47 protein-coding genes and 4 tRNA genes (2 of these 51 cut by a window edge) are annotated in these 57,671 nt (G+C 43.8%); 24 read left to right on the top strand and 27 right to left on the bottom strand.

Annotated features, from left to right (window positions below):
- Nucleotides 1-2,072 carry the 3' portion of a zinc-dependent metalloprotease gene (locus tag AC1DV1_RS10720; protein WP_477358596.1) on the top strand. 571 nt of this gene lie to the left of the window's left edge, so 2,072 of the gene's 2,643 nt are visible here — the last part of the coding sequence; its start codon lies off the left edge, out of view; it ends in the stop codon at nucleotides 2,070-2,072.
- A gap of 141 nt (nucleotides 2,073-2,213) precedes the next feature.
- On the opposite strand, the gene AC1DV1_RS10725 is transcribed toward AC1DV1_RS10720, so the two are convergent.
- The gene (locus tag AC1DV1_RS10725; RefSeq protein ID WP_477358598.1) at nucleotides 2,214-2,486 is read right to left on the bottom strand and encodes a hypothetical protein; all 273 of its coding nucleotides are present in this window, start codon (nucleotides 2,484-2,486) and stop codon (nucleotides 2,214-2,216) included.
- 204 nt (nucleotides 2,487-2,690) lie between these two features.
- Between AC1DV1_RS10725 and AC1DV1_RS10730 the strand changes: the two genes are divergently transcribed.
- Nucleotides 2,691-3,578 carry a hypothetical protein gene (locus AC1DV1_RS10730; RefSeq protein ID WP_477358600.1) on the top strand — a complete coding sequence of 296 codons (888 nt, stop codon included), beginning with the start codon at nucleotides 2,691-2,693 and terminating at the stop codon, nucleotides 3,576-3,578.
- Nucleotides 3,579-3,894: 316 nt separating this feature from the next.
- Here AC1DV1_RS10730 and AC1DV1_RS10735 read toward each other — a convergent pair whose 3' ends face one another.
- Together AC1DV1_RS10735 and AC1DV1_RS10740 are read right to left on the bottom strand one after the other, a co-directional pair.
- Nucleotides 3,895-5,154 (bottom strand): peroxiredoxin family protein, encoded by a 1,260-nt coding sequence (locus AC1DV1_RS10735; RefSeq protein WP_477358602.1) that lies wholly within the window; start codon nucleotides 5,152-5,154, stop codon nucleotides 3,895-3,897.
- Between the two features lie 58 nt (nucleotides 5,155-5,212).
- On the bottom strand, nucleotides 5,213-6,352 hold the full coding sequence (locus tag AC1DV1_RS10740) for an acyl-CoA dehydrogenase (RefSeq protein WP_477358604.1): 1,140 nt from the start codon (nucleotides 6,350-6,352) through the stop codon (nucleotides 5,213-5,215).
- A gap of 402 nt (nucleotides 6,353-6,754) precedes the next feature.
- On the opposite strand from AC1DV1_RS10740, the gene AC1DV1_RS10745 reads away from it, so the two are divergent.
- The 5 genes from AC1DV1_RS10745 (at nucleotide 6,755) to AC1DV1_RS10765 (ending at nucleotide 13,761) form a co-directional block, all read left to right on the top strand.
- Nucleotides 6,755-6,997 carry a helix-turn-helix domain-containing protein gene (locus tag AC1DV1_RS10745; protein WP_477358606.1) on the top strand — a complete coding sequence of 81 codons (243 nt, stop codon included), beginning with the start codon at nucleotides 6,755-6,757 and terminating at the stop codon, nucleotides 6,995-6,997.
- Nucleotides 6,998-7,084: 87 nt separating this feature from the next.
- Entirely contained in the window at nucleotides 7,085-9,136 is a 2,052-nt protein-coding gene (locus AC1DV1_RS10750) for a M13 family metallopeptidase (protein WP_477358608.1), read from the top strand.
- A gap of 132 nt (nucleotides 9,137-9,268) precedes the next feature.
- The gene (locus AC1DV1_RS10755) at nucleotides 9,269-11,308 is read left to right on the top strand and encodes a M13 family metallopeptidase (RefSeq protein ID WP_477358610.1); all 2,040 of its coding nucleotides are present in this window, start codon (nucleotides 9,269-9,271) and stop codon (nucleotides 11,306-11,308) included.
- Between the two features lie 446 nt (nucleotides 11,309-11,754).
- Nucleotides 11,755-11,946, top strand: coding sequence for a hypothetical protein (locus AC1DV1_RS10760; protein WP_147055220.1), 192 nt, complete (start codon nucleotides 11,755-11,757; stop codon nucleotides 11,944-11,946).
- Between the two features lie 108 nt (nucleotides 11,947-12,054).
- Nucleotides 12,055-13,761, top strand: coding sequence for a sodium:solute symporter family protein (locus AC1DV1_RS10765; protein ID WP_477358612.1), 1,707 nt, complete (start codon nucleotides 12,055-12,057; stop codon nucleotides 13,759-13,761).
- A gap of 427 nt (nucleotides 13,762-14,188) precedes the next feature.
- Here AC1DV1_RS10765 and AC1DV1_RS10770 read toward each other — a convergent pair whose 3' ends face one another.
- Nucleotides 14,189-15,037: a DUF2911 domain-containing protein gene (locus AC1DV1_RS10770; RefSeq protein WP_477358615.1), complete on the bottom strand. Its 849-nt coding sequence runs from the start codon at nucleotides 15,035-15,037 to the stop codon at nucleotides 14,189-14,191.
- A gap of 301 nt (nucleotides 15,038-15,338) precedes the next feature.
- On the opposite strand from AC1DV1_RS10770, the gene AC1DV1_RS10775 reads away from it, so the two are divergent.
- Nucleotides 15,339-16,526 (top strand): class I SAM-dependent rRNA methyltransferase, encoded by a 1,188-nt coding sequence (locus AC1DV1_RS10775; protein WP_477358617.1) that lies wholly within the window; start codon nucleotides 15,339-15,341, stop codon nucleotides 16,524-16,526.
- A gap of 59 nt (nucleotides 16,527-16,585) precedes the next feature.
- Here the strand turns inward: AC1DV1_RS10775 and AC1DV1_RS10780 are convergent, their stop codons facing one another.
- Entirely contained in the window at nucleotides 16,586-17,293 is a 708-nt protein-coding gene (locus AC1DV1_RS10780) for a fatty acid desaturase (RefSeq protein ID WP_477358619.1), read from the bottom strand.
- Between the two features lie 30 nt (nucleotides 17,294-17,323).
- Complete coding sequence (locus AC1DV1_RS10785; RefSeq protein WP_477358621.1) at nucleotides 17,324-18,175, bottom strand: 4-hydroxy-3-methylbut-2-enyl diphosphate reductase; 852 nt, start codon at nucleotides 18,173-18,175, stop codon at nucleotides 17,324-17,326.
- Between the two features lie 694 nt (nucleotides 18,176-18,869).
- Between AC1DV1_RS10785 and AC1DV1_RS10790 the strand changes: the two genes are divergently transcribed.
- The 5 genes from AC1DV1_RS10790 (at nucleotide 18,870) to hemH (ending at nucleotide 23,433) form a co-directional block, all read left to right on the top strand.
- On the top strand, nucleotides 18,870-19,430 hold the full coding sequence (locus tag AC1DV1_RS10790) for an RNA polymerase sigma factor (protein ID WP_477358623.1): 561 nt from the start codon (nucleotides 18,870-18,872) through the stop codon (nucleotides 19,428-19,430).
- A gap of 20 nt (nucleotides 19,431-19,450) precedes the next feature.
- The gene (locus AC1DV1_RS10795) at nucleotides 19,451-19,990 is read left to right on the top strand and encodes a hypothetical protein (protein WP_477358625.1); all 540 of its coding nucleotides are present in this window, start codon (nucleotides 19,451-19,453) and stop codon (nucleotides 19,988-19,990) included.
- The gene (locus AC1DV1_RS10800; protein ID WP_477358627.1) at nucleotides 19,971-21,410 is read left to right on the top strand and encodes a DUF4097 family beta strand repeat-containing protein; all 1,440 of its coding nucleotides are present in this window, start codon (nucleotides 19,971-19,973) and stop codon (nucleotides 21,408-21,410) included. The genes AC1DV1_RS10795 and AC1DV1_RS10800 overlap by 20 nt, the downstream gene beginning before the upstream one ends.
- 84 nt (nucleotides 21,411-21,494) lie before the next feature.
- On the top strand, nucleotides 21,495-22,271 hold the full coding sequence (locus tag AC1DV1_RS10805; RefSeq protein WP_477358629.1) for a TerC family protein: 777 nt from the start codon (nucleotides 21,495-21,497) through the stop codon (nucleotides 22,269-22,271).
- Between the two features lie 130 nt (nucleotides 22,272-22,401).
- On the top strand, nucleotides 22,402-23,433 hold the full coding sequence (hemH, locus tag AC1DV1_RS10810; protein WP_477358631.1) for a ferrochelatase: 1,032 nt from the start codon (nucleotides 22,402-22,404) through the stop codon (nucleotides 23,431-23,433).
- Between the two features lie 12 nt (nucleotides 23,434-23,445).
- On the opposite strand, the gene AC1DV1_RS10815 is transcribed toward hemH, so the two are convergent.
- Nucleotides 23,446-23,934 (bottom strand): CAP domain-containing protein, encoded by a 489-nt coding sequence (locus AC1DV1_RS10815; RefSeq protein WP_477358633.1) that lies wholly within the window; start codon nucleotides 23,932-23,934, stop codon nucleotides 23,446-23,448.
- A 311-nt stretch (nucleotides 23,935-24,245) separates the two neighbouring features.
- On the opposite strand from AC1DV1_RS10815, the gene AC1DV1_RS10820 reads away from it, so the two are divergent.
- Nucleotides 24,246-25,025 (top strand): GH12 family glycosyl hydrolase domain-containing protein, encoded by a 780-nt coding sequence (locus tag AC1DV1_RS10820; RefSeq protein ID WP_477358635.1) that lies wholly within the window; start codon nucleotides 24,246-24,248, stop codon nucleotides 25,023-25,025.
- Between the two features lie 148 nt (nucleotides 25,026-25,173).
- On the opposite strand, the gene AC1DV1_RS10825 is transcribed toward AC1DV1_RS10820, so the two are convergent.
- Nucleotides 25,174-26,736 (bottom strand): M20/M25/M40 family metallo-hydrolase, encoded by a 1,563-nt coding sequence (locus AC1DV1_RS10825; protein WP_477358637.1) that lies wholly within the window; start codon nucleotides 26,734-26,736, stop codon nucleotides 25,174-25,176.
- Between the two features lie 188 nt (nucleotides 26,737-26,924).
- On the opposite strand from AC1DV1_RS10825, the gene AC1DV1_RS10830 reads away from it, so the two are divergent.
- Nucleotides 26,925-27,692, top strand: a complete 768-nt coding sequence (locus tag AC1DV1_RS10830) for an SDR family NAD(P)-dependent oxidoreductase (RefSeq protein WP_477358639.1) — start codon at nucleotides 26,925-26,927, stop codon at nucleotides 27,690-27,692.
- Between the two features lie 56 nt (nucleotides 27,693-27,748).
- Here the strand turns inward: AC1DV1_RS10830 and AC1DV1_RS10835 are convergent, their stop codons facing one another.
- The 4 genes from AC1DV1_RS10835 to AC1DV1_RS10850 form a co-directional block, all read right to left on the bottom strand.
- The gene (locus tag AC1DV1_RS10835) at nucleotides 27,749-27,904 is read right to left on the bottom strand and encodes a lmo0937 family membrane protein (protein WP_439695193.1); all 156 of its coding nucleotides are present in this window, start codon (nucleotides 27,902-27,904) and stop codon (nucleotides 27,749-27,751) included.
- Nucleotides 27,905-28,160: 256 nt separating this feature from the next.
- Nucleotides 28,161-29,183 (bottom strand): nucleoside hydrolase, encoded by a 1,023-nt coding sequence (locus AC1DV1_RS10840; RefSeq protein ID WP_477358642.1) that lies wholly within the window; start codon nucleotides 29,181-29,183, stop codon nucleotides 28,161-28,163.
- Between the two features lie 82 nt (nucleotides 29,184-29,265).
- On the bottom strand, nucleotides 29,266-30,402 hold the full coding sequence (locus AC1DV1_RS10845; RefSeq protein ID WP_477358644.1) for a hypothetical protein: 1,137 nt from the start codon (nucleotides 30,400-30,402) through the stop codon (nucleotides 29,266-29,268).
- On the bottom strand, nucleotides 30,345-30,629 hold the full coding sequence (locus tag AC1DV1_RS10850) for a hypothetical protein (protein WP_477358646.1): 285 nt from the start codon (nucleotides 30,627-30,629) through the stop codon (nucleotides 30,345-30,347). The genes AC1DV1_RS10845 and AC1DV1_RS10850 overlap by 58 nt, the downstream gene beginning before the upstream one ends.
- 185 nt (nucleotides 30,630-30,814) lie before the next feature.
- Here AC1DV1_RS10850 and AC1DV1_RS10855 point away from each other — a divergent pair, with 185 nt between their 5' ends.
- Nucleotides 30,815-31,039: a DUF4287 domain-containing protein gene (locus tag AC1DV1_RS10855; protein ID WP_477358648.1), complete on the top strand. Its 225-nt coding sequence runs from the start codon at nucleotides 30,815-30,817 to the stop codon at nucleotides 31,037-31,039.
- 84 nt (nucleotides 31,040-31,123) lie between these two features.
- Here the strand turns inward: AC1DV1_RS10855 and AC1DV1_RS10860 are convergent, their stop codons facing one another.
- Complete coding sequence (locus tag AC1DV1_RS10860) at nucleotides 31,124-32,113, bottom strand: hypothetical protein (protein WP_477358650.1); 990 nt, start codon at nucleotides 32,111-32,113, stop codon at nucleotides 31,124-31,126.
- A gap of 115 nt (nucleotides 32,114-32,228) precedes the next feature.
- Between AC1DV1_RS10860 and AC1DV1_RS10865 the strand changes: the two genes are divergently transcribed.
- Nucleotides 32,229-32,630, top strand: a complete 402-nt coding sequence (locus AC1DV1_RS10865) for a hypothetical protein (protein WP_477358651.1) — start codon at nucleotides 32,229-32,231, stop codon at nucleotides 32,628-32,630.
- A gap of 20 nt (nucleotides 32,631-32,650) precedes the next feature.
- Here the strand turns inward: AC1DV1_RS10865 and AC1DV1_RS10870 are convergent, their stop codons facing one another.
- On the bottom strand, nucleotides 32,651-33,535 hold the full coding sequence (locus tag AC1DV1_RS10870; protein WP_477358653.1) for a PhzF family phenazine biosynthesis protein: 885 nt from the start codon (nucleotides 33,533-33,535) through the stop codon (nucleotides 32,651-32,653).
- Nucleotides 33,536-33,637: 102 nt separating this feature from the next.
- On the opposite strand from AC1DV1_RS10870, the gene AC1DV1_RS10875 reads away from it, so the two are divergent.
- Complete coding sequence (locus AC1DV1_RS10875; protein ID WP_477358655.1) at nucleotides 33,638-34,006, top strand: winged helix-turn-helix transcriptional regulator; 369 nt, start codon at nucleotides 33,638-33,640, stop codon at nucleotides 34,004-34,006.
- A 104-nt stretch (nucleotides 34,007-34,110) separates the two neighbouring features.
- Here AC1DV1_RS10875 and AC1DV1_RS10880 read toward each other — a convergent pair.
- The 5 genes from AC1DV1_RS10880 to AC1DV1_RS10900 all read right to left on the bottom strand — a co-directional run bounded on the left by AC1DV1_RS10880 (nucleotide 34,111) and on the right by AC1DV1_RS10900 (nucleotide 35,161).
- Nucleotides 34,111-34,182: transfer RNA gene (locus AC1DV1_RS10880), tRNA-Gln, on the bottom strand.
- A gap of 8 nt (nucleotides 34,183-34,190) precedes the next feature.
- Nucleotides 34,191-34,264 (bottom strand) — tRNA-Cys (locus tag AC1DV1_RS10885).
- Between the two features lie 82 nt (nucleotides 34,265-34,346).
- Nucleotides 34,347-34,419: transfer RNA gene (locus AC1DV1_RS10890), tRNA-Ile, on the bottom strand.
- A 4-nt stretch (nucleotides 34,420-34,423) separates the two neighbouring features.
- Nucleotides 34,424-34,496, bottom strand: a tRNA-Pro gene (locus AC1DV1_RS10895).
- Between the two features lie 185 nt (nucleotides 34,497-34,681).
- Nucleotides 34,682-35,161 carry a hypothetical protein gene (locus AC1DV1_RS10900; protein WP_477358657.1) on the bottom strand — a complete coding sequence of 160 codons (480 nt, stop codon included), beginning with the start codon at nucleotides 35,159-35,161 and terminating at the stop codon, nucleotides 34,682-34,684.
- A gap of 139 nt (nucleotides 35,162-35,300) precedes the next feature.
- Here AC1DV1_RS10900 and AC1DV1_RS10905 point away from each other — a divergent pair, with 139 nt between their 5' ends.
- Both AC1DV1_RS10905 and AC1DV1_RS10910 read left to right on the top strand, forming a co-directional pair.
- Nucleotides 35,301-36,881 carry a TROVE domain-containing protein gene (locus tag AC1DV1_RS10905; RefSeq protein ID WP_477358659.1) on the top strand — a complete coding sequence of 527 codons (1,581 nt, stop codon included), beginning with the start codon at nucleotides 35,301-35,303 and terminating at the stop codon, nucleotides 36,879-36,881.
- A gap of 802 nt (nucleotides 36,882-37,683) precedes the next feature.
- The gene (locus AC1DV1_RS10910) at nucleotides 37,684-38,160 is read left to right on the top strand and encodes a hypothetical protein (protein ID WP_477358661.1); all 477 of its coding nucleotides are present in this window, start codon (nucleotides 37,684-37,686) and stop codon (nucleotides 38,158-38,160) included.
- A gap of 82 nt (nucleotides 38,161-38,242) precedes the next feature.
- On the opposite strand, the gene AC1DV1_RS10915 is transcribed toward AC1DV1_RS10910, so the two are convergent.
- The gene (locus tag AC1DV1_RS10915) at nucleotides 38,243-40,672 is read right to left on the bottom strand and encodes a TonB-dependent receptor domain-containing protein (protein WP_477358663.1); all 2,430 of its coding nucleotides are present in this window, start codon (nucleotides 40,670-40,672) and stop codon (nucleotides 38,243-38,245) included.
- Between the two features lie 62 nt (nucleotides 40,673-40,734).
- Entirely contained in the window at nucleotides 40,735-41,586 is an 852-nt protein-coding gene (locus tag AC1DV1_RS10920; protein ID WP_477358665.1) for a helix-turn-helix domain-containing protein, read from the bottom strand.
- 85 nt (nucleotides 41,587-41,671) lie between these two features.
- Here AC1DV1_RS10920 and AC1DV1_RS10925 point away from each other — a divergent pair, with 85 nt between their 5' ends.
- The 4 genes from AC1DV1_RS10925 to AC1DV1_RS10940 all read left to right on the top strand — a co-directional run bounded on the left by AC1DV1_RS10925 (nucleotide 41,672) and on the right by AC1DV1_RS10940 (nucleotide 45,906).
- Nucleotides 41,672-42,613 (top strand): NADP-dependent oxidoreductase, encoded by a 942-nt coding sequence (locus AC1DV1_RS10925; protein WP_477358667.1) that lies wholly within the window; start codon nucleotides 41,672-41,674, stop codon nucleotides 42,611-42,613.
- Between the two features lie 361 nt (nucleotides 42,614-42,974).
- Nucleotides 42,975-43,268 (top strand): HU family DNA-binding protein, encoded by a 294-nt coding sequence (locus AC1DV1_RS10930; RefSeq protein ID WP_076378439.1) that lies wholly within the window; start codon nucleotides 42,975-42,977, stop codon nucleotides 43,266-43,268.
- A 9-nt stretch (nucleotides 43,269-43,277) separates the two neighbouring features.
- Nucleotides 43,278-44,123 (top strand): tetratricopeptide repeat protein, encoded by an 846-nt coding sequence (locus AC1DV1_RS10935; protein ID WP_477358669.1) that lies wholly within the window; start codon nucleotides 43,278-43,280, stop codon nucleotides 44,121-44,123.
- A gap of 232 nt (nucleotides 44,124-44,355) precedes the next feature.
- Nucleotides 44,356-45,906 carry an Rne/Rng family ribonuclease gene (locus AC1DV1_RS10940; RefSeq protein ID WP_477358671.1) on the top strand — a complete coding sequence of 517 codons (1,551 nt, stop codon included), beginning with the start codon at nucleotides 44,356-44,358 and terminating at the stop codon, nucleotides 45,904-45,906.
- 714 nt (nucleotides 45,907-46,620) lie between these two features.
- Here AC1DV1_RS10940 and AC1DV1_RS10945 read toward each other — a convergent pair.
- From AC1DV1_RS10945 to AC1DV1_RS10970, 6 genes are all read right to left on the bottom strand, one after another.
- A complete protein-coding gene (locus AC1DV1_RS10945; RefSeq protein WP_477358673.1) occupies nucleotides 46,621-47,976 on the bottom strand; it encodes a glucoamylase family protein in 1,356 nt (451 codons plus the stop codon).
- A gap of 21 nt (nucleotides 47,977-47,997) precedes the next feature.
- Nucleotides 47,998-49,671, bottom strand: a complete 1,674-nt coding sequence (locus AC1DV1_RS10950) for a glucoamylase family protein (RefSeq protein WP_477358675.1) — start codon at nucleotides 49,669-49,671, stop codon at nucleotides 47,998-48,000.
- A 72-nt stretch (nucleotides 49,672-49,743) separates the two neighbouring features.
- Nucleotides 49,744-50,619 (bottom strand): LamG-like jellyroll fold domain-containing protein, encoded by an 876-nt coding sequence (locus AC1DV1_RS10955; protein WP_477358677.1) that lies wholly within the window; start codon nucleotides 50,617-50,619, stop codon nucleotides 49,744-49,746.
- 18 nt (nucleotides 50,620-50,637) lie between these two features.
- Nucleotides 50,638-52,122: a RagB/SusD family nutrient uptake outer membrane protein gene (locus AC1DV1_RS10960; protein ID WP_477358680.1), complete on the bottom strand. Its 1,485-nt coding sequence runs from the start codon at nucleotides 52,120-52,122 to the stop codon at nucleotides 50,638-50,640.
- Nucleotides 52,123-52,133: 11 nt separating this feature from the next.
- On the bottom strand, nucleotides 52,134-55,160 hold the full coding sequence (locus tag AC1DV1_RS10965) for a SusC/RagA family TonB-linked outer membrane protein (protein ID WP_477358682.1): 3,027 nt from the start codon (nucleotides 55,158-55,160) through the stop codon (nucleotides 52,134-52,136).
- Between the two features lie 260 nt (nucleotides 55,161-55,420).
- A protein-coding gene (locus AC1DV1_RS10970) for a ligand-binding sensor domain-containing protein (protein ID WP_477358684.1) crosses the window boundary here: on the bottom strand, nucleotides 55,421-57,671 show its 3' portion. 644 nt of this gene lie beyond the right edge of the window; the window shows 2,251 of its 2,895 coding nt (coding positions 645-2,895); the start codon falls outside the window, past its right edge; the stop codon is at nucleotides 55,421-55,423.

A 57,671-nucleotide genomic window follows, 5' to 3' on the forward strand; every position in this document is an offset into this window, starting at 1 on the left:
ATTTTTACAATGGAGATATTGCAGCGATAGGCTTATCTGACGATGTGAAAAAAGCCTATAAAATTTCGGGCGTTGATGGCGCACGGTCTTATATAGATACTATCAAAAGTTTCCCGATTAACCTGGAAGCACGCACGTTAAAAACTTACCGTTCAGGCGAGTCGCCGACGGATAATTCAAACGGCGCGGTAACGTTCGAGTTAAATACATCAATGGTATTACTGCCAAAAACACCAATGAAACCACGCATCAGCGATGCAAGGGTTGGTTTTTTTGGCCAGCGCCAAACCGACTATGGTACTGATAAACAAAAATCGGAGGTTACAGCCTATATTCACCGCTGGAAACTGGAACCCAAAGATCCTGCAGCTTATGCCAAAGGGCAACTGGTTGAACCTAAAAAGCAAATTGTTTACTACATTGACCCTGCCACACCAAAAAAATGGGTGCCATACTTAATTGCCGGTATAAACGACTGGAATAAAGCGTTTGAAGCCGCAGGCTTTAAAAACGCCATTATTGGTAAAGAAGCACCTACAAAAAAGCAGGATCCTGAATTTAGTACCGAAGATGCGCGCTACAGTGTTATCCGCTACTTTGCGTCTGACGTTGAAAATGCTTACGGCCCGCACGTATCCGACCCACGAAGCGGCGAAATATTAGAAAGCCATGTTGGCTGGTACCATAATGTAATGAACCTGCTGCGCGATTGGTACCTGATACAAACTGCAGCTGTTAACCCTGCCGCACGCAGAGCCCAGTTTACCGACGAGCAAATGGGCGAGCTGATTCGTTTTGTATCATCGCATGAAATTGGCCACACGCTTGGTTTGCCCCACAATTTTGGTTCAAGCTATGCTTATGCTGTCGATTCGTTGCGTTCAAAATCGTTTACGGATAAGCACGGTACCGCGCCATCAATTATGGATTATGCCCGTTTTAACTATATCGCCCAACCTGGCGATAACGTAACGCACCTTTATCCGCAAATTGGCGAGTACGACCTTTGGGCTGTAAAATGGGGTTATAGCTGGTTCCCCGGCAATAAAACTGCCGATGAGGAGAAGGACATACTGGCCGACTGGACAAACAAAAAAGCAGGCAATCCCCTGTACTATTTTGGCCGCCAGGGAACATCAATTGATCCGCGCCTGCAAAATGAAGATTTAGGCGATAACGCGATGAAGGCAAGTACCTATGGTATTGCCAACCTGAAACGCATTTTGCCAAACCTTGAAAAATGGACCTATCAAAAAAATGAAGACTATGGTGATGTAAGCGAACTTTATAACGAGGTTTTAGGCCAGTATTACCGTTATATGGGCCATGTAACCACCAACATTGGCGGCATGAACGAAAACTTTAAAACGTACGATCAAAAAGGCCCGGTATATGATTTTGTTGGTAAAGGCCTGCAACATGATGCCGTTGAATTTTTAAATAAACAAATATTTACCACACCTTACTGGCTTATTGATAAAGCCGAGCTGGGCAAGTTTGATAATGGCGTAATGTACAACCGCATTAAAGGAGTGCAGGTAGCGGTGCTTGGCAACGTGCTTAGCCAATCAAGGCTGGCCCGTATGTATGATAACGAAGCTAAAAATGGCACAGCCGCTTATACCGTAGCCGAATTGCTGAATGACCTACGCCCGGCTATTTTTGCAGCCGGCAAGCCAGATGCGTTTAAACGTAACTTACAGCGCGGTTATGTGGAAAACCTAAGGAGTTTATTAACTGATGATTTCAGGGGCTTCCCCGGCTTTCCACCGCAGGTATTGGCTTCATTTGGATTGACGCCAATTAATATGGCATTATCAGATATAAGGCCTATGGTGCGTGCCGAGCTAAAGAAAATTGACGCCGGCTTACCAAAGGGAGGCGACGCATTAACAGCAGCGCATTATGCTGATTTAAAGCTGCGCATAAAAGAAGCCTTAAACCCAACAAGGCCAATAGTTAACCTGCCCGGTGGTGGCGTTATACGCGGCATTAATGGCGAAGAAATGCCGAAAGAAAATACCGGTAAAGGATACCTTAATTGCTGGCCAAGAACAAATGTGGATAACTAATTTATTTCTCCAATAAAAATGGCCAAATAAAAAAGCCTGCTTAAAAATTTATTTAAGCAGGCTTTTTTTATGATTTTGGCATGCGTTGATGCCGTTGAAATATCTTTTACTATCGAACAAATAGCGGCAATAAAGCAGGTATTATTTAAGCTGACTTATGTTTTCAAAAAATGCAACCTGTATATCGAGCAGCGATTTTACATTTATTTTTTCGCCATAGGCATCAAAGCAAAGAAATTTGGCACTTTCAGGGTGATTTCTGGTGGCTTTTTCAAAAAAGTTGAAAGTTTCAAAAAAATAATGATTGATTGTAACATTATTTTTACCATTTGTTTGCGAAGCGTTGAGCCTAAAGCCGATCGCATCCATCCAATTATGGACCCGTGCGTGTAAATTGTTGCTTAGTTTGTTCATAGGTTAAATGTTTTTTAAGTATAACGAAACCATTAAGGATTTTGTTGCACTGTCTTTTATACATTTGTTTAATAAGCCTGTTGATAACCTTTTTTGCTAAAAAATTAATTAATAATAAAAAGAGTGCTTTGTTTCGCTGTTTTTTGAAACTAATTATCCACATATCCGTACTAAAGCTACTATATACTACTAAAAATATATTTTATGGGAAGACTACGACTTTTATTACCCGTTTTATTGCTTTGCATGATCAGTGTAAACTCATGCAAAAAGGATAAAACACCCGGCCCAACCGGGGCAACAGGTGCCGATGGGGCACAGGGGCCAAAAGGAGATACAGGCGCAACAGGGGCACAAGGCCCACAAGGAGCAACAACGGGCATACCCGGCCCAACAGGTGCCACCGGCGCTACAGGAGCAACAGGTGCAACGGGAGCAACAGGCCCTATTGGTCCGGCAGGCCCAACAGGTGCAACCGGCGCAACGGGGGCTACCGGTGCAACGGGCCCAATAGGTCCGCAAGGCCCGGCAGGAGCTACTGGCGCAACAGGTGCTACTGGTGCAACAGGCGCCACAGGTGCGGTTGGCCCGAGAGGCCCGGCTGGTCCAACAGGAGCTACAGGGGCTGCTGGTGCTACGGGAGCAACCGGTGCTACAGGAGCAACTGGCGCTACAGGAGCTACGGGAGCACAAGGCCCGGCAGGACCGCAAGGCCCGGCAGGAGCCGATGGATCTGTTAGCATAAAAAGCTATATAATAACCAACCAGAGTGTGAGCTCGGCTGCGGCAACTAAGCTTAATGTACCGGCAATTACACAATCAATTGTTAACAGCGGCCTGGTATTGGTATATTTAAGGGTAACAGGAACAACAAGTTTCTACTCCCTGCCTTTCATCAGAATTACCAATGCCATATACCAATCAGATGTGGGCTTGGGTTTTGTAAACATTATAGCCAATTTTAACTCACCGGGCTACGATTTTAAAGTTGTAGTAATCCCTGGCGGTAGCGTAACCACTTTACAGGTTACCCACCCGGGCCTTAACTTTAAAAATTACAACGACGTTGCATCGGCATTAAACCTGAATTAATTAAAAACTGACTGATCTTATAATAACACCCCAGAGGCTGCTTTAAAAGGGCAGCCTCTTTTTTATTTAAGAATGATTTTTCGTGGCTTAAGATTAAGGTATTGAATAAGTTGAATATTTAATGGGTATCAAGCAGCAATCGCTTTTAAAAAACTCAAATAAAAAAGGGGCGTAAAAAAGGATGACTTATTTCACGCGAAGGCAGTAAGAAGAAAAGGCGCAAAGACTTGAAAAACTCAAGTAACAGAAATGCCCGGCTTTTTAGCCGGGCATTCTATATATACAGAATATCAACTATATGTGGCGAAGCTGCGAATCAAAAAGCTCCCCCTTTAGCGGCCTGCGGGGCCTCGGCCAGCAAATCATCAGTCAGTTTCTCAAATTCATTGATAAACTCTTTGTAATACTCGCCTGTACCCGGCCCGCTGAAGCCTGTGTGTATTTTGCGAACATCACCGCTTTTATCAATGATGATGGTTGTAGGGAAGCCAACTACTTTTGATAGCATGGGCAGGCTTTTGGATGTTTCGGCTTTATCGCTGGTATAGCCGGTTATTAATAACTCATAAGGTACGTTAAAGCGGGTTTTTACCTGCTGTAAAGCCTTTTGCGATTTGGCAAAATCGCTGTTGCGTTCATACGCCAAACCTACCACCTCAACCCCCTTGCGCTGGTATTTTTTGTAGTAATTAACCATGTAAGCAGTCTCGTCCATACAATTGGGGCACCATGAACCTAATATTTGTACAATAACCACTTTGTTTTTGTACCGGCTATCCTGCAGGGAAACTGTTTTGCCTTCAATGTCTTTAAACGAAAAATCTATTTTTTTAAAACCGGGTTTAAGCGCGGTTAACGAGTAGGCGTCAGGCAATTTTGCATTGGCGTCTTTTACAGCGGCCCAGCTTTGCACGCCCGAGTAGCCTGCGTAAAACTTACCGCCGGTAAGCGTTTTATCATCCTTAATGGTTGCTGTAAAGGTGTAGGCATGCCCACCATCAAAGCAAGACAGGAACAGCTTATCGCCGGCCACAATACCTTCCAGGTAGCGGTAATCGCCGGTGGTGGTTAAAAACGTGCCGGTTAGTTTGGCGCCAACCTGTTTAAACTCGCCCACCGTGGTATCGGCACCTTCGCCTTCGCCAATAATGGCCGACCATCGGCCGCCTACGTTATAAGCCGGTTTTTCGGGTGCTTTCAAAAAACGCCAGGTAGTATTGGGCGTAGCTGCAAATGGGGTTAAAACATCCTGGCTTGCCAGGTGCTTTATCCAGTTGCCCGTTAACTTATCGCCATCCAGCTTTAGTTTAAATTCCGAGTTAAAGAGCGGCATGTGTATAAAAACAGAATCGCCCACGGTAGCAACATCGGTAACCTTAAACCTTTCGGCGCCGTTAATAATAGCCAATTGCTGTTTACCGGCGGTATCCTTAACATCAAAGTTAAACGGAATCTCGTTTCCCGATTTGGTACTTAGCGCTCCGCGCCATACACCCGTTTTAAGTTTGGTTTGTGCCGATGCTGCCTGTATAAACAGGGCGCATGATAAAGTTGCTATGATGGGTTTTAATTTCATACTGCAATAAAAATGTCTACCAAATTAATAGACTATCAAAAGTATGAAATTTAGGCAATTATTTCAATATCTCGCGTGAAATTACAATCCGCTGAATTTCTGATGTGCCTTCGTAAATCTGGGTTATTTTGGCATCGCGCATCATGCGCTCCACATGGTACTCTTTTACAAAGCCATAGCCGCCATGAATTTGAACAGCCTCAACGGTGGTACGCATGGCTACGTCTGATGCAAAAAGTTTGGCCATCGAACTGGCCTGCGCATATGGATGGTTATGGTCTTTTAACCAGGCAGCCCTCAGGCAAAGCAGGCGCGCTGCTTCAATTTCGGTAGCCATATCGGCAAGTTTAAATTGCGTAGCCTGCAAATCGGCCAGGGTTTTACCAAAGGCCTTGCGTTGTTTGGAGTATTGTAAGGCAAGTTCATAAGCGCCGGATGCTATCCCCAGTGCCTGCGCGGCTATACCTATGCGCCCGCCTTCCAATAATTTCATGGCAAACTTAAATCCGAAGCCCTCATCGCCAATGCGGTTTTCTTTAGGTACTTTAACATCATCGAACATAATAGAATGAGTGTCTGAACCGCGCACGCCCATTTTATTTTCTTTTGGGCCAACGGTAAAACCTTTCATGCCTTTTTCAACAATAAGCGCGTTAATGCCGTCGTGCCGTTTGGCGGCATTGGTTTGCGCCATTACCAGGTAAGTTGAGGCGGAACTGCCGTTTGTAATCCAGTTTTTGGTGCCATTAAGCAAATAGTGGTCGCCCATATCTATAGCGGTGGTGTGTTGCGATGTCGCGTCTGAGCCCGCTTCCGGTTCCGACAGGCAAAACGCGCCTATGCTTTCGCCCTTAGCCAAAGGAATTAAATATTTTTCCTTTTGAAATTCGTTGCCAAATTTTTCGAGTCCATTGCAAACCAACGAGTTGTTTACCGAAAGGATCACTGCCGTAGAAGCATCAATTTTCGAGATCTCTTCCATCGCCAGTACATAAGATATAGCACCCATGCCGCCGCCACCATATTGCGGGGCAACCATCATCCCTAAAAAACCAAGCTCGCCCAGCTTTTTAATTTGCTCAGCCGGGAATTGCTGATGTTCATCACGCTCAATAACGCCGGGTTTTAATTCTGTTTGGGCAAAATCTCGGGCAGCCTGCTTAATCATCAGTTGCTCTTCTGTAAATTCAAATAGCATAGTATAATAAAAAGCTAAATATAACAATTTACTATGCATGCATAGTAAAATATTGAATATAAAAAAAAGAGAGCCTTTTTTGAAGCTCCCTTTCCCCTAATTAATTTAAACTATTGATTAAACCCAAAACAAAGAACAAAAAATCTCAACTTGGGCGTCTGAGAATTCAAAAAAAGTTTTTCACAGGTAGGTGATTTAATTTTTTTTCACAGATCGTATGCAGGGCGAATTGTTTTAAACAAATTTATTGCCAGTATTTATTATTTTGATAATTATTGGCAATAAATAATAGTTACGTCTCAATTATTTAATCCGATATTTTTTACGAACTTTAATAATCAAACGCTAAATTATTTTTTGAGCCCCTACTAAAGATAAATTTTAAAATTAATCTTATTTTTTATGCTACTTACTGATTTTGAATACCTTAGCACTTCTGACGAGGCTTTTAAAAAGAAAATTGCACTACAGATCAAGAACCTGAGGCGGCAAAACCAGGTTACCCAGGAGAAGTTTTTTACCGAAACCAATATTAATATTGCCCGGTTGGAGTCTGGAAAAATTGATATCAGGCTGGATACCCTCCGAAAAGTTTGTTATTATTTTGATGTTTCATTGGCCGGTTTTTTTCAGGGCATCTATTAAAAGCTGCCAGTTTTAATAAAATCGCTGTCCTAAATTCTATTATTCAATACAATCGTTGTATTTTTTTACATACACCCAAACAAACAGATGATCAAAAACACTACACCTGCCCTGTTGTTGAGCGGGCTCATCGCAATTGCGCTGCTTCCGGCTTGTAAAGACAAGACAAAAATTTATGCCGACAACGACCCCGTGATTAAAAACATGGATACCAGTGTGAAACCCGGCGACGACTTTTTTAAATACGCCAATGGTACCTGGTTAAAAAAGAACCCCATTCCCGGAGCCTACGCGGCCTGGGGGATAGGCAACGTGGTACAGGAGGAACTGCGCGACCGGATGAGAAAAATTAATGAAGACGCACTAAAAGCCAATGCGCCCAAAGGCAGCAATACCCAAAAAATAGGCGATTTTTATTACAGCGGTATGGATACCGTTGATATTGAAAAGCGGGGCATTACGCCGCTTAATGATGAACTGAAAAAGATTGAGGATATTAAAGATGTAAAAGGCCTTATTGAGGAATTTGCCCACCTGGATGGTATAGGCGTAACTACACCATTAGGTACCTATGCCGGGCAGGATAGTAAAAACAGCGATAAAATAATGTTGCAGTTGGGCCAGTCGGGTATCGGTTTGCCCAACCGCGATTATTACTTTAATACCGACGCGCATAGTGTTGCCATCCGTACCGATTATAAGTTAACGCATTTGCCAACAATATTCAGGCTAAGTGGCTTGCCTATTGATGCTGCCGCTGCCGCCGCCAAACAAACTTATGCCCTTGAAACGGCCCTTGCCGATAGCAGCCGTAAGCTGGAAGATTTGCGCGACCCTTACCATAACTATAACAAAATGACGCTGGCCGGTTTAAGCAAACTGGCACCGGATATCGACTGGAAAGCCACGTTCAAAAAAATGGACTATAAGGATGTGGATACCGTGATTGTTGGCCAGCCCGAATATTACCGCGCCCTAAATAAGGCTTTGCATGATTACAGCATTGCCGATTGGAAAAATTACCTGCGTAAAAACCTGGTTACCTCTTTCGGATCGTACCTGAGTAAGCCATTTGACCAGGAACTGTTTCGTTTTTATGAGATGGTGCTTTATGGCAGCAAGGAACAATTGCCACGCTGGAAAAGGGTGCTTGACCTGGAAAATGGTGTAATGGGCGAAGTGCTTGGGCAGATATTTGTAAAAGAGTACTTTCCCGAAAAAACAAAAGAACGCTATGTAAAACTGGTTGAGGCCATGCGCGAAACCTTTAAGGAGCATATTGAAAAGCTTGACTGGATGAGCCCGCAAACCAAAGAGAAAGCATACTACAAGCTGAGCAAAGTAATGCCAAAGGTTGGTTACCCCGATAAATGGAAAGATTTTTCGACCCTGGAGATTGACCGCGGCCCGCTTGCGCTAAACATGATGCGTGCCAACAACTGGCAGCACAAGTTTAACGCATCAAAACTGGGCAAACCTGTTGACCGTACCGAATGGGGGATGACGCCGCAAACCTACAACGCCTATTACAACCCATCAAATAATGAAATTGTACTGCCCGCAGGTATTTTTGCCATACCGGGTTTTAAAGACGAGAATATTGACGATGCCATCATTTACGGGTACGCAGCCGCATCTACCATCGGCCACGAAATGACACATGGCTTTGACGACCAGGGCCGGCAGTTTGATGCTAAAGGAAACCTGAAAGCCTGGTGGCTGCCCCAGGACTCGGTTAAGTTTACCCAGCGCGCGCAAATGCTGATTAACCAGTTTAATGGCTATACTATTTACGGCCTGCACGTAAACGGCAAGGCCACGCAAGGCGAAAATATTGCCGATTTGGGTGGTATTGTAATTGGCCTTGATGCGTTCAAAAAAACCGACCAGTATAAAGAAGGTAAAACCATCAACGGGTTTACCCCGCTGCAACGCTACTTTTTAGGCTACGCCCTGGGATGGCTGGGGCAAGACAGGCAGGAAGCCTTGCAAAGCCAGATATTAACCAACGAACACGCCCCCGGCTTTATGCGCGTAAACGGCCCCTTTACCGATGTGCCCGAGTTTTATGAGGCGTTTGGAATTAAAAAAGGAGATAAAATGTGGCTTGATCCGGATAAGAGGGTGAAGATTTGGTAAAAACGAAGCCCCCCAGCCCCCTGAAGGGGGAGCTTTTGATTTGCATGCGAAATATATTTACACAACACTGTTACAAACGCCTTTTAATAAGGCGTTTGTTTTTTTGATAAATTTGATGCAAACGTTTTCTGCATGACAAAAACTTACAAAAAATTTATTTTAGGCGGTGCTGTGCTAACTACAATGGCATTAAGCGCATATATAGCAAAACCAAACGATCCTGTTTTTGATAACCTGGATCAGTCGGTTAGCCCCGGTGCCGATTTTTTTAAATACGCCAATGGCGGCTGGCTTAAGCGCAACCCTATCCCGGCAGCCTACTCCAGTTGGGGAATTGGCAACGTGGTATCAGAAGAATTGCGCGACAGGTTGAAAAAAATTAATGAGGATGCTTTGGCCGCCAACGCCCCTAAAGGCACAACCACCCAAAAAATAGGCGATTTTTATTTTACCGGTTTAGATACCGTAAATATTGAAAAACGTGGCATCGACCCATTAAAAGCACAATTAGCCTTGATAGACCAGGCCAATGATGTGCCTTCAATTTTAAATGCCGCGGCTGTATTAAGTACTACAGGCACCCGCAACGTATTTGGTGCGCGGGTTGGGCAGGATGCCAAAAACAGTGCTAAAATGATGTTGCAGCTGGGGCAGGCAGGTTTAGGCCTGCCAAACCGCGATTATTATTTTAAAACAGACGCCCGCACGGTTAAAATCCGCACCGACTATACAACTAACCACCTGCCAACTATGCTCAAACTTACCGGCTATGATGAGCAACAGGCTAAAGCCGGTGCCGAAAGTATTTTTAAGATTGAAAAGTTTTTGGCCGATAGCAGCCGTAAGCTGGAGAAACTACGCGACCCTTATGCCAACTACCACAAAATGACACTGGCACAGTTGAACGCGCTTACGCCGGATATTAACTGGAACACGGTTTTTAAAACCATGGAACTGAAGCCTGTAGATTCGGTAATTGTTGGGCAGCCGGAATATTACAGGGCTTTGAATACAGCATTAAAAACATTTCCGGCGGCGGATTGGAAAGCCTACCTGCGCTGGAAACTCATTTCATCCTACTCGCCGTATCTTAATAAGGCGGCCGACGATGAAAGTTTCCGTTTTGGCGGCAAGGTAATATCGGGCCGTAAAGAACAGCTGCCCCGCTGGAAGCGGGTATTGGATACCGAAAATGGTTTAATGGGCGAAGCCCTGGGCTTTTTGTTTGTAAAGGAATATTTCCCGGTTACGGCCAAGCAGCGTTATACAGATATGGTTGAGGCTATCCGGCAGGCTTATCGTGAGCATATTGCCAAACTGGATTGGATGACACCCGAAACCAAGCAAAAGGCGCTGGTGAAATTGAACGCCATTCACCCCAAAGTGGGTTATCCTGACAAATGGAAAGATTTCTCGACACTGGTGATGGACAGGGAATCATACGCGGGCAACGTTATGCGCGCCAGGCATTGGGCTTACCTGGTTAATATTAACAAGCTGGGCAAACCGGTTGACCACACAGAATGGGGAATGACACCGCAAACCTATAATGCCAGCTACAGCCCGTCGAACAACGAAATAACACTGCCGGCGGCGCAGTTTACCATTCCCGGCGTAAAAGACAGCGAGGTTGACGATGCCGTAGCTTACGGCTATGTAGCTGCATCAACCATTGGTCATGAAATTACCCACGGGTTTGATGATGAAGGCCGCCAGTTTGATGCCAAAGGCAATCTGAAAACCTGGTGGACACCAACCGACTCGGTGAGGTTTACCAAACGGGCCACTATGTTGGCCGACCAGTTTAGCAGTTATATAGTGCTTGATAGTTTGCACGTAAACGGCAAAGCCAGTTTAGGCGAAAATATTGCCGATTTGGGCGGGATTGTATTAGGTATTGACGCTTTTAAAAAGACCAAACAATATAAAGAGGGTAAATTAATAAACGGCCTTACACCTATGCAGCGTTTCTTTTTAGGCTACGCCCTTGGCTGGCTTGGGCAGGAACGCGACGAAGCATTAGCCAACCAGATACTAACAGATGTGCATGCTCCCGGCTTTTTGCGGGTAAATGGTCCCTTTAGTGATGTGCCGGAGTTTTATGAAGCTTTCCACATTAAAAAGGGAGATAAGATGTGGTTGGATCCTGAGAAAAGGGTGAAGATTTGGTAGGAAGCCTCCCAGCCCCCTGAAGGGGGAGTTTTTTGATTAGCAGGGTTGATGCCACAAAGTTTTTCTTTTTCCGCGATCTGTGTCTTCACAGATCGCTTTTCGAATGTTCTTTGTGTGCTGGGGCAGATAAAACTAAATTGCCCAGTTTGAACTAAATACGATAAACAACAAGCTTTCTGCGATTTGCGTTAGGGGGAGTAGCGGATACCGGCCAATGTGAATAAGGCCTGTGCAGTATGAGCGGATGACCCGGGCCGCAGGCAACGCCCACTCTAGTAGTAAGTAATAAGTATCAAGTATCAAGATTTTTAGCTGGAACTAGGCCAAATAATTAAAGGATTGATATCTGTTTTCGATTTTGCCTTGATATGTTAATGTCTACCAAAATAAACTGTTGCTAAAATTCAATTAATCACCTATTTTTGCGGGGTTACAAAACAACAAATATGAAACACCAAGAAGAAGTAAAAGAAAATTTAGATTATATATACTACCTGGTAGCGCTTGTATCGGGTGCATTTGTAGGTGCAATAATTGATAAAGGTTTAACCTGGATTGTTGTTGGTGGTGTATTGGGCTTATTAACTGCCGCTTTCTTCCTGAATGTTTTGGTTAGGGGCCGTGGCGAAAAAATCTGATCCGGATTTACCATCATTTATAAGTAATTGGAACCAGTTTTACGGCATAGTAGCCGCATGGCTGGTTTTTTTAGTTTTTGTATTTTGGCTCATTACAAAATATTTTGAATGAGCTTACCCGACTGGATTGTTTTAGCCCTCACGCTTTTTGGTATAGTTGCCTACGGCATCTGGAAAAGCGGCACCAATAAAAATATCGACCAGTTTTTAATGGGCAACCGATCGTTGCCCTGGTATCATGTTGGTTTTTCGGTTATGGCTACGCAGGCCAGCGCAATTACCTTTCTCTCGGCACCGGGCCAGGCTTATGCTGATGGGATGCGTTTTGTGCAGTTCTACTTTGGGCTGCCATTGGCCATGATTGTGCTGTGCGTTACGTTTGTACCCATGTTTAGCCGGCTGAAGGTTTATACCGCATACGAATTTCTTGAACAGCGTTTTGATTTGAAGACAAGGGCACTAACATCGTTCTTGTTCCTGGTATTAAGGAGCTTATCAACCGGAGTGGCTATTTACGCGCCGTCTATTATATTATCAACCATATTAAACATCAATACCGTTTATACCACGCTGTTTATAGGTGGCCTGGTGATATTTTACACGGTTTACGGCGGCAGTAAAGCGGTATCATATACCCAGCTGCTGCAGATGAGCATCATTTTCGCGGGGATGTTTTTGGCCGGAATTTTGGTGGTTGGCCTGCTGCCAAAAGGTGTTGGTTTTACGCATGCCCTAAAAATGGCGGGCAAGCTTGGCCGCATGAACGTTATTGACTGGAAGTTTGACTGGGACAACCGTTATAATGTTTGGAGCGGGCTTATAGGGGGCTTCTTTTTACAACTATCATACTTTGGTACAGATCAAAGCCAGGTTGGCCGCTACTTAACGGGCAGCTCTATTGGGCAAAGCCGCCTGGGGTTGATTATGAACGGGCTGATCAAAATCCCTATGCAGTTTTTGATCCTGCTGATTGGCGTGTTGGTATTTGCCTTTTACCAGTTTAACCGGCCGCCCATGTTTTTTAACAATTACGAGGTGGATAATGTGCGTAAAGGCAGCTACGCCGCGGCATACAACCAGCTTGACCAGCAATATACCCAGGCCTTTGAACAGCGAAAAGCCAAAACCAACGACCTGATTAAGGCTTTTGACAGTAAAGATGCCAGCCAGGTAAGCCAGGCCCAGGCCGCCCTTAAAAATGCCGATAAGCAAGCCAAAGACATCAGGAAGCAAGCCATTGATGTGATGAAGAAAAGCAACGCTGGTGCCGATGATAACGATACCAACTACGTGTTTCTGACCTTTGTAAAGCAATACCTGCCGCGCGGGTTGGTGGGGCTATTGATAGCCATCATATTCCTGGCGTCGATGGGTTCAACAGCCAGCGCGTTAAACTCGCTGGCATCTACAACGGTGGTTGATATTTACAAACGCACCGTAAACAAGAATGCATCCGACCAAAATTATCTGAATGCCTCGCGGCTGGCAACGGTATTTTGGGGGGTAGTGTGTGTAATTATGGCCTTATATGCCAGCAAGCTGGGCAACCTGCTCGAGGCGGTAAACCAGCTGGGATCATATATTTATGGTACCGTGCTGGGCGTATTTGTGGTAGCCTTTTATATGAAACGCATAAACGGCAATGCTGTATTTATTGCCGCTATCATCAGCGAAGCTACCATTATCTATTTAGGCCTAACTAAAACGGTGGCTTACCTGTGGCTTAACCCGATAGGTTGTTTCCTGGTCATGATTTTGGGGCTGGTGTTGAACAGGTTGGTTGGGAAAAAAAGGGTTGTTGCTGAGACAACCTAAATCTGCTACCCAGAACGCACCCCTGCTTACGCGCTATGTCGTCGCGCGCGCTCTCGAGAGCTACTGTGTGTACACATCTTTATATGAGATAGTAATTTTGAAAAGCCACTCCGTTAGGAGTGAAATATCGGTAGAATAATTGAGTGCCCTTCCCTTTTAGTGCCGTAGGTACGAAACTAACCACTAAATTTCGCTATTATCAATTCTCATTCGGCCCAAAAAAGTTCAACAGTGACGTACCTACGGCACGTAAAGCCATTTTTGATCTATTTCTACCGACATTCAACCCCTCTGGGGTTTTCCTAAAAGATGTGTACACCCTGTAGCTCTCGAGAGGGGATTAGAAAAAGGCTCTTTGCATCAAGCAAAAAGCCTTTTATATGTGTTTTTAAAGTCCTCTCCTTTGGAGAGGGTTGGGTGAGGCTCTTTAATCCTTCGCGTGATCCAACGCTTCTTTATTTAAACGTTCGTATTCATCGTCTTTACTGGCTTTAGATAGCGCTATACCCGCTTCGGCGGCTGCAATAGCGCCTGCTTTATCGCCTTTGCGTAATAGTAAGCGCGATTCCCATAGTTTATACCAGGGTCCCTTGGGCTCAATTTTTTCGGCCTCGTAAACCCATCCTAAAGCTTTATCAACATCTTTGTTGTTTTCGTAGTAATATTGGATGGCGTTGAAATAGTAAGGCTTCCGGTCGCCTTTCATCAGCTCATCAATATTGGCGGTTATTTTGGCGTCATCATCTGTTTGTAAATGAATCATAACCGAAGTATGATCCCAAACCAGGTACAGGTCAGAAAACTTGGTGGTTGAGTTAGCAAAAGCCATAGTAAAGGTTTCGCGTTTTTCGCTTACGCGCATCGGCTTCACTGTAAAGCGTAAAAAATCTTCTGATTGTTTATAGCTGTAGGCGCCCCATTGTTTAACTACTTTGTTTAATATAATAGTCCACTCATTTTTTTCGGGGATGCTAAATAGCGAGTAGCTGCCTGCGGGTACACTATTGCCTTCAATTAAAACTTTTTCAGAAAAGGTAATTACAGTGGCTGCGTTAGCGCCGGTGCGCCAAACTTCGCCCCAGGGAATGATGCCGCCAAAAATTTTGCGGTCTTTAACATTTGGGCGCGAGTAAGTAACGGTTACTTTACCCAGGCCAAAATCCTGGATAATGGTTTGCGTAGAACTGGCCTCAGGAATGCGGGGCACCTGGGCATAGCTTTTATAGCTACAACATGCCAATAGCACTGTAGCTACCAATAGGTAAATTTTTCTCATGTTTATGTTTCGGATACTAAGATACCAAATGTTTTTAATTGGAAAATATTGTGTTGGAGTAATAAAATGACGAATGGTTTAATGGGGCTTAAAGCTTAAAGCAAAAAGCCGAAAGCATTTTATAGCTGCAATCATAGCTTTTAGCCTTTGAACTTTCAGCTTAAAGCAAAAAGCTCAAAGCATCGTGCAACAGCTATCATAGCTTTAAGTCTTAAGCTTAAAGCAAAAAGCATTGTGCAGTTGCCATCATAGCTTTTAGCCTTAGGCTTTGAGCTTTCAGCTTTTTGCTACCTTTGCACCTATGATTGACGTTGTTTTAAGTAAAGGCAAAGAGAAAGCTGTTGTACAAAGGCATCCCTGGGTATTTTCGGGGGCTATTGATAAAGTAAAAGGTAAGCCCGCCAATGGCGATGTGGTACGCCTGCTTAATGCCAAAGGCGAATTTATGGCCTTTGGTTTTTATAACGATCAATCGAGGGTTGCTTTACGTTTGTTGGAATGGGACGAGGCAGCTGAAATTAATGACGACTGGTTTCGCAGTAAATTGGCAATGGCAGTTAAAAGCCGCGCCAATGTACTGGAAAACGGCACCAATACCTGCCGCCTGGTTTTTAGCGAATCGGATTACCTGCCGGGGCTTATAGTTGATAAGTACGCCGGGCATTTGGCGGTGCAGGTACTTACATCGGGTATGGAACGTATGATGCCGGTAATTATTGACGAATTGCAAAAACTGCTGAACCCCGAAAGTATCTCGGATAAAAGCGATGCAGCATCCCGGGCGCATGAGGGCATGGGCGAAACCGAGAATAAAGTATTAGCCGGCAACCCGCCACCCGAAATAGTAGAGGTGCTGGAAAATAATGTGGTTTACGGCATCAATATCACCGAAGGTCAAAAATCCGGTTTTTATTGCGATCAGCGGGATAACCGCCACGTAGTTGCCACTTATGCCAAAAACAAAAAAGTACTGGATTGCTTTTGCTATACCGGCGGCTTTACCCTAAACAGCCTTAAAAACGGCGCTGCATTTGTAACCAGTGTAGATAGCTCGGCCCTGGCCATTGAAACGCTAAAGGAAAACATCCTGCTTAACAAACTGGATGCTGATAAACATACCTCCATTAAATCCGACGTAAATACTCAGCTCCGCAAATTCAGGGACGATGGTGAAAAGTTTGACATTATTGTACTCGATCCACCTAAATACGCACCATCACGCTCAGCCCTAACGAGAGCGTCACGCGCTTACAAAGATCTGAACCGACTGGGCATGCTGTTACTGAATGAAGGCGGCTTGCTTGCCACTTACTCCTGCTCGGGCGCTATGGATATGGAAACCTTTAAACAGGTAATAGCATGGGCTGCTTTAGATGCCGGTAAACAGGTGCAATTCATATACCAGTTCCACCAGCCGGAAGACCATCCCGTAAGGGCTTCTTTCCCGGAGGGGGAGTATTTGAAAGGGTTGCTTTGCCGGGTATTTTAAAGAAGAAGCAAGAATTAAGATAGAAGGAAATTGTTTTGCTATGCCGGGACAAGACACAGTTATCTTGATTCCTGGCTCTTGATTCCTGATTCTTTTCGCTGGCTTCGCCACAGCATCCACCACGGCGTTCCCGGCGAATGGTGGTGCTCATAATGATAACCAAAAAAGTAGCAGCTAAAAAATGCCAGTACGTGGTTTTTCTTTTGGCTTCGGGCAAAATAGATATTATCATGCTCGCCTTTGTGGGGTTGGTAAGTGCCAAAATAAAACAGCTGCAAGGTGCTGAGTAACGATGGCGCTACCCAAAACAGCAGCAGGTTTTGCTGGGGAATCCAGATTTTTAATACGTTAAACAAAGCCGCCATTACTACAATTTGCCATATAGAAAGATAGTTGCGGATAAACCTTACATACCAGCTCCAGAAACTGCCGTTGTGGTAATCCGGGTCGTGGGTGGTGTGTACATGGCTGTGGTGCAAATGATGCTTGGTGTACAGTTGCGGATACCAGAATGACGCATAAAAAAAAGTGCACAGGTAACCAATAAAGTTATTGATGCCCCGGTTGGGCGATATGCTGCCGTGCATGGCGTCATGCGCGGTGATAAACAGGCCGGTATATAAATGCATTTGTACCAAAATCAACAGGTAAACCAGCGGATTGGTAAAACTAAAATGCCATTGCATTAATAAAATAATAGATATTACCCAGCAACCTATTACCGCAAGGGCAACCAGTAAACCGATATTAGAAGGGCTTTTATGCATGCGGGTTATACAACAGCAAAAAGCGTGCTGTTAAATACTTTCAATAGCTTCTTTTACCTGCTGCATCAGCCACATGGGGGTTGATGTTGCGCCGGCAATGCCCACGGTATCATTTGGCGAAAACATGGATGGCTCCAATTCGGCCGTCGACGAAATGAAATAGGTATTAGCGTTATGCTTGCGGCAAACCTCAAACAGCACCTTACCGTTTGATGATTTTTTTCCGGATACAAATACTATTTTATCAAAACGGGTAGCAAATTTAGGCAAATCCTTATCCCGGTTTGATACCTGGCGGCAAATGGTATCATTGGCTTTCAGGTTATACCCGCGGGCTATCAACTCATCTTTTACGTTGTAAAACTTTTCCATGCTTTTGGTGGTCTGGCTGTACAGTGTAATGTTTTGCGGTAGCTCCATATTGTCCAGTTCGGCAATATCCTGAAAAACCAGGGCTTCATTATTGGTTTGCCCCTGCAGGCCAACAACCTCGGCATGGCCATGTTTACCAAATATCAGGATCTTCTCGTTTGAATCGTACGATGTTTTAATCCGGTTTTGCAGTTTTAGCACTACCGGGCACGATGCATCTATCAGGGTAATGTTATTCTCTAACGCGGTGCGGTAGGTGTCGGGCGCTTCACCATGGGCCCGGATAAGCACTTTCTCGTTACGCAGGTTTTTCAGTTCGGCGTGCTCAATAATGCGCAGGCCTTGTGCTTTCAGTCGTTCAACTTCCTCGTCGTTATGCACAATGTCGCCCAGGCAGTACAGGTAGCCATCTTCGGCCAGTATCTCTTCTGCCATATCAATGGCATACACCACCCCAAAGCAAAAGCCCGAATCCTGATCAATAGTAACCTTTAAATTATACGCTCCCATGGTGTTGCAAATATACCTATGATTTTGTTGATTATTTAACAGGATTGTAAAGATTAGGTTTGATGGCGTTATGACGAATTTTATGGTTAACGGTTTTTAATTATTTTACCGGCATGGGTTAATTTGCCCCTCAACCATAAGGAGGGTTCGGAGCCGAACCCAGTAGTTAAAAGGTAAGATTCCCGATTTTTCGAATTGCTTTTTCTTCGTTTTTCTAAAAAAAATCTTCGTTTTGTTTTTGTATTAATTAATACACGTTTTGTTTCAATAAATGACACATTTGTTGCAAAAAAGTTTGAATTAATAGCCTTGTTTTTACCTGTTTGTGCATGAATAAAGCGCGGTTTTTAAATATAAAAGGAAGCGTGTAAATTTGTAGTGGTTATCACAAATAAAAACGATTTCCAAGTTACTTTACAATTATTGCATTTGTAAAATCCGCTTTAATTTGCGTGGATTATTATCTGTCAACTTTGACGCCCCACACTACATATCACAGATCCGTTTTGATTGACAGGCTCGTGTTTCAAATTAAATTCCATAATTTGCGTATTACACGCTCAGATAATACCGCAGCCGATCATGAAATCATCTGCACATTTGAAATCTGAAATTTGCACATCAATAAATTATTTCCCCGTTCCGTGCAACGTTGTAAAATAGCTTGCGTCTATTAATCTGAAGCTTAACGCAATTGGAAGCAATATTTATAGATAAACATTATAGCCTGGTGCTGGAGTGCAAACAAGGAAGCAAAAAAGCTTCTTATGAGCTATACCGCCTTTACTCAAAAGCGATGTTGAACGTCGCCTTTAGGATAGTGGGCAATATTGGCGAGGCCGAGGATGTTTTGCAGGAAGCTTTTCTTGATGCTTTTAACAAGCTAAAGGATTTCAGGCAGGAAACCACATTTGGGCTTTGGCTCAAACAAATAGTGGTAAACCGGTCAATAAATTTGCTCCGTAAACGAAAGCTGGAGCTTATTGAAATAGAAGGTGATCACTTGGAAAATATTCCGGATGAGGAACCCGAAGATGAGGACGATGTGCAATACCAGGTGGTGTTGGTTAAAGAGGCTATGAAACAATTACCGGATGGTTACCGGCTTGTGTTATCCCTTTACCTGCTTGAGGGTTATGATCACGAAGAAATAGGACAAATATTAAATATATCTGAAAATACCTCGAGAACGCAGTTTTTGAGAGCAAAAAGAAAACTAATGGAAATTTTAAAAGGAAGAGGAAAAGTGTCATGAGCAAGCGATTTGAAGATTTCATGAAAAATAATCACGAAGAATTTGACGAGATTGAGCCATCGGCAGATCTGTGGAGTAAAATAGAGGCGCGTTTAGATACGCTGGATGCGCCAAAAAAGCGCGAAGCCAAAACCTTTTCGCTCACTTTTGTGCTAAAAATGGCCGCATCTATCATCGTGGTGATGGGTATAGGTTTCGGGGCATATCTCCAAAGCCAGAAAGGCGTAAAAAGCGTTGACCTGGCTGCTATTAACCCCGAATATGCCAAACAACAGGTGCATTATGCATCATTGGTTAAAACGCAGCTTAGTCAGCTTAAAACAGCATCAAAAGGCGACCCGCAGTTGTTTAAAGAGTTTACTGCCGAGATTGCCAAAATGGATTCGACCTATAAAAAACTAAATAGCGATTTAGCCACAAGCCCTAACCAGGAACGCGTTTTACGTGCAATGATCCGGAACTTGCAAATACAAACCGATGTGCTTAGTCAGCAATTAAATGTAATAGAGCAGTATAACGAGACTAATAAAGATCAAGAAAATGAAATCAAAAATATTTAAACCTTTCCTGTTTACGCTGATGGTTTTATTAACCGTAGGCAACATTGGCTTTGCGCAACAAAAACCGGCTAAACCAGCTAAGCTAGCAAAACCTGCCGTAGCGCCCAACGCAGCCCAAACCGCTGATGATGACGATGACGATTCGGACATGGATTCGAAGGATTATCAGCAAAAAATGAAAGATTTGCAGGCCAAAATGCATGATCTGCAGGTAAAAATGAACTCGCTTAACAGGCAAAAATTCAACAAAACCATGAAGCAGAACATGAAGCAGCTGAGCAAAAGCTTTAAGGGTTATGATAAAACGTTCAAATTTGACAGCCTAAAAGGTTTTGCCTATAAGTTTAACGACAGCATGCTAAACTTTGCTTATAAATTTGATACCCACATAGCCCCGATGATAGCCTATGGTTTTAAAGATTTTGATAAAACCTTCAACTTTAATTACAATATTGATGGTGATGATGATACCAAAGTACAAACCGGAGATGAAGTTGTAAAAACCAAAAGCTACAGTAAAAGCTATAATGTTGATGGTAATGATATAATTAACATTGACAATAAATTTGGCAAAATAACGGTAAACACCTGGGCAAAGAACGAGGTAAAAGTTGATGTACAGATAAAGGTAACCACCAACGATGCCGATAAAGCACAAAAAATGCTGGATAACGTAAACATCCAGGATAGTAAGGACGGAAACGGGGTTTATTTTAAAACCTCGATAAACTCCAATAACGACAACAATGGCTCATGGGGCGGCTTATTCAGAAGTGGTAACTCGGTGCGGTCAATGGAAATAAATTATACCGTTTACATGCCTGCCAAAAACCCGCTTACCATCAGCAATAAATATGGCGCTACCGATCTGCCCGATCTTGGCGGCAAGCTCATCATTAGTAACTCATACGGCAGTCTGGTAGCTAAAGCACTAAGCAACAATGGCAACCAGATAAGGGTAAAATACGGCAATGCCACCATTGGGAACTTAACCGGCAGCGATCTTGATGTAGCTTACGGCAGCTTAAGCCTGGGCGATTGCGATAAGCTTAATGCCAACCTGAGCTATAGCTCGGCAAAAATTGGCCGTATTAAAACATCGGGTACCATCAACGTTAAGTTTGGTGGCGGTATCAGTATTGAAGATGTTGACAAAAACCTGAAAGATCTTTCAGTACGATCGTCATATTCAAGCATAAAGCTGGGCCTGGGCGATAACCAAAGTGCCGATTTTGATGTAACCGTGCGTTACGGCAGCTTTAACTATGGCAACCACGATGTAAGCCTTACCAGCAAAAGCCCAGCCGATGGCGAGCGCGGATTTAACCCCACCAAAAATTATAAAGGTCATTTTGGTAAAGGCGGTACCGATAAAACAATCACCATCAATTCAACCTTCGGAAGTGTAAACTTTGATTAAGCGATAAATTCATCCTTTTACGCAAGCCCTTGCCCTAAAAAGCAAGGGTTTTGTTATTTTTGGGCTTAACCACATCGCGCACAAATGGATTTATCAATATTTGCCCAGGCCGAAACCTGGATCTCCCTGCTTACACTTACCGTTTTAGAAATCGTTTTAGGTATAGATAACATTGTGTTCATCTCGATATTATCAGATAAGCTGCCTGCAAAACAGCAAAGCAAAGGCCGCCGGGTTGGTTTAGGTATGGCCATGATTACCAGGATATTATTGTTGCTATCCATTAGCTGGGTAATGACGCTTACCGCCCCCCTGTTTAACCTGAGCCATTTATTAAATATTACCGACCCTGATTGGGCCGAAAAACTGGCTATATCCGGCCGCGACCTGATCCTGATCATCGGTGGCCTGTTCCTGATCTATAAAAGTACTGCTGAAATTCACCATAAAATTGAAGGCGAAGAAGAAAGCAGCGAAAATGTAAAGCCGCAGGGTTTTATAGCCACCATTATCCAGATCATGTTGCTGGATATTGTGTTCTCATTAGATTCTGTAATTACTGCCGTAGGTATGGCCAGCCACGTCGAGATCATGATCCTGGCGGTTATCATTGCTGTAGGCATTATGATGTGGGCATCAAACAGTGTATCGGGTTTTGTAAATAAACACCCTACGGTTAAAATGCTGGCACTATCTTTTTTACTGCTGATAGGCGTATCGCTGTTGGCCGAGGCTTTTGAACAGCATATCCCCAAAGGGTATATTTACTTCGCGATGGCGTTCTCGGTTTTGGTGGAGCTATTGAATTTAAAAATGAAAGCCAAGAGATCCAAGAATCAAGAGGCAAAAATCAAGAAATAGACAGGCGTTCATCTTCAAGGCATAGCAAGCAATTTTTTCTTTGAATCTTTTCATGTTAGCCTTTTGTAATTTATTTACCCCATACTCCGTTGCCGGGCCAAAAATTATTTAATTTCGCACACTGAAAATTATGGGCAAAAAGGGTGTTTTATTAGTCAACTTAGGTACACCAAACAGCGCTGCGACGGCCGATGTACGTACCTACCTCAATGAGTTTTTGATGGATCCGCGGGTTATTGATATTAACCCGGTGCTGCGTACTTTACTGGTGCGCGGGTTAATTGTTCCGTTTCGTGCACCAAAATCGGCCAAGCTATACCGGGCTATCTGGAGCGACACCACCGGTTCGCCGCTAATGCATTATAGTATTTTGCAGCAAGAGGCTTTAAAACAACGCCTGGGTGATGAGTATGTTGTTGAACTGGCCATGCGCTACCAAAACCCAAATATCGAATCGGCATTGAACAGGTTGAAAGATGCATTGGTTGATGATATACAGGTGATTGCTCTTTTTCCGCAATATGCATCGGCTAGTACTGGCTCTGTTTATGATAAGGTGATGGAACTGCTGATGCAATGGCCTACCAAGCCAACCATATCGTTTGTCAACTCGTTTCATGATAACGAATTGATGATTGCCACTTTTGCCGAAAACGGTGCCAAATACGATCCCGAAAAATTTGATCATGTGCTGTTTAGTTTTCACGGCCTGCCGCAAAGGCAATTGATTAAAGCCGACCATACCCATAAACACTGCTTAAAGGTTGATAAATGTTGCGAAACCATTACCGATGCCAATAAATTTTGTTATTCGGCGCAATCGCATCAAACCGCAAAGCTGATTGCCGAAAAACTGAATATCCCCAAAGAAAAATATACCATCTGCTTTCAATCCCGCCTCGGTAACGATCCCTGGGTACAGCCCTACACTAGCGAAATTGTAGCTAACCTGGCCAAAGCCGGCAAAAAAAGCCTATTGGTGTTTTGCCCCGCCTTTGTGGCCGACTGCCTGGAAACTGTTTACGAAGTAACCACCGAGTATGGCGACGAGTTTAAAGCCCTTGGCGGCGAACGTGTACAACTGGTAGAAAGCCTGAACGATTCGCCAACCTGGATTTCGGCACTGGAAAAAATGGTGAGGGATAACCATATTTCGGCCTGAGGGTATTAATAGTCACCTGCCAAATTCCTGTACCCAGTAGCCGTTATAGCTGTAGGCGCCCATTTCTACATAAAGCGTATCCATCATGGCTTTGCAGTGGTCGTCGCTCTTTTTCCAGGCTTGCATTACCTGGCCAATAGTAGTATATCCTTTGCCAATGTTTTCGCCTATATACTGGCCTGTGTACCCCGCAGCTATTGCCCGTTGTATGGGCGAGGTACCGGTGGGAGAAATATGATCGAAGTAGTTATTGTTATTCATATCGAGCGCATGGCCTTGCGCGGCGGTAGCCAGATTATTATTCCACGTTAGTTTTTTTGCCGGTGGCATAAAATCGGTTCCGCAGGTACAGCCGGCAGCGCGTAATTTATTTACCGAATCGAGCATCGATAATTCCACCCGCCCTACTATTATGGCATTTTCCTTTTTACATGCTATAACGCCGGCAAAAAGCAGGTACCCTAATAAAAACTGCCAACTATAAAAAATACGCTTTGCCATTTTATTTCCTGTTAATATCCTGATGTTTCTGCTTTTCTGATAGCGCTGCCAATGTTTTAGCCTGTAGAACAGCAATAAAAGTATAACAAATATTTTTTAACTGTAGCGAAAATAGCTATAGTTGACATTTATACCCCTAAGTATCCACAACGGCAATTACCTTGTTTTATAGTTTTGGTTTAACCAATTGTTAAACAAATGCCAAACGGCAGCCCGCCCGGGCTTTCGCAATTTTTTGCCTGGGCGTTAATAAAATGCATCACCATTTTCTTATACATCAAAACCAATATAAACCATTAAAAACCAAAATTATGAAAATGAAAAAACACGTAGTTCTGTTTATCGCTGTTGCGGGCTTAGCCCTGGGCTGTAAAAAAAACAATGCTGAGTTACCGGCTGCTAACGATGGAGAGGTAAAAGCAAACTGGTCGTCAAGTGCAGCCTACGGGTCATGGTCAAACGGGGGCTATACGGTGTATAACGATGTTTGGGGCTCGGGCGCCGGCGGGCAAAATATTTGGGCAAACTCCTATAGCAATTGGGGCGTTTGGGCCAACCACCCTAATACCGGAGGGATTAAATCATACCCCAACTCCACAAAATATGTGGGTATAGCTTTAAGCAGCTTAAACTCATGTACAAGCAGTGCCAACTTTACTGTTCCATCAAGCGGTGCGTGGGAGGCAACTTACGATATATGGGATAGCGGCAACCAAAATGAAACCATGCTTTGGTTAAACTACACCGGCAGCTCCAGTGGCAGCGGTAATGTTAAGCCAATATCGTATAACTACAATGCCAGCGGCGCGGCGGTGCCTGTGTACACCAACGTTAGCGTTGGCGGCCATACCTGGAATGTATTCAGGGGAAATAACGGCTCAAACAACGTTTACTCGTTTTTACGCACAAGTAATACTTCATCAGCAACTGTTGATGTTAAGGCTATTCAAACCTGGATAAAAAACAAGGGTTGGTTTGGCAATATTACACTGGGGAATGTGCAGTTTGGTTTCGAGATCACTTCATCGTACGGAACCAACGGGGGCGGCTTAAACTTTACCTGTAACAGCTATTCGGTTTCTTATAATTGATACGCGCTACAAGTTATTCACCAATCCCACACAGCCTTTGGTCGATTGATCAAAGGCTGTGCGGGGTTTCATAAATGGCATGTTGCCCAGCTCTCAATGTTGGATGCTTATAATGAGAAACATCGCGCATGCGGTGGTTTTATCACCCCTAAAACCCATCAAACACAAACTTTTCCTTTACCAGCGGTTTGCGGGGCAGCATATCGGGGCGCGTGGCGGTTTGGTATACAAACGACGCTACAATGATGGCAGCTTGTTTAAGATCGTCAATTATCAGGTGGTCATAATCGTCCAGGTTGCTGTGGTGGGTGCGGGTTTCGTAATCAATGGGGTCCTGCACAAACTGAAAACCAGGGATGCCTGCCCAATCAAAACTGAGGTGGTCTGTTGAGCCGGTATTACTCATGGTTACGGTTTGGGCGCCCAGGTCTGCAAAGGGTTTAAACCATTCGGCAAATATGGGTTTTACGGCCTGGTTATTTTGAGCATAAATACCCCTGATTTTGCCGGTGCCGTTATCGAGGTTAAAATAGGCTGATACTTTTGCCTGCTCGGGTTTTATGGCGAATGTTGTACCATCTATAAAATGATTTTTTACATAATTAAAAGAACCTAACAGGCCCTGTTCCTCACCGCTCCAAAGGGCTATGCGGATGGTGCGTTTAGGCTTAAGGCCCAATGAATCCAGCAAGCGTACGGCCTCCATCATCACTATACAGCCGGCGGCATTATCAGTAGCGCCCGTGGCGGCCTGCCATGAATCAAGATGACCGCCAAGCATTACCAGTTGTGGTTTCAGTTTGGCATCGGTACCGGGAATTTCGGCAACCACGTTGTAGCCTTTGGTATCGTCGGTTTTGAGGTTGCCGCTGATATTCAGGGCCAATTTTACTTTGTGACCAGATAGGATGAGCCTTTTTATTTTTTGCCCGTCTTCTGCCGACATGGTTACCCTGGGTACGGCTTCGGCCACTGTTGTTTTGTAGCCCCCATAGGCCTGCACAACTACGGTTCCGTTATGGTTATTGCTGCCGGTAGTAATATAAGCCAGCGCACCGGATGATTTAAGCAATTCATCAACCTTCGCAAAAATTTTGAAATAACCTTTATACATCTGTATCGTCGATTTATCAATCATGTAGGCATCTTTAAGGTTGGCCAGGGCCGTATCTGCCAATCGCGTAGCCGATGGTTCAAATCTTTCGGCGCTGCTGGCGGCACCGCCGGTTACCAGTACAAATTTGTCCTTAAAATCGGCTGCATGGCTGGCCAGGTAAACGGTATCCATGGCGTTTGCTGGTGTAAGCAGTATAACCTGCCCCTGCTGTAAGCCTTTGGTATTAGCACTCCATGGGCCAGGATATGCCCGCACAGTTTGCACATAAGGCGCACGCATTGATATGCTGAAATCCTGCACTTCCCACTGCTTGCCAAATTCGCCCCAGGGTTCCATTTTGGCATTGGTCAATCCCCATTTTTTCATGGTTTCGACAGCCCAGGTAGCGGCCCGCTTGTAACCCGGCGAATTGGTGAGCCTCGGGCCCGAAACATCGGTAAGGTAATGTGCAATTTGCGGAATTTGCGAACTGTTAAGCTCTGCATTCCTGATTTTACGGAAGGCAGCGGTGTCAATAGTTTCCTGCTGCGCATAAGCTGCGGTGCAGGCAAACAGGCTAAGGCCCAGTAGCGTTTTAAAGCTCAAATGTTTCATAATTTGGGAGCGATAGTTAAAAGTAGAGATTTTTTTGATGATATGGTTGCTGAAATAATTAATGTATATGAAATGTGAACCGTTGACAGGGTTGAGGCTGTTTTTTATATAAAACCACAGTGTAAACTTAAATTTTGATGCGCTTTATGGCTTAGGTTTCCGTTATTTGTTATCCAACCAACAGAGCTATGATGACATTTGATTTTACAAATAAACGGGTTTTAATCACCGGCGGCTCGCGCGGTATAGGGCGGGCTTGTGCTCAGCTATTTGCGGCTGCAGGTGCACAGGTTGCCATAACCTACTTAAGCAACCAACAGGCAGCCGACGAAACACTTGCCCTGTTGCCGGGAACCGGGCACAGCGCATGGCAACTGCAAATACACGAGGCCGATGCGGTTGAAACCTTTATGAAGGCTTTTATAGCAAAGTATAACGGTATTGACGTATTGGTAAACAATGCCGGCGTATTCCTGGAGCATAAGATCATGGATGCTGATTATACTCACTGGCTGGCCATGTGGAAACAAACCATTGATGTTAACCTGGTGGGCGCTGCCAACCTGTGTTACTTTGCCGGTCGGCAGATGGCGGAGCAGGGCGGTGGTAAAATAGTAAACATTTCATCACGCGGGGCCTTCCGTGGCGAGCCTGATTGCCCTGCCTATGGTGCAAGTAAAGCGGGGTTAAACTCGATGAGCCAATCGCTGGCTATTGCATTGGCGCCAAAAGGTGTAAGTATACATGTTATAGCGCCGGGCTTTACAGAAACAGATATGACTGCCGACATTTTGAACAGCCCTGCCGGCCAGGCAATAAAAAACCAAAGCCCCTTTGGCCGCGTGGCAAATACGCAGGAGGTAGCAACGTTGGTGGCTATTTATGCATCACAGGGGATGGAATTTAGCAGTGGTGGTATAATTGACATTAATGGCGCATCGTACCTTCGCAGTTAAAAAATAACCCCGGCCTGTTTTGCAGACCGGGGTTGAAATTTATTTAAAATAGCAGGTTATATTGCCGTATCCCTGCGTAAAAAACCGAGTACTAAAGCTATAATAGCAATAACCAACAGGATGTGGATTAAACCACCTACAGAGTAAACAAACGCGCCAATTGCCCAGCCTATGATCAGGATAACAGCAATGATATACAGTAATGAATTCATGATAGATTTTTTTAATTGTTTATAAAATTGTTTTTCAAATGATGTATTAAACCAATTACAATTTAAATACCAACTCTATTTTCTACCTTAAATCGCCGTGAACCGCGCTCTCATCTCCTGTTTTCTGTACTTAAAACAAGGTAAATAGGTTATTATTCTATACAACTATCGGTCATTCATATTAATAGATGACATTTTTGCCTCTGTAAATTTATCTTGTAATTTATAAACTATCTTTTTTTGATAATCCGGAAAGCTATTTGGCATTCAGTTCCAGCTTCGCAAAAAAATCATTAAACATCAGGTTGATATCCAATCGGGTGTATACACGGATGTTGCGGCCGCCGGCATTGTAATCATAACCGCCCTGTGCATTTATCTTCGGACAATTTTTAAGCACATATTCGCTGCTCGAAGGGTCGGCCTCAAACGATGATTGCAGGGCGGTAAGCAATACCAGGGGACTATCGCCTAAAACATACGTTTCGCCAATATTCAGGTGCCATTGCTGGATGCGGGTCATCAACCCTTCTATCACATTAGTTAAATATTTGCCGGCCACGCCATGGGGTTTAATTTTTAGTTGCAGCTGCGAATATGGCAGCAAAGCCTGGCGATAAGCATTGCGCGGCACCTGCCACAGCTTTAACTGCGAATGGTTAAAAATTGCCCTGGCAGCAGCGATATCGATATTAAGATTGTATTCGGGGTTGGAGTAAGTGGGTGGGGGCAAGGCCAGGTCGGCATATTCGGGGCCGCCTATCCATATCAGGGTAAGTTTGCCGGCTATTGCAGGGTTGGTTAAAACCGCAGATGCAATTTCAGTAAGCCCGGCGCCGCAAATTACGTACAGGGGCAATTGAGTATCGGTACGCGAAGCCTCGTTGATAATCATATCAACTGCTGCGCTTTTAACCGGGGTGGTATCGTTCAGCATCCCGGTGTTTGAACCTGCCACTACTGGTACCCGTCCCGTCATTTTAAGGATGGTTAATAGTTCTGCCGCTTTTTTTGCGGCATTGTCAGCCTGGGTTTTTGAAGGATCAAAACCATCGCCCACTTTTAGATGCGAGCCTATGATGCCCCTGGCATCTACCGATTGCGATAACATTAAATGGGTAAGGGCAAATAAGCCGTCCGGGTCGCCGCTAAAATCGTTATCCATTATCACCCGTATCCGGGGCGAAACCGGCTTATTGGCGGCTGTTGCTTGCGCGAGAGCAACACGTGGGATAATAAAAGCAAGCACCAGGCAGGCAAGAATAACACGTTTAACCATGATTTTTAGGGTTGTTAATTGGTAACGGCAATATAATGCTTTTACCTTTCAAATAACCGGGCCTGAAATCATTTACCGCAGCCTATTCATCATCGGCTGTTTCTTTACCTGTTAAGATGCCAAGCTTTTCCATTTTTGCCTTGCAAAGTTCGCGTATGGCCACCTGTATACCAAATTGATCGGTCATGTTATTTTTGATGATTGCTTCCATATACATATCGGCCGAGTCGATATTATCAACCGCTATAAAATAGCGGCACATGCAGGCATAGTAATTTGCAGCTTCGGTGAGGTTAAACACCTTACGGTCGCGATAAATATATCCCAGGTCTGGCTGGCCGTTAAATACGGCAAGTACACCTTCAGGCTCTTCGGTATCAATGAGCATATTGGCATAGCTCACTTTGGCAGGCAAATAATCGGGAAACATAGTGTACATTACTTCGGCTACCCTATAGCTCTCATCATGCTGTCTGTCGGCTTGGAGCGCCGAATGCCATAACATGTACCATGGTGCCGAACCGGTATATTTAGCAATGGCTTTTTGTACACCGGTTATTACCAGGTCATATTCATGGTCAACCGACGCGAGGTTTAGCAGGCGAAAGTATTCCTTTTCTTCCGCTGCACTGTCAAATTTCATATAGGCGGTTTCTTTGGGATCGTCACTAAGGCGATATTTTAAGCCAATAAAAGGTTGGTTAAGCACTTTCCTGGCGCTGTCTGTTCGCAAACGTTCGTCATATACGGCGCTTATTTTTTCATAACCATCCAGTAACAGTTCATTTATAGCTGCCTGTGTTTCGTCAAAATCATTATCATCATCTTCTTCATCGTCATCATCCCAATCCTCGTCATCAAAATCGTCCCAGTCATCGCCATCGCCTAAAAATGTGTAATTACCCCGGCCCGCGGTGCGGTCAAGCGTATTGATGATGGTTTGAACCTTGTAGTCGGAATCATAAGGGCCGGGTACATAACAGGGCATGCCATCCATGCCAAACTTTATTTCTACCAGTTCTATATCCTCGCTGTCCTCTGCTAAAATATATTGGGCAATTTCAAAGTCCTTATGCGGTTTAAATCCAAGGTCTTCGGCATACGCAACCGCGCCATAAATAATGTTGTGAGCTAAAACATAATCGCATACTACGCCACCAACTAATTTGCCTTTCCAGGCATCATATTCTTCTGGATCCAGGTTAAATTCATATAACACATCCTTAGGCCAAGGCAATACATATCAACCAGAAATAGCCCAATGGTTAAATTGCCGTTTTTGTGCTTCCTTGCAACAAGTATATTAGCTATTCCGGCGGTTTCCCATTCGTTATTTATAATGCATTCGGCAATGGGTAACAGGCGCGCCTGTGTTTTTATATATTTTTCGGCACTTAGCTGAACCGGCTTCAGTGCAACAACCTTGGCTTTTTTCTTTTTAGACATAGCAATCGGGGTAGATGATTAATAGCAAAGATAATAAATTAGGGAATTTCAGCAGACATTTGTACTTATGAAGCGCAACGCCAACTACCGCCATTTTGGCTCCTTAATGCTAAATCAGTTAAAAAAACAGTTCGAATTTGATGTTTACATTTATATTTAGCTTTATAAACCAAGCATAACCAACTATGTCATTCCAGGGATATTTAAAAACAATAAAAATCAAAACGGGCAAAGAGCCCGCGTATTTCAGGGCGATAGCCGAAGAAAAGGGTTTTACACAAAGCGGCGAATTAAAAGCAAAAGCGGGCGATATTGTAGCCTGGCTGAAGGCCGACTTTGATCTTGGCCACGGCCATGCCATGGCAATTTATGCTTTACTAAAAGGCATTAAGAACGAGGATAGTGAATAGGAATAGACAAAGAAGCGATATATTCAATAGCTCCCTTGCCTGGCAATCTGACTTTTAGCTTTCAGCCTTAAGCCTTTGGCTTACTTACATTTTTTGCTTCATGTCAAAGTGCTCAACGGTTTTAACGCCCGTCGGCCATTCGTTAAAAGCAGAATACAGCACGTATTTATTATCCTTATCAATGCCGGGGATAGTTTTATCTATCACTTTCCTGATCACTTCGTTCTCTTTTTTGACAGCTGTAGTATCGCTTAGCTTGATATTGGTTAGGTAATATATCATCGGGAATGTGCCTTCCTTATCTTCCTGGGTAAAAATGCGTATAATTTCAAGGTGGGTTGGCGCGCCTTTAATGGGCAACGGAACCCGGTATTTAGCGGATACCTGGTTTAAAACGTTGCTGTAAAATTCACCGGCTTCGGCTTCATTATCATATTTCCAGAGGCTGCTTGGGCGTGAACAATTGATAGCCGAAGCCCCGTCATTAAGTGCGTTTACCAGGAAGCCTTTTGTGTAAGCAGCCTTAGCATCGGCTAAAAGCGCTGTCATGCTTTTTCCGTTTTTGGCATAGGCGTTGGTTTCCAGCTGGCTAAGTTTCCAGCCATAATCGTATTTGCAATAAAGTGCCGTTATCATATACTGGTTGGCAATATGTTTGGGCACAAAAAAGGCTATGTACATCTCTTTAACACCGCCGGGGCAGTAAACGGTGTATTTGCCGCCAGTTAAGGCCGATTTAATGGTATCGCCATGAATGTAGCGGTTAACCACATAATACTCGTCAAGTATTTTGTAATCATCTTCCTTAAAACGATTACTTACCAGTTCAACAGCGCGTTTCCTGTTGGTAACATCAATAAAATCCTGCGACATGATGTATTCCAGCTGAGGTTCGTCATCGGTTTTCAGCGCTGCAAACAGTTTGTCGTTTAAATCGTGGAAGCGGCTTTGATCGCTTGAGCTTATTTTTTCGTTTTTATAAATACCTGGGCCGCTGGGACTGCCACAACTTTGCAATATGGCTATGAAAAGTAAAAAGACGGATATCTTTGTAAGATGTTTAATATTGTTCATTTTAATTGTAAAAGGTTCCTGTTACGATAATACTGATTTTTTAATTATTGACCAATAATTTACTGTAGCATTTTCGTTATTGGCGCCGTAATAAGCTTAATAAACCTGAGTATCAATGAAAAAAATATTACCCGCATGCGCCATTGTTTTATTTTTATTTGCCTGTAAAAAAGATAATAGCGTTGGTATTAGCCTTAACGGTACGTGGGAATACCGGGGTACAACCTGTTATTGCGCACCACCAACCGACAGCAGCGCGTATAAACCGGGCAATGGTACCGTTTACAACTTTTCGGCCACCAATTACAAATACTATCTTAAACACGTATTGCAAAAAAGCGGCACTTATAAGCTGTTTAAAGAAAACGTAAACGGCGCCGAGCGTAACCGTATTGTTTTTGATAATGATTACAACAGCGAGGCAAAATATATAGGCCTTGCCGGGAAAAAATTTAGCCTGGGCGGTGCTATAGGCAGCGCAGCTGATGCACCGGTGGACTACTTTGAAAAGGAATAAAAGCCACTTGCCGCGCTTTTTTACAGGTATATGGTGCCTTCCATAACGATAACTGACGAGCCGCTTACCCAAATACCATCGCCTGCAACGTTGATATGGATTGAGGATGGGTGCTTAACGGCTGTGCCCTGCAATATCCGATAGTCGTGCCCCGTCTTAATATACCCCAACTTTTCCAGGTAACCGGCCAGTGGTCCCGCAGCCGTACCTGTTGCAGGGTCTTCATCAATCCCGATACCGGGGTTGAAAAAACGTGTTTCGGCAATATAACCGGCATCCTGGCCATCTGTGGTAAACAGGTAAAAGCCCTCAAATTGGTATTTTGCCGAGAGTTGTTTTAAAAGTGCCTTATCGGGCACCGCACGTTGTAATGTGTCCAAATCTTTTACGGGCACCATCAGGTGGGCAACTTCTGTTTCAACAACGTTGATTTTCCAGTTGTTTAATTCTAAATCTTTTAAATCCAATCCAATAGCTTTTGCAACCAGGTGGGCAGGCAATTCTGTTATTATCCTGGCCGGCTGTTGTTTCATGGCCACGTACGGAAGCCCGCCATGCTCGGTAACCAGCAACGGGATTCTTGTATCCTTGATAATTACAGATGGCGGCCCGCCCTGGTGTTTAAAAATGTCCCAGCCCTTTATTAAAGCCAGGCACACGGCACCCAACAGGTTATGGCCGGCGCCTACAACCTCAAATTCTGCCGGGGTAAAGGAGCGTACCTTCAACGCGTTTTCAATTGTTGAATAATTTACGAATGAAGTTTCGGAGTAACCGAATTCCCGGGAAATGGCATGGTACTGACTCAGCTCAAGCTCATCGTCGGCATAAACTACCGAGAGCTGATTGCCTTTATATTTCTGATTGGTAAATACATCCAGCACGTAATAATTAAGTTTTTTCATTTTTATTTAATTAACATGATGCCAAAAGTAAGGCCCGGTAGTTTATTTTTGTTATGGGTTAACCAAAGGTAACTGGTTACCTTTGGTTAACTATCAAGTATTATGGCCACTATCAATATCAACGGAAACATACAGGAAGCAAGCTGCGACCAGGAATTGGCTGCCATTAAAGACAGCCTGGAAATATTGGGCGGAAAATGGAAATTGCGCATTATGCGGCACCTGAATATACACGTTGGCGAGAAAAATACATTTAAAAAGCTCCAGCGCGAGATTGAAGGGATTTCGGCCAAGATGCTGTCTAAAGAATTGCAGGACCTGGAAATGAACCTGCTTGTTTCCAGGACAGTGATGGATACCAGGCCTGTTACCGTAAATTATTCTATCACCGATTATGGGCTGAGTGTTTTCCCGGTTACAGAAACATTGGTGCAGTGGGGCTTAAACCACAGGCAGAAAATAAAAGCATAGTATTAAAAATAAATCCCGCCTTATTTCTTTGACAGATACCGACGACTGTCTTATAATATATAAAAATAAACTATTTTATATATTATAATAAATAAAGACACAGGTTTTCCTGCATGGATTCGAACCACGATTAACTGAACCAAAATCAGTTGTGCTGCCAATTGCACCACAGGAAAATAAACAGAGGCTGGTACAGGATTCGAACCTGCGAACATTCCTTTTGCAGAGGACTCCCTTAAACCACTCGGGCAACCGGCCAAGGCATTATTAAAATTATCGTTATCCGCTCATCGCATTGCTGTTAGTTTTAACGCTATTTATATAAACAACTCTTTTACAGTGGAAATAAAAGGACTTGAACCTTTAACCGACACCGTATAAGGGTGCTGCTCTGACCATTGAGCTACATTTCCATAGTAGGGTAACCCGGATTCGAACCGGGAGCCTCTCCGTTCCAAACGGAGTAATCTGACCATTGATATACTACCCTGTAAAACAAAAAATCCCCTTAGGTTATCTAAGAGGATTGCATTAGTTTATATCGTTTTTATGAATACATAGCTATCTCCTCTGATAAATCAGCTGGGGGTATTGGCTCTGTATACATATTGTATTTTTCATGGTACAATGATACATAAATATTTTATTAAACAAGAAAAATATTAAATTATTTTTTTAAATCAACTCTCCATCCCATATTTCGAGTAACTTCTCCCTTGCCTTGATGCTTTCTGCCTTAAAGGCCGCGGTCGCTAACATATACACAAATAACGCCACTAAAAACAGACTGAAGTCAACCGGTTTGAGATTATTGGCGATGCTACCGTAAATTACATTTATTAATCCTGCAATACCAAACCCAATTGCCATCAACGTTGCAAATATCTCGACTGCGGTATACATTCTCATTGTCAAATGTATGCTGCATCCTTTTGGATTTGCTTGTATCGCCCCTTTTATTTGAGGCAGAAATGAGTTACGGTAAGTTATATCGGGCGAGATTTGGAATACGCCATTTGCCATGTAGCCTTTAAAATATGGTATTGGTGAAAACAAGCCCTTACCCGGTGATAAAATTTCTTCTAATTTCAGTTGTGCATCTTCATATGATAGGGCGCTGGTAATATAACAGTTTTCATAGGGAAAGAATTTCATAAATGCTTCGTAAGGTTATGTATAGTTACCACACCTTCTAATCTTTTTCAAAAAAAATAAAAATAATTTTTACTGCGCAAATAGGCTGCGCAGCGCCTTCTAACCTTTGTATCATCAAAACAAATAAAAGGAGGTAACAATGAAATTTAACCTGTTAAGCAAAGTAAAAAATCAGTTCACTAATCACGAGGGTGCAAAAGCGTTTGCACTATCGCCAGAGATGGAACTGTATACCCTGGTAGTAACCTGGGGCCTGAGCGATTCCTTTTACGAAAAAAACGATGACCGTATGGAGCGCCTGCGCAACATTATATATAAGTGCAAGCCCGAATTTGTGGGCAGGCTGGCAGTATATGCCCGTACAAAAATGTACATGCGTTCGGTACCCTTGGTTTTGGCTACTGAATTGGCTAAGTTGCACTCGGGCGACGATTTGGTTGCCCGGGTTACAGCCGGGGTTGTTAACCGCGCCGACGAAATAACCGAACTGCTGGCCTGCTATGAAATGCTGAACCAACGCACCGGCCCCAAAAAACTGAACCGCTTATCAAAGCAAATGCAAAAAGGCCTGCAAGCCGCTTTTAATAACTTTGATGAATACCAGTTTGCCAAGTACAACCGCGATACCGCTATAAAAATGCGCGATGCTTTGTTCCTGGTACATCCAAAAGCAAAGGATGATGCACAGCAACTGGTGTTTAACAAAATAGTAAGCGGCACATTGCAAACGCCATACACCTGGGAAACCGAACTATCGGCATTAGGGCAGCTTAATTACGATAGCCAGGAGGCAAAAGCGATGGCTTTCCGCAACAAATGGGAGGAGTTGATAGATGGCGGCAAGTTGGGTTATATGGCCTTGCTGCGTAACCTGCGCAATATACAGGAAGCCGGTGTAAGCTATGCCCATATCCAAAAGATATGCGCAACACTTGCCGATGCCGATAAAGTGGCAAAGGCAAAGCAGTTTCCGTTCCGTTACCTGGCTGCATACCGGGAACTGTTAAGTGCCGGAAGCGTAACCCCTGTACAAGGTTTGGGTCAAAAGCTTAAAACGTTGTTAACAGGCAACAAAGGCTATACCGGCGAGTTGCTGGATGCGTTGGAAAAAGCAGTACAGGCAAGCGCGGTAAACATCAAAGGCTTTGATCACGATACCACGGTATTGCTGGCCTGCGACGTATCCGGATCGATGCAAACAGCGGTATCGGCAAAATCGAAAATTTTGCTGTACGATGTGGGCCTGATGCTGGCGATGTTGCTGCAATCGCGCTGTAAAAATGTAGAAGTGGGTATGTTTGGCGATACATGGAAAACCATTATGGTGCCACGCCACAATATATTGAACAATGTGCAGGAGTTTTACAAACGCGAAGGCGAGGTTGGTTATTCAACAAACGGTTACCTGGTAATTAAAGACCTGCTTGACCGTAATGTGCAAATGGATAAAGTAATGTTATTTACCGACTGCCAGCTTTATAACAGCATACCAGCTAAGGGCGATAACATTAACGCCTTATGGTTGCGTTATAAAACAACAGTTGCGCCAAAGGCAAAACTATACCTGTTTGATTTAAAAGGTTACAGTAAGGTACCGTTGCAGGTAATGCAAAACAATGTTTACCTGGTAGCCGGCTGGAGCGATAAAGTGTTTGAAGTGTTGGAAGCCCTTGAAAAAGGAAACTCAGCTTTAAGCGAAATCAGTAAGGTGGAAATCTGAGCCCCCTGACCCCCTAAAGGGGGAATAAGAAAACTTCCGGCTCCCCCTTTAGGGGGCTGGGGGGCTTAAGAATGCCGTAGATCAGGATTACTTCGCCAATAAGGGGAGGGCATTGTAGCGCAAGCTGTGATGAGGGTTCGAGTCCCTAACGCGAGTCCCCGTTTCCTGGTCGTCTGTTGCTTCTTATGTTATTAAAAATAAAAAGAAGGTGTCGTAAACGAGTGTTACTTCGATTGATAACCCCCGGGTCGCCGGTTCAAGTCCGGCCTGTAGCTTAGGTTGCAGTAGCTCAGATGATAGAGCAGGGGCACCGCAAGGTGCAAGTCACTTGTTGTCAGTTACCCTTCTTGATATTATGTGTGGTCAGCAGCCATTTTTTTAATGAATACTCAGTCTTTTTGTGGCTGGGAAACTAATAAAGGTGTCGTAAATAAGTAATACTTCGATTTGGGACGTCAGGGTCGCTGGTTCAAGCCCAGCCTGCGGGTAACTGCAGTAGCTCAGTTTGGTTAGAGCATGATGCAGAAATACTTATTGCCTGTTGCCCTTTTTTAGCCCCCCAGCCCCCTAAAGGGGGAGTGTAAAATTACGTTCCCCCTTTAGGGGGGTAGGGGGCTAATTGCTTATTGTATAAAAACTGTAAAGAAGATGCCGTAAACCTGCGTTACTTCGCCTGTCACGCTTATGCCAATCGCAGGTTGATTTTGCTCTTCTTTATATTTTTTTGATTTCGTTATCCCCGCCCAGCCTGTTGCTTTGCAAGGTTTATGTTGATATATTTAACATACCAAACCAGCAAGCCATGCCAAAAGAAGAAGTAACCGATTTACTCAGGTTTCTATATGAGTTTTCGCCCGAGGTGCGTGAAAAAGCAATCTGGCTGCGCGAGTTTGTGTGGGATTTATATCCTCAGGCTAATGAACTTATTTATGACAACTACAATGCTTTGGCCTTCGGCTGGTCGCCTACAGAAAAGTTGGGGCAAACCTTTTGTTCGGTTGCTGCCTACCGCACCACCAATCAAAACGTACATTTCGGATTTTACCGGGGATCAGAAATTGCCGACCCGAAAAAGCTTTTGTTGGGCAACGGCAGCCAATACAGGTATGTGCTTGTAAACAAACTTGATGATTTCCCCAAGGAATACATAATTGCTTTAATTGAGCAGGCCTGGGAAAATTCGTTGGCCAAAGTCAAAAATCCTAAAGATATCATTCATGGCAAAACCATCACCAAAATGATATCGCCAAAAAAACGCGAAATGAAAGCTAAAAAATAACGCGTGCCCGGCCGCTATATTTTAGCTTTCCAGATTGCCGATTAGCCTTCAGCTTTATGCCTTCTGCTTTTAGCTCCTTTTATTAGCCATTCCCAACCCGGTCTTTCTCGTCTCCTGCGCTACCGTCCGACCGGCTGGTCACTTTGTATGATTTGCCAAAGCGATATGTAAACGCCAGCGTGAATACGCGGGTATCACGCGTCAGCTTAAAATATTCGGTGGCATTGGGAAATTGCGTAAGCCCTTCCATAGCGTTGGTGTAAAAAATATCGCGTGCACTGAATTTTAGGGTAGCCCGCTTTTTTAGTATTGGCCTTGATATACCTAATGATAGTTGTCCCGTTGGGTATAATTGCTCCTGTATATCGTTGCGGGCCCTGGTGGTGTAAAAGCCGGATAGCTCGGCAGTGTAAATTTTGGCAATGGTGAACTGGTTATTGGTATTTATGTTCAATTGATCTGCCTGGCTGGTGTAGGTATTGCCATTAAAGCCTTTCAGTTGCTTATGGTTGTATAATGCCTGAAAAGTAAGGCTCCACCAGTTAACCGGCGATACCGATAGCGTTGATGACAGGCCGTAGTTATGCGTGCTACCCACGTTTCCCTGCGAATACAACAGGATTCCCTTGGCGGCATCGTTTAAAAACAGCTGCGAAAAATAATTTTTTATATTACTGTATAGCAGTGTAGTGGTAAGCAGGTTTTTGTATTGGTGGCTTAGCTCAAAATTCCAGCTGTATTGGGGCAGCAGGTAGGGGTTGCCCGTTTGGTAGGTGTATTTATTAATGATAAAGTAAAAAGGGTTTAGGTTTTGAAAAATGGGTCGGTCAATGCGGCGGCCGGCGGTTAATGTGAAACTATGTGATGAATCGGCCTGGTAGCTGATAAAACCACTGGGGAAAAAGCCGCCATAATTTCTTTTAAAAGCCGAGTCCTGCTGTAGTACATTGCCTAACTGATGGGCTTTATAGCTGGTGTACTCGTATCTCAAGCCGGCCTGTGCGGTAATCTTCGCATACTTTTTCTCGAAAGTGCCATACACCGCATTGATTTTTTCCTTATATAAAAACTGGTTGCTTTTACTGTAGTCTTCGGCCCATAGCCCGCTATTCAGGTTTTCATATAAAGCGGCGTTATCGGTGCTGCTGTAAGATGATTTATAGCCCGATTGAAAAGTGGCATGCTGGTCTGTTTTGATGCTGTAATCAACCTTGCCAGATAAGATGCTGATGGATGTGGGGATGTTACTCCTGGACAGTTCCTGGTAGCCGCCCGGTGCAAGCAACGAGTTGTTAAAGTTTTGTTCGCTTTGGATATTGTAATGCAGGTAATCAAAATCGGCCCCAAGTGTTTGCGATGGGGAGAGCGTATGCCGTAAGTTTAAATTGACCGAGCCGTTTTTAAACCGGTTTTTGTTGTGGTTGGTGGTTGATACGGCCGAGTCAACTACATCGCTGGTATTTAACCAGGTTGCCACTGCCCGGTTGTTTCCATTGCGGTTAACCAGCGTGCCGTCTAATACTACGCCGATGGTAGTTTTGTCGGTAACGGAATAATCTAACCCGGTTTTGATGGTGTTGTTGAACGATGTGCCCGAAAAATAGGAAGGCTGATCGAGCTTAGCTGTTATGTTGTTGCCGGCATCGTAATACTTTCTCAGGGCATAAATATTGGTAAGGTATTGCACCAGATTCATGCTGTAACTAAAAAAGGTATTGATTTTGCCGGTACGGAAATTAAGTGCCAGGCTATTATTGTTTTTAGGATAAACACCCTGCCCAACCGACGATGTAAACGTGCCGTTAAATCCCTTTTGCTTATTCTTTTTGGTTTTTATGTTGATGATACCGGCATTGCCGCTGGCATCATATTTAGCTGTTGGGTTGGTGATTAGCTCTATCTGCGAAACCTGGCTCGAGCTCATGCTGCTCAGTAAATTATTTAAATCGGCACCCGATAAATAGGTTTGTTTGTCGTCTATCATCACCATAACGCCTGCCTTGCCCTGAAGGGAAATGCCGCCATTCCTGTCAACACTAACGCCCGGCGATTTCTCCAGCACTTCTAACACGGTAGAGCCCGTATTGGTAACCGAGGCATCAATATTTAATATGGTTTTACCATCTTTTTGCTGTACCAATGGAGCATGGGCCACAATATTCACCTCCTGGAGTGCCGTATTTAAGGGCTGCAGCTTAATGGTGTCTGCATAATTGTGCCCCGGAAATTTATAGGCACGACTAAGCTGTGGTTTGTAGCCTGTATAGGTGGCCGAAAACAGGTAAGAGCCAGCCGGGATAACATCAAACCGGGCCACTCCGCGGGCATCTGCAATAGCCGATTTTATGGGCTTGTTGTCTTTTATTAGTTTTACGGTAGCACCTTCTGCGGCCTGCCCGGTTTCGGTTAGTATAACGAGGGTAAAATCAGGTCTCGCGACTCCGGGGGATTGTGCAAACGTGATTGATGATAAAAAAAGCAGGACAAGCAGGCACCGGGTTTTAAGGATCATATCAGCTAATGTAATCAGAATTCAGGAGTAAGACGCCCATGAACTCAAAGTGTTACACCTGGTTACGATGCACGTGGCAATTGTATCATTTTGCGGTATTCTTTAGGGCTGTTGCCTTTTTGCTTTCTGAAAAATTTGTTAAAATGACTTTCATCGGTAAAGCCAAACTCGTTGGCAATTTCATTCAGCCGCTTATCGCTAAACTGCAGGCGGTGCTCAATCAACTTGGTTTTATAATTGATAATGTATTGCTGCAAAGTTTCGCTGGCGTGCTTTTTAAAGTAACGGCCCATATAAGCTTCAGAGATGCTGAAGGTACTGCTGATTACATCAGCTTTTAGTTTTTCGGGGTAATAGATATTACTTTGTACGTATTGTAAAATATCCATCGCCTTTTCTTCGGTGCCCATGTTTAACTGCTCTGGCAGGTAGCGGGCAATGTTTCGGGCTACCACGATGATCAGTGTATTTACCAGTTGCTGAATAAGCTCCTTATTGTAAATGTCCTTATTCTGATACTCACGGATGATGGCCTCTACCATTGGTCCAACAAGGCGTTTATCGGGCAGGTTTTTAAGAATGCAACCCGGCTGGTGATTGGCGTTGTGCAATATGTACTCCAGCCGCTGGATGTTTTCGTGCAGCAGGCTGCCATTTTTGAGGTAGATATCGTTAAAACGCAAAAAGAAGAATTCGGTGGTAGTTTCAATATGCAGCGAATGGCAGTCTTCGGGTGTTATTAAAAACATATGCCCGGCTCGGTAATCAAAATGGCTTTTGTTAATGCATTGCGTGCCGGTGCCGGATATCACATAAATTAATTCAAAAAAGCTATGCTGATGCTCAAACTTTGGGCATTTATCTAATGTTAGATAAGCAATTGAAAACGGTTCGTACAGATTTTCCTTTACCATATAGCAAAAATACCAAATTATAGTAAATATATACCAATTTAATTATTTTTATTGGTAGATATTTGTCTTGTTAAAAAAAGAAAAAATGAAAGCGATAATTTTAAAAGCATTTGGCGGTATAGAAAATTTTGAAGCCGTTAACATACCGGTCCCAACTATTAAGGATGATGAAGTATTAATAAAGTTAAAAGCTATCAGCATAAACCCGGTTGATGCCAAAACACGCCAGGGCAAAGGCGCTGCCGGCCGAACCAAAATGGAGTTGCCTATAATTTTAGGCTGGGATATTTCGGGCGTAATAACTGAAGCGGGTAGTGATGTTGCCGGTTTTAAACCTGGCGACGAAGTGTTTGCGATGATCAACTTCCCGGTATTAGGTAAAACCTATGCGGAATATGTTGTTGCCAAGCCATCTGAGCTGGCTATAAAGCCTGCAAACATAACCCATAACGAGGCAGCCGCAGCCACGCTTGCCGCGCTTACAGCATGGCAGGTTTTAACTACCAAGGTGAATGTTAAGAAAGGGGACAGGATGCTGGTTCATGCTGCAGCTGGTGGCGTTGGCCACTACGTGGTACAAATGGCCAAGCATTTGGGGGCCTATGTTATTGGTACATCATCGGCAGCCAATAAAGATTTTGTTTTATCATTAGGTGCCGATGAGCACATAGATTATAAGGCAAAAAAGGTTGAAGACGTAGTGAGTGATATTGATTTTATATTTGACCCCATTGGCGGCGCAAATACAGAACAGTCGCTCCATATCGTAAACAAAGGCGGTGCTGTAATTTGTATTTTACACGCTTTCAATGATGAATTACTTCAAAAAGCAAAGGACTTAGGTGTACATGGTCACAATGTGCTGGTTTACCCAAGCGGTGATGATATGAAAACCATCGCGGGCCTTTTAGAAAAAGGCATTATCAAATCGCATGTCTCCAAGGTTTTCCAGCTGGAGCAGGTGGGCGAGGCGCATACCTTGCTTGAAAGCGGCAGGGCAGTTGGAAAAGTTGTCATAGAATTCTAAGAAAGGGAATTAATGTGCCTGTCGGCGGCCATTTGAGCTGCATGCTCTGGCCATGAGATGTGATGGTTTGCCCGGACCGGTAACACGCTTAGGCTTAATAATAAATGTTGTTTTAGATAACACGAAACCTCTTTTGTGAATCAGCTGGCTAAGGCCGGCCGATTCACTTATATACCTACGGTACTCACTACTCCAAAAGGGAGTAAATAAGCTCGATTGTCTATACTTTGTAACGAAAATGAACGTTTTAGGTACTGGGTAAAAAAAAACTGTTAAATATTTCGCACTTAAATATTAAAGCGATACTTTTGCAACCCCAAAACAGTTAAGTATTTATATAATTAAATAAGAAAAATTAGACATGACTAAGGCAGAAATTATAACTGAAATCTCATCTAAGACAGGTATCGAGAAAGTAGACGTGCAGGAAACTGTTGAGGCGTTTTTTAAAGTTGTTAAAAGCTCAATGGTGGGTGGCGAAAATGTTTACGTTAGAGGATTCGGTAGTTTTGTAGTAAAGAAAAGAGCAAAAAAGACAGCACGTAACATTTCAAAAAATACTGCCATCATTATCCCCGAGCATTTTGTGCCAAGCTTTAAACCAGCAAAAACTTTTGTTGAAAAAGTAAAAACAGGTAACAAAACCAGCAAATAATTTTAAGATATGTATAAGAAACAAATAGCCGTTAGTATAGCAATAGTTATTGTTGTGGGCTATTTGTATCGTTTACCTGTTAAAGGTTTAATAAAACCTAAAGAGGCCAAAAGCGATAAAACAACGGTACTTAACAGCCGCAAGGCTGCTACAACAGTAACGGTTGATATGGTATCTGAGCCCGCCAAAGCAGCAATTGGGGCAGCGTTGGCAGCAAAGATAAATGACCTTGAAGGGCAATTGAAAACTGCATCGGCCGCTGATGCCGAAAAGCTGCAGCAGCAGCTGGCCAAACAGTGGGATGATGATAACCAACCCGCACCCGCGGCGTTTTACTACCAGGCTCTGGCCCGCAAAGGAAACAAAGCCGAGGATTGGTTAAATGCAGGTGGCCGTTTTAACGATGCATACAAACTTACCCAGGATACTTTATTGCAGCCAGCTTTTGTAAGCAACGCTGCCGAGGCTTTTCAAAATGCCTTAAAGTTACAACCTGAAAGCCTTGCAGGCAAAACAGGATTAGGCGTAGCGTACGTAAATGGCGCAGGCGCACCTATGCAGGGGATAGCCTTGCTGCTTGAAGTAGTAAAAAAGGATCCGAACAACTGGAGCGCAAACCTTAATTTAGGAATGTTCGCCATGAAATCGGGCCAGTTTGAAAAAGCAGTTGCAAGGTTTAAAACATTACTTGCCCAAAAAGCAGAGCTTGAGCCGGAGTTTTACCTGGCGGAAAGCTATAAGCAGCTGGGCATGAAAAAGGAAGCCATTGAGGCTTACCAAAAGTGCAAAAACATGGTGCCAGATCAAGCATTTGTGCAGCGTATTGATGACGATATAAACGAATTAAAGAAGTAATCAACATTTAAAAATTATTATTATGCCCAGCGGTAAAAAACGTAAAAGACACAAAATGGCTACCCACAAACGCAAAAAACGTTTGAGAAAAAACAGACATAAAAAGAAATAAGCTGCGATAACCAAAGCAGATTTTACCCGCCTTTACTAAAGGTGGGTACTTTTTATTATGAGTGTTTTTTACCCTCTTATTTACATACGGTGTTTACCGTTTTAAGAAATGGAGTAGCAGTTGATAAAAGAATTAATTATCGATTCATCCCCCAATGGGGCTACTATTGCATTATTACAGGACAAACAACTTGTAGAGCTTCATAAAGAGCAAACCAGCAATAATTATACTGTTGGTGATATTTACCTTGGGCGTATCAAAAAGATAATGCCCAGCTTAAATGCTGCTTTTGTGGATGTAGGCTACGAGAAGGATGCCTTTTTGCATTATCTTGATTTGGGGCCGCAGGTGCAAAGCCTGCTTAAGCTAACCAAGCAAGTACGTAGCGGGGGATATCAGTCAAAGCTGTTGGACGGCTTTAAGCTGGAAGCCGATATCAATAAAGGAGGCAAAATCTCTGATATATTGACTAAGGGCCAGCTCATTCCGGTCCAAATAGCCAAAGAACCTATATCAACCAAAGGGCCGCGCTTAAGTTCTGATCTTTCTATAGCAGGGCGATATGTAGTACTGGTTCCGTTTTCGGAAGCCATCTCTATCTCCAAAAAAATAAAAAGTAATACAGAGCGTAACCGCTTGCGTAAGGTTGTTGAAAGTATTAAGCCAAAACATTTTGGCGTAATCATCCGTACGGTATCTGAAAGCAAAGGCGTTGAGGAATTACAGAAAGACTTGCTTGATCTGATATCAAAGTGGGAGGCATTTATTACAAGGTTGCCGTCTATCGAACCATCTAAAAAGGTTTTAGGCGAAATTGGACGTACATCAACTATCCTGAGGGATATATTGAACCCCGATTTTCAGCACATCTACGTAAATGATAACAGTATGTTCGAAGAAATCCGGTCATACATCCACGAGATTTCGCCGGATATGGAAAGTATAGTGCGTATGCATAAGCATAAGGAGCCTATATTTGAACATTTTGGCGTTGATAAGCAGATTAAAGGAGCCTTTGGTAAAACCGTAAACCTTGCCGGCGGAGCTTACCTGGTAATTGAGCATACCGAAGCGTTGCACGTTATTGACGTAAACAGCGGTAATCGCACAGCCAGTAAAGAAAACCAGGAAGAGAACGCCTACCAGGTGAACAAGGAAGCGGCTAAAGAAATTGCCCGCCAGTTACGTTTGCGCGATATGGGTGGTATTGTTGTTATCGATTTTATTGATATGCACAAGCCGCAAAACCGCAAAGAACTGTTTGACCACCTGCGTGCCGAAATGCTGCTTGACAGGGCAAAGCACACCATTTTACCGCCGAGTAAATTTGGATTAGTACAAATTACCCGCCAGCGCGTACGGCCCGAAATGAATATTGTAACCAGCGAAGTGTGCCCTACATGTAATGGTACAGGTACCATTAGGCCAACCATTTTGCTGATGGACGACATTGAAAATAACTTCAATTATATATTGGATGAACAAAATGAAAAAGGCATTACCCTTTGCGTGCATCCATATATTGAAGCATTTATTAAACAGGGTATTTATACCCGCCAAATGAAATGGTTCCTGAAATACGGACAGTGGATTAAGGTTAAAAGCAATCCTGCTTACCAGATCACCGAGTTTCACTTCTTCTCCTCAAAAGACGAAGAGATTAAATTATAATAAATGTGCAGATTTCAGATTTTTCACCGTTGCTTGTTTTTCAATGGTGTTCAAGAAGCCTGAGGCGTTTCAAATGTGCAGATGTTTGAGAAATGATGAGCCAATTACAAATGTGCAGATGTTGATAAAACGTCTGCACATTTTTTTTGGATGTACTGCTTAAGCTTTACAAATAAACGGGTTGTTTTTTATAGCATACATGGCCAGTCTATCCGGGTTTAAGGTCTAATTTATGGCAGAATGTATTACTTTAACCATCGGCTGTAGATACGCTGGCAAATAGTTGGTCGGCATTTCTTTGTCAGTAAATTTGCCATAGATAAGTTCAAAAATTCAATTTCTCGCTCAAATATTTGGTGAAAGAGGCGGTCATGGTTTAGCGTTGGAAGCGACTTGCCTGATTAAGAGGCTGTACGGGCTATTTACTTTGGTCGAACTGAAAAGTATCTTCTGATAGTTAATTTTTTATCACACAATGAAAACAAAAGCTATAATTTGCCGTTTTATATACATCAAGAAATCCGGAGAGGTTGGTAGAATAGCCTATCCAGGTTTTTAAGATTAAACGAAAGAAACGGGGCTGCAAAAGAAATTTTGTGGCCCTGTTTCTTTCTGTGGATTTCCCCTGTAAACAATTAATAGGACTAAAGAAAAAGGTTAAATTTTTTTCAGAACAATACACAACAAAAAATCCTGTCAATCCTGCAAAATCCTTTAATCGTGTTTTATTGCCGGGCTTTCGAAGCCAAGCTTTGTTAAGCCATGCTGTACATCGGGGTTGCTCATAAATAGTTTCCAGAGCAGGCCGGTACGATAGTTTTCAATCATCACCACGATAGGGCCCTGGTCAATGGCAAGGTAGGATTTGCCGTACCAGTTATGCTGTTCGCTGAAGGCATCGGTGAAGCCGTATTCGCCCCAGATTTTATCGCCCATGTCATAATAAAAATGGCGCAGGGCTTTCATGGATTGTTCCGGTGTGTATGGGAATGCCGATAACGCAGCTGTCGGTGTTATCACCCCCAAATCGTTTGTTGGCGAGTGGGCGTTATAGCCTTCAAAATTATCGCTGGCGGTAAGTCCCCAGCAATCGGGGCCGTAACCTTTGAATTTTTTTGGGTTATCTACACAGTAGGCATAATTTATCAGCGTATGGTTTTTATTTTGCTCCCAATAATCGGCATACTGATCTTTTAAGCCTTTAGGATTTAATCCCATGAAGGAGTATTGCGAAAAGAAAAGCGGGCCGCCATAATCAAAACCCAAAGGCAGCCTGTAGCCATAAAAAGTTTTTCCGTTTTTAAAAAAGTCGCTTTGCGCCCAGCCCTGTGTATATACGTTTGCACCAACAGGGTAGCGTTGTGCCGATGCCGCCAATACGTACGTTATAAGGCACTCATTAAAACCATGGATGGCAAAGTTCATGGCCCAGCCATTGTTGGGGCTCCAGTGCCAGTAAAGGGCATCACGACCATCACGGGTATACCAGTTCCATTCCATTTCGCCCCACATCCAGCTAATCACATCGCGGATGCGCTGCTCTTTTGGGGTATTGGCGGTAAAATATTGTTTGGCGCAAATCAGCCCCTGGAAAAGGTAAGCCGATTCCACAATGTCGCCGCCGTCATCTTTGCGGCCAAAGGGGATCACCTTGCCTGTTTCGCCGTTCATCCAATGCGGAAACGCGCCGTGGAAAGAGTTGGCTTTAAACAGGAAATTCACAATTTTCACCATCCGGTCAACAGCTTGTTCATGGCTTATCCATTTGCGGCTATCGGCCACAATAAGCGCCATAACACCAAAACCAGAGCCTCCGGTGGTTACCACTTCGTCGCCATAATCAAATGATTTGTTGCTGCGCTCCCGGGCAAGGCCGCTTACAGGATGACCAAAATCCCAAAAATAACGGAATGTTTGGCGTTGCACCACATCAAGCAAAGCACTATCGCTTAGGTTTTTGATGATGCCTACAGGTTTAATACCATCTTCGCCGGTGTTTTTTGCCTGTTTTTGCGCGAATGAACACAGGTTAAGCAGTAATAACAAAGGGGTTAATATAAATTTATTCATGTAAAATGGTATTAATCAGGGTTAAAGGTTAGGGCTGCTGAACCCTAAGTTTTTCATGCCCGTTTTTACTTCGGGCGCACTCATAAACAGGTTCCAGAGCAGGCCGGTGCGGTAATTTTCGGTCATTACAACAATAGGCCCCTGGTCAATGGCCAGGTACGAGTTGGCAAACCATGGATTAGTTAAATTAAAGGCATCATAAAAGCCATATTGACCCCATAATTTATCGCCCAGGGTATAATAAAAAAATCTTAGTGCCGCCATAGATTGGGTTGGCGTATAAGGCAGCGATGCAATGGCCGCGGTAGGCGCTATAACGCCAACATCATTTGTAGGCGAACTTGCAGTATAGCCGTTTTCGATATCGCTTGCGGTTAGTCCCCAGCAATCGGCACTGTAGCCGTTGTTGCCCAATGGGTTTGCCACACAATATTTATAATTGATGGTGGTATGTGCCTCATTCTGCGTTTCATAATTGGCATAGGGATCGCTTAAGCCTTTGGGGTTGATGCCCATAAACGAATATTGCGCAAAAAACAACGGACCGCCCCTGTCGGGACCAAGCGGCAGGGTAACGCCATAAAAGGTATTGCCGTTTTTAATGGCGCCGCTTTTTGCCCAGCCCTGGTCATAAACAGTTTTGGGGATAGGATGCGTTGTAGACGATGCACCTAAAACGTAAACTATCAACGCCTCGTCCCAGCCGGTAATTTTCATGTTGATGGCCCAGCCCAAATCGGGGCTCCAGTGCCAGTACAATACGTTTTGATCGCCCTGCCTGAACCAATCCCATTCTACACCATTCCATAAAGTATTGATATCGGTGCGCAGTTGGGTTTCGTTGGTATTGGATGCATTAAAATATTGGCGGGCGGTAATGAGGCCCTGCATCAGGTACGATGTCTCTACCAGGTCGGCCCCGTTATCCTGTGCGCTGAAGGGTACAACAGCGCCGGTAGCGCCATTCATCCAGTGGGGGAAAGCGCCGTGAAACTTTTGGGCTTTGTTATTTAAAAAGGCCACAATTTTTTGCATCCGGGCCAATCCATCGGCATGGCTTATAAAACCGCGGCTAACACCGGCTATAATCGCCATAATGCCAAAACCCGAGCCGCCCGTGGTCACCACGTCGCCAGATGTATTACGCTCACGTGCCAGCCCGCTGGTTGGATGGCCAAAATCATAAAAATATTTCAGGGTTTGCTGCTCAACCAGGTCAAGCAATTGATCGTCAGATATGGTGCTGAATTTTCGAGTACTATCGATAGCTGTGATCAGTTGTACGGATAAAGGCGATTGTAAACTGCCGTTCTTAGCCGATTTTAGGCCTGTAGTAACGTTAAGCGTATATTGCGTAATGGGCGACAGATCGGTTGGGGTAATTATAATGGTGCTATCGCCATTTTGATAGGTTGTATTAAAAGCTGTCGCTGCACCTGCTTTACTACTTAAGCTAATGCTTGCTGCCGCCGACGTACGGCTGAGCGGGGTTGAAAACGTAATAGCAATAGCCGGTTTGCTATTTATATTGCTATAACTAAAACCGCTGTTTTTACCATTAACCTTAAGCGCACTAAAAGTAAACGATGAGGGAGGGGGTGTAACGGGTGTAGATGTATTATTTGAACTTTTACCACAGGAAAAAAGTAGTATAACGGATGCCAGCCCCCAACAACAATCTTTGATATTCCTCATGCCCACCTTTTTTTAAAAAAAGGTTGCCTGCCTTAAGCGGCAGGACAACCCCAAATCAATCAAACCCAATTATTATCGTTTAGCTTTTTCAAGATTATACAAAGCCAATACCTGCGTGGCGGTAAGTGCTTTACTGTAAAACCTGATGTTATCCATGGTTCCTGTAACATAGCCGGCCCAATCCTGCGCGCCGGTATTGGCCGTAAGCGACGGAGTGGTTTGAAACTGTAGCGTACCAAATACCATTTTACTGGCTTTACTCCAATCCATAGGTGCAAAACCGGCAGCTGCGTTTTTACCTACCTGTGTTCCGTTGTAATAAACATAAATGGTAGATGCTGTTTCATCAAAAGTAACTGTAACGTTTATCCATGTGTTCCACGGGTTGGCAACGGCATAGCCGCCTTCCCAGCCATCTACCCCGGTTGACATACCGGCTTTGTTAAACGCATGTACTTTAAGTACACCCGATGATGCAGAACCACCGTTATCAAAAAATATGGCCAGGCTGCCCCAGAAACCCGCGCCGCCTGTTTGGTTGTTCTGGATGTCCATTAAACCTACCGCCGAAGTGTTTAGAGGCATTTTTACCCAAATGCTGGTAGTAAAACTGGTTAACGCTTTAATGCCGGCAGGTGTATCATACAGTACATATGATTTATCGGCGCCCTGCAGACCTTTGCCGTTTAAGCCGGTGGCAAAGCTTGTGCCTGTTGCTACCCCGGTTGCTCCTGATACACTATCGGCCAGGCCGCTGGTGAACGGAAAGTAGGCTACCAGGCTGGCCGGTTCAATGTCCTTACTACTACTGTAGCCACCGAATGATGGCAGCGGTTTAGATGGCGCATATGATTTTGGATCAAAGCCTTTATGGCAGGCTGTTATGGTTAAGCTTACAGCTACGCCCATTAACAGCGCAGCTTTAAGTGTGTTTTTAAATGTTTTCATCGTTGCTGAATTGATAAATTAATAACCTGGATTTTGTGTTAAAGCACCACCGCTTATATCGATCTCGTTTTGCGGTATTGGCCACACCTCGTTTTTGCCTGCTTTCCAGCCGCGCGAACCAAATACAGCTGCACCACGCCCCTGGCGGATAACATCAAAATAACGATCAAACTCCATTGCAAATTCAACCCTGCGTTCATTATAAATAGCAGTGCGCAAAGCCGCCTGATCTGCAGTGATGACTTTAGGCAATATAGCTGCATTGCTACCCCTTGCCCTGGCTCGTACCTGCTCAAGCGGAACTAAAGCCGCAGGCGAATTCCCAAGTTCATTATTAGCTTCGGCATTCATCAGCAACACATCGGCATAGCGTATTACAATTTTATTTTGCTGGCAACCCTCGTTAAACCCAGATACATATAGGCTAAAAGGCACATATGATTTTTGGTTGTACCTGGGGTTATCGCCATCGGCAGGAATCACATCGCCTTCGGGCGTTGTTTCGCCCCTGAAAATGATGGTTGCATCGCGCCTTGGGTCGCCTGTTTCATAAGCTGCTGCCAGGTCGGCAGTTGGCACATTAAAGCCCCAGCCGCCACCTGTTGAACCGCGTACACCCTGCACCTGTGAGTATTGCGAGTTTGATGCATCAGGGTTGTTAGGGATAAGGTTACACTGGATCTCGAAGATAGACTCCTGGTTGTTTTTGTGCGTAGTCCTGAACATTTGTTCGTAGTCAGGATATAAAGAATAACCCATGCCCATTACTTGTGTGGTATAGGTTACCACATCGGTCCATTTTTTAAGGTACAGGGCTACTTTAGCATGTAAAGATAATGCTGCCCCTTTGGTAATACGACCAACATCTGCCGATCCGTAAGTTTGCGGTAAAGCTGTAGCAGCGTCAGTTAAATCAGTTTCAATAGCCGCCCAAACCTGTGCTTTTGGTGTACGTGGGAGGTTATACTCTGTGGTGTTTTTTGGAAGCGTTAAGCGCAAAGGCACATCGCCATACGCTCTTACCAGCCTGAAGTAGCAATACGCCCTGATGAATTTGGCTTCGGCCAGGTACCTGGTTTTCAGCGCATCGTCCATGGTGATACCCGGTATGTTGGCTATTACCTGGTTTGCAAGGTTAATTGTGGCATATTGCCCTTTATAAAAACCTTGTATCTGGCCTTCGCCGGCAGTAACGGTGAAGTTATGATAGGTATTCATATAAGTAGCATCTGTAGGGCTGCTGCCTTTTTCGGCATCGTCAGATCCTACGCTTTCTATCGCGATGGCCGGGAATGCAATGTTGTTATACTCGTGCATATTGGCATACATAGCGCTTACCGCCTTTGTAGCATCGTCCTGGGTTTTAAAAAATTGTGTTGCCGCTGTATTTTGGGCAGGGTCTATATTCAGGAAGCTTTTTTTACAGCTTTGAAATGTTATAGCAGATGCAACCAGACTTAAAATTATGGCCTGCTGCAATAGAGTTTTTTTACTGTTCTTCATCTTTATAGTGATTAAAAAGTAACGTTAATACCAAAATTGTAGGTAGCGTATAACGGGTATACACTTGCATCGATACCCATGCTGCCTACACCGCCGCCAATTTCGGGCGTAAAGCCTTTATAGCCGAAGAAGTTAAGCGCGTTTTGCGCATTGGCATACAAACGCACTTTTGAAATACCCCATTTTTTTGATAGTACAGAAGGTAGTGTATAACCCAGCTGCGCGTTACGCATCCTGAAATAAGCACCGCTTTCAACAAAAAATGAGTTTGGTGCCGAGTTGGCGGTTGAGCCAACATTTACTGACGGGTAGGTATTTGAGGTACCCGGTCCATGCCAGCGGTGGTCATAAAAATCTTTGGTGAAGTTTTCGTTACCAAAACGGTAAGCAATGTTGGCGTTATAAACGCTTACATCGGCCACACCCTGGAAATCTAAAGCCAGATCGAAATTTTTGTAGGTGAACGAGGTATTGATGCCGTAATTGTATTTAGGCAGCGGGCTTCCTAACACTACGCGGTCGCGGCTATCCAGTATACCATCTTTGTTGCTATCCTGGTAAATAAAATCGCCTGGCTGGGCACCTGTTTGTTTTGAGTTGGCTATTTCTGTAGCTGTTTGGAAAATTCCGGTTACTTTGTATCCATAAAACTCGCCGATTGGCTGGCCTACTACCGTACGGGTTGCCAAAGCGCCGTTGGCGATGCCTGCACCACCATCATAAATTGGGTTGGCCCCGCTTAGTACACTTAGTACTTTGTTGTTGTTGATGCCAAGGTTTGCGCTGATGCTGTAGGAGAAATCTTTTGTAGCCTGATCTTTCCAGCTTATTAAAAACTCGGTACCACGGTTGCGGATGCTGGCCTGGTTACCTATTAAACTGCTGTTGTTGGTACCCAACGAGCCTGCAATTGGAATAGCAAATATGGCATCCTGGGTTTCGCGATTATAATAGTCTGCTTCAAATGTCAACCTATTATCTAAAAAGCCACCCTCTAAACCAAAGTCGGTAGCTACCGCTTTTTCCCAAAGGATGGTTTGTGGCACCAGGCTGTTAATACTTGCGCCGGGATATGCTGTTTGCGGGCTGCCAAATATTGCGGTTAGGTAAGGATCGGAAGATACAACCTGAATTGATGGGTTAATAGGCACAACCGAGTTACCAACCTTACCCCAGCTTCCGCGTAATTTAAGGCTGCTAAACAATTTCTGATTTTTCATGAACTCCTCATTGGTAATTACCCAGCCTGCACCCACCGATGGGAAATAGCCAAAGGTATGATCGCCATAAAACTGTGAGGCACCATCACGACGGATAGACGCGTTTAGCAAGTATTTGTCTTTAAACGAGTAGTTGACCCTTGCAAACTGTGATAATGCCCTGGTGTGCAGCTGAGAGCCTGGAGTTGCATAATAAACAACACTCGCGGTATCGGGAAAAGAGGTGTGTTGGTTACCGCTGCTTTTATAAGGCACACCCTGTGCATGGGCATCCAGTTGTTTATCCTGGTTATTTTGTGCACTGTAACCTAACAAGGCAGTTATTTTATGATCTTTTACTTTGACATCGTAAGTTAATGTGTTTTCCCAAATCCAGTTACGGGTTTCGGTATGGTTTACATCCAGGTTTGATACTGTGCTTTTTTGTGCAAAGGTAGCCTGGTAAATAGGTGTATAACCTCTTGATTCGGCCTGGCCAATATCGCCGCCAAAACTTGTTCTGAATTTAAAGTTTTTCAGGAAATTAACCTCGCCATAGCCATTGTAAGTAAAGCGAAGGTTTCTTGACCTCTGATTAGTAAAATCAAGAGTGGCCTGTGGGTTATAGTTGTTACCATCGCCCGTGTGGTAATCATTAGGGTCGCCGTAATTACCATCAGCATAACGTACCGGTAAAGTTGGAGCGGCACCAAATAACTGGTGAAAAATACTGCCATCAACATCCTTTGATTTACCTAAAAGTCCGTTAGCAGTGTATCCAAATTTCAAGGCTTTTGTGGGCTTAAAATCATTTGATAACTTTAAAGTGAAGCGCTGATAGTTATTGGTTTTGGCAATACCATCCTGATCAAGATAGCCGAATGAATAATTATAAGTATATTTATCAGTACCACCGCTTAAAGATACTTGGTGGCTGGTTACAAACGCATCACGTAATATCTGACCGTACCAATCTGTACCCTTTCCATAGCTCGATGGATTGCTGAAGATAAGCGGGCTGACATTGTTTGATGTGTAAAGTTCATTAATAGCTGTAGCATATTCGGTGGCGTTGGCCATTTTAACCTGGTTAGTTACTGTTTGCCAACCCGCGTAGCCATTATAGTTTACAACGGGTTTGCCTTTTACGCCCCTTTTAGTGCCAATTAAAATAACGCCGTTTGCAGCGCGGATACCGTAGATGGCTGTGCTTGACGCATCTTTAAGGATACTTACGCTTTCGATATCCTGCGGATTTAAAAAGCTGATATCGCTGTACCAAACGCCATCAACAACATATAGCGGGCTAACATTGCCATACACCGTACCTAAACCGCGGATGGTGATAGATGGAGAAGCACCCGGAGAACCGCCGTTGGTAACCTGCACACCGGCAACCTTTCCTTGAAGACCGCTAAGCGCGTTGGTTGAAGCTTGTTTAGAAATTTCGGAGCCCTTAACTGTAGCTACCGAACCTGTTACATCAAGCTTGCGTTGTGTACCGTAACCAACAACTACTACCTGCGCCAGCTCATTGGCCTGGGCCGCTAATTTGACAGTAATGTTGGTTTGCCCGTTTACGGGTATAGCTTGGGTTGCATATCCGATATAAGCGAATGTTAAGGTGCCTGTCCCTGGGGAGTTAATAGTGAATGCGCCATTAACATCTGTTTGGGTGCCTGTAGTTGTTCCCTTTACCTGCACCGATACACCTATCAGGCTTTCGCCGGTGGTGGCGTCGGTAACTTTTCCTTTAACTGTAACGTTTTGTGCAAACGCGGCGTCTATGGAAAAAAGAAACAATAGCATCAACCCTGAAATAGTAAAAATTCTTTTCATAGTGGTTAATAAATAAAAAACGGATTAGAAATAATTGGTTTATTAGTTTACAAAACTGTATAGATAATGCCAGTTAGTCAAAAAAATTAACTCAACATTAATACATCAACCTTAACATACTTTCACAAAATTTGTGTGGTGTTATTTTATTTATCTGATAATCAGCTTAATAATGTGGGGTAGTGTATAGCCACCGTACTACAGCCGGGGTAAGCTGTAAATCGGTTTTATAATTGCTTATGAGAGGTAATGATGTAGTATTATAACTCGATGAGAAACTCTACCAGGTTTTTATCATGCTCCAGGTTGAGCTTTTTACGCAGTCGATAGCGCCTTATTTCAACGCCACGCAGGGAGATGTTTAAAAGTGATGCCATTTCTTTACTGCTCATATTCATGCGGAGGTAGGCGCAAAGTTTAAGGTCATTTGGCACCAGATCGGGGTGGTCTGATTTCAATTTTTTGAAAAAGTTTTCATGCGCTTCATTAAAACTTTTTTCAAATATGTTCCAGTCGCGCTCATCGTTCATGCCTTCGTCTATCACTTTTTGAATGCGGCGCAGCTGGTCGTCGGCCAGTTTTTTGCCCGAACTATCTTTGAGGTGCAGTATTTCTTCGCTGATTTTTTGCAGCAATTCGTTTTTGTAAACCAAATTCATGGCCGAATTGGCCAACTCGCGGCTTTTGCCGGCGAGGTCTGCCTGTAACTGCTCATTTTTTATACTGATGATATGTTGCTCGTTAGCAATGGCCTCCTGTTTTAAAAATTCCTCCTTTTCGCGTTGCAGCTTTTCGTGAATGTGCAGCTGGTGGCGTTTTAGTTTAAGCCGGTAATAGTACCTCACCAGGTAATAAAACAGTACCAGCAACAAGGCATAAAACAGCATAGCCGGTTTGCCGGCATACCATGGCGGCAAAATAATGAAAGTTAATGAGGTGATTAACGATACATTTTGATCGTTTATTTTAGCGCGTACTTTAAAATGGTAGGTGCCCTGGTCAAGGTTGGTAAACTCTTTCTGGCTTTGTTGTGTCCAATCGCTCCATTGGCGCGAATAACCTTCCAGGTAATACTGGAATTTTATTTTAGCCTGTTTATAATAAGGCAGCGAATAGGAGATGCGAATGTTGTTTTGAGCGTAGGGTATTTCGATGTCGTTAAGGCCACTGCCATCTTCGCTTATTACATAAACTTTATCGGTAATATTCTCTACCTGGCGTATGAGTACCTGCGGAATACTGATCTTGTTAGAGAGCAAAGCATCCTCATCATTAAGGATCACGAAGCCTTCATCAATGCTAATAAGATAAGTTGATGCATTGATACGGTTGATAGTTTCATAGTGCTGCACCATTTGCCCGTTAAGAATGCTGAACCGGTTGGTATCAATACTCAGCTTGCCCGGCACCGAGAAGTCGGCCAGGGCTACCCGGCCCTGGTTTATGAACCAGTATTTTTTGCCTATGGCTTTGATGATTTTGCTTGAGGTGGCAAATGTGCCCAGCTTTTTATTAAGCTGCGTGTATTTAAAAAAGCGGTCGGTAATATCATCGTAAACATAAAAGCCCGAATCGGAAGTAAATACAACCCGGTTATCAAGGTCAAATACGTTTACATTGTAGCTGCCGGGCAGGCCATACCGGCTATCGTAATATACCTTTGAGGTTACTTTTTTCAGGTCGAGGCTTAAGGTTAGCTTGTAAATGCCCTTGTAAGCATGGCTTACCCAAATTTGCCCTTTACTATCCTGTTCAACATACCGTGATGGCTCGCCAAAACCTTCTACTTTATGGTCAAATATCCAGTTGCTCAATACATCTTTCCTGAAGAATGCCAGGCCGGTATAGTTTCCCTGGATAAGTTTATCAGCTCCAAATTTTTTGGTTGTCCAGCCCCCGGTTATCATGGATATTTTTGTTATGGTGCTGCCGTTTACCTGGTAGGTGCCATCGTTATGGCCGCAAAGCAAGCGCCCATCCTGCAGGGTAAGTTCCCAAACCTGGCCTTGCGACCCGGGGATAAGTTTAAAATCAAATGATTGAAAAAGCTTGTTGTTGCTTTCCGGGATCCAATCGCTGTAAAAAAGCCCCTGATTTGTACCCAGGTAAATCTTATTATCAAAAATGATACTGGAGTAAACCGTGCCAAACCTGCCGGTTTTATCAAAGTAAAAGTATAATGGTGAGTTAACCTCGATGCGGTCGATGCCATTATCAAGGCCTGCCCAAAGGTTTTGCTCGGCATCGGTATATAAACTTAAAACAGTGTTGTTTTGCAAGCCGCTTGCCTTGTTAATATGCTGAATAAGGTTGCCTGCGGTATCAATAACCACTACACCATTTAATATGGTACCGTAGGCCACATATTTGCTGGCTATAAGCGCGCCATTATTAAGCTGGTAGGTTTTTAAAAAGTCGTTGGCCTGGTTTGCCCATGGTTTTATGGTTTGGCCATCGTAAATGAACAAGCCATTTTGAGCTGTGCCAATAATGAATTTGTTTTTTTGGAAT

The sequence above is a fragment of the Mucilaginibacter sp. P4_D1 genome (assembly GCF_056401935.1).

Bases quoted from the DNA above. Each gene is read 5' to 3' on its own strand.
- AC1DV1_RS10755 (WP_477358610.1), top strand. From the start codon at position 9,269: ATGACAAAAACTTACAAAAAATTTATTTTAGGCGGTGCTGTGCTAACT.
- AC1DV1_RS10865 (WP_477358651.1), top strand. From the start codon at position 32,229: ATGAAAAAAATATTACCCGCATGCGCCATTGTTTTATTTTTATTTGCC.
- AC1DV1_RS10910 (WP_477358661.1), top strand. From the start codon at position 37,684: ATGCCAAAAGAAGAAGTAACCGATTTACTCAGGTTTCTATATGAGTTT.
- AC1DV1_RS10750 (WP_477358608.1), top strand. From the start codon at position 7,085: ATGATCAAAAACACTACACCTGCCCTGTTGTTGAGCGGGCTCATCGCA.
- AC1DV1_RS10815 (WP_477358633.1), bottom strand. From the start codon at position 23,934: ATGGCAAAGCGTATTTTTTATAGTTGGCAGTTTTTATTAGGGTACCTG.
- AC1DV1_RS10850 (WP_477358646.1), bottom strand. From the start codon at position 30,629: ATGTCTAAAAAGAAAAAAGCCAAGGTTGTTGCACTGAAGCCGGTTCAG.
- AC1DV1_RS10965 (WP_477358682.1), bottom strand. From the start codon at position 55,160: ATGAAAAGAATTTTTACTATTTCAGGGTTGATGCTATTGTTTCTTTTT.
- AC1DV1_RS10930 (WP_076378439.1), top strand. From the start codon at position 42,975: ATGACTAAGGCAGAAATTATAACTGAAATCTCATCTAAGACAGGTATC.
- AC1DV1_RS10725 (WP_477358598.1), bottom strand. From the start codon at position 2,486: ATGAACAAACTAAGCAACAATTTACACGCACGGGTCCATAATTGGATG.
- AC1DV1_RS10935 (WP_477358669.1), top strand. From the start codon at position 43,278: ATGTATAAGAAACAAATAGCCGTTAGTATAGCAATAGTTATTGTTGTG.
- AC1DV1_RS10780 (WP_477358619.1), bottom strand. From the start codon at position 17,293: ATGCATAAAAGCCCTTCTAATATCGGTTTACTGGTTGCCCTTGCGGTA.
- AC1DV1_RS10795 (WP_477358625.1), top strand. From the start codon at position 19,451: ATGAAAAATAATCACGAAGAATTTGACGAGATTGAGCCATCGGCAGAT.
- AC1DV1_RS10830 (WP_477358639.1), top strand. From the start codon at position 26,925: ATGATGACATTTGATTTTACAAATAAACGGGTTTTAATCACCGGCGGC.
- AC1DV1_RS10945 (WP_477358673.1), bottom strand. From the start codon at position 47,976: ATGAATAAATTTATATTAACCCCTTTGTTATTACTGCTTAACCTGTGT.
- AC1DV1_RS10820 (WP_477358635.1), top strand. From the start codon at position 24,246: ATGAAAATGAAAAAACACGTAGTTCTGTTTATCGCTGTTGCGGGCTTA.
- AC1DV1_RS10900 (WP_477358657.1), bottom strand. From the start codon at position 35,161: ATGAAATTCTTTCCCTATGAAAACTGTTATATTACCAGCGCCCTATCA.
- AC1DV1_RS10740 (WP_477358604.1), bottom strand. From the start codon at position 6,352: ATGCTATTTGAATTTACAGAAGAGCAACTGATGATTAAGCAGGCTGCC.
- AC1DV1_RS10855 (WP_477358648.1), top strand. From the start codon at position 30,815: ATGTCATTCCAGGGATATTTAAAAACAATAAAAATCAAAACGGGCAAA.
- AC1DV1_RS10950 (WP_477358675.1), bottom strand. From the start codon at position 49,671: ATGAGGAATATCAAAGATTGTTGTTGGGGGCTGGCATCCGTTATACTA.
- AC1DV1_RS10775 (WP_477358617.1), top strand. From the start codon at position 15,339: ATGATTGACGTTGTTTTAAGTAAAGGCAAAGAGAAAGCTGTTGTACAA.
- AC1DV1_RS10875 (WP_477358655.1), top strand. From the start codon at position 33,638: ATGGCCACTATCAATATCAACGGAAACATACAGGAAGCAAGCTGCGAC.
- AC1DV1_RS10835 (WP_439695193.1), bottom strand. From the start codon at position 27,904: ATGAATTCATTACTGTATATCATTGCTGTTATCCTGATCATAGGCTGG.
- AC1DV1_RS10735 (WP_477358602.1), bottom strand. From the start codon at position 5,154: ATGAAATTAAAACCCATCATAGCAACTTTATCATGCGCCCTGTTTATA.
- AC1DV1_RS10745 (WP_477358606.1), top strand. From the start codon at position 6,755: ATGCTACTTACTGATTTTGAATACCTTAGCACTTCTGACGAGGCTTTT.
- AC1DV1_RS10955 (WP_477358677.1), bottom strand. From the start codon at position 50,619: ATGAAAACATTTAAAAACACACTTAAAGCTGCGCTGTTAATGGGCGTA.
- AC1DV1_RS10915 (WP_477358663.1), bottom strand. From the start codon at position 40,672: ATGATCCTTAAAACCCGGTGCCTGCTTGTCCTGCTTTTTTTATCATCA.
- AC1DV1_RS10920 (WP_477358665.1), bottom strand. From the start codon at position 41,586: ATGGTAAAGGAAAATCTGTACGAACCGTTTTCAATTGCTTATCTAACA.
- AC1DV1_RS10785 (WP_477358621.1), bottom strand. From the start codon at position 18,175: ATGGGAGCGTATAATTTAAAGGTTACTATTGATCAGGATTCGGGCTTT.
- AC1DV1_RS10805 (WP_477358629.1), top strand. From the start codon at position 21,495: ATGGATTTATCAATATTTGCCCAGGCCGAAACCTGGATCTCCCTGCTT.
- AC1DV1_RS10760 (WP_147055220.1), top strand. From the start codon at position 11,755: ATGAAACACCAAGAAGAAGTAAAAGAAAATTTAGATTATATATACTAC.
- AC1DV1_RS10960 (WP_477358680.1), bottom strand. From the start codon at position 52,122: ATGAAGAACAGTAAAAAAACTCTATTGCAGCAGGCCATAATTTTAAGT.
- AC1DV1_RS10765 (WP_477358612.1), top strand. From the start codon at position 12,055: ATGAGCTTACCCGACTGGATTGTTTTAGCCCTCACGCTTTTTGGTATA.
- hemH (WP_477358631.1), top strand. From the start codon at position 22,402: ATGGGCAAAAAGGGTGTTTTATTAGTCAACTTAGGTACACCAAACAGC.
- AC1DV1_RS10800 (WP_477358627.1), top strand. From the start codon at position 19,971: ATGAAATCAAAAATATTTAAACCTTTCCTGTTTACGCTGATGGTTTTA.
- AC1DV1_RS10770 (WP_477358615.1), bottom strand. From the start codon at position 15,037: ATGAGAAAAATTTACCTATTGGTAGCTACAGTGCTATTGGCATGTTGT.
- AC1DV1_RS10925 (WP_477358667.1), top strand. From the start codon at position 41,672: ATGAAAGCGATAATTTTAAAAGCATTTGGCGGTATAGAAAATTTTGAA.
- AC1DV1_RS10825 (WP_477358637.1), bottom strand. From the start codon at position 26,736: ATGAAACATTTGAGCTTTAAAACGCTACTGGGCCTTAGCCTGTTTGCC.
- AC1DV1_RS10840 (WP_477358642.1), bottom strand. From the start codon at position 29,183: ATGGTTAAACGTGTTATTCTTGCCTGCCTGGTGCTTGCTTTTATTATC.
- AC1DV1_RS10905 (WP_477358659.1), top strand. From the start codon at position 35,301: ATGAAATTTAACCTGTTAAGCAAAGTAAAAAATCAGTTCACTAATCAC.
- AC1DV1_RS10860 (WP_477358650.1), bottom strand. From the start codon at position 32,113: ATGAACAATATTAAACATCTTACAAAGATATCCGTCTTTTTACTTTTC.
- AC1DV1_RS10730 (WP_477358600.1), top strand. From the start codon at position 2,691: ATGGGAAGACTACGACTTTTATTACCCGTTTTATTGCTTTGCATGATC.
- AC1DV1_RS10870 (WP_477358653.1), bottom strand. From the start codon at position 33,535: ATGAAAAAACTTAATTATTACGTGCTGGATGTATTTACCAATCAGAAA.